This is a genomic window from Planktotalea frisia (genome assembly GCF_001890925.1).
Taxonomy (GTDB): Bacteria; Pseudomonadota; Alphaproteobacteria; order Rhodobacterales; family Rhodobacteraceae; genus Planktotalea; species Planktotalea frisia.
Map to the genome: position 1 here is coordinate 1 of NZ_MLCB01000120.1, position 44588 is coordinate 44588.

Genomic DNA, 44588 nt, shown 5'->3' on the forward strand with positions numbered 1-44588 from the left:
TCAGACAATTTCCGCGTCATAACCCATGAAAAAATTCGGGTTTTGGGGTAGCAGCGGTATAACAACTTTCCCTTGAGTGACCCCGTTAACTCCGCCATGGTTTTGACACATTTCAGGCTTGGCGCGCCTCTTATTTCAAATTTCGGGGGAAATTTTCGTGGAAATTCTGTTTATTTTGCTACCATTGTTATTGATCGGCGGCTTGTTTGGTTTGTTTGACGGTAGCAGCAGCGACCCTGTAGAAGACCCGATGCTCGAAGATCCCGAGCTTGAGCCAGATCCCGAAACGGATCCAACGTTAATGGAACCTGTAACCACACCGGTGGAGCCAGTAACCACTCCAACGGAACCAGGACCGCCGCCACCTGTTATGGATTTGGTTGGCAACTCACTGGACAATGTCATTACAGGGACAGACGCAGCCGATTTTATCTTAGGTCGAGGCGGCAATGACGTTCTTGACGGTGGCGCTGGCAATGACACGATCAACGGTGGCACAGACGAGGACACGTTGATCGGTGGCACAGGCGACGATCTACTCGAGGGTCGAGATGGCTCTGACAGCCTAGATGGTGGCGAAGGTGATGACACGCTGATCGGAAACTTCGGCTTTGATACGTTGAATGGTGGTACTGGTAACGATTCAATCAATGGAGAGCGCGGACAAGATATGCTCTCTGGCGGCGCTGGCGATGACTTCATCGAAGGTCAATCAAGCGACGACACATTGCTTGGAGGCGATGGCGCAGACACCCTCCTCGGCGGCTCCGGCCGTGACTTCCTCAGCGGTGGCACCGGCTCCGATTCGCTCGATGGTGGCACTTGGGATGACACCCTTGGCGGCGGCGCTGGCACAGATCTTCTTATCGGCGGCGAAGGCAACGATGAACTCTTCGGGAACGACCGTCAGGACGTTATTTCCGGCGGCGACGCAGATGACCTGATCATTGGCGGTGACGGCAACGACTCGCTTGAGGGTGGCAATGGGGATGACACAATAATCGGTGGTGGGTCCAACTTCTTCCGCACAACTTCTGGTGCTGGAAACTGGACGGCTGAGATGGAAGCAGCACTTGATGAACTGGTCCTCACTGATGCTGCCCTGGCAACAGGTGGGCCTATCGCTGACATTCTCGCCTCTGCACCCTTCGCAGGCGTTGATGTCAGCGGCTTTGCGATGCCACCTGTCGCTGATACGGCTGCCGATTTCCTAAGTGGCGGTAGTGGCAACGACGCGTTGTTCTTGGAAACTGGCGACGTCGGCGTCGGCGGAATTGGAGACGATACCTTCCACTTGAACGGTGATGCTGCACCTGATCGCATTATGACAATCACTGACTTTGCCGCGGCGGATGACATGATCGTTGTAGAGCACGACGCAAGCTTGCCCGCACCTGTCGTGACCGTCGCTGATAATGGCGGCAACGCTGATGTTTTGATCGATGGTGTCAGGCTCGCATCGGTGCGCGGTGCCGCAGGTATCCTTACTGCCGCTGATGTTACGCTCGCGAGCGTAGATCGCTCTATCGCATAAACACATCAGATACGGGCTGGCATCGCATAGCCCGACACGTCTAATATGCCCTCGACGCAATTTCGCTTCGGGGGCATTTTTTCATGAGCACGACTTTCGGCAAAGGATGCCATCTCCACCTGATTGACGGCTCTGCCTTCATTTTTCGCGCATACCACGCGCTGCCCCCTCTAACGCGCAAATCTGATGGCTTGCCCATCGGCGCTGTGTCGGGCTTTTGCAACATGCTGCAACGCTATGTTGAGGGAAATGCAGGCAGTGATGTGACCCACGTCGCAGTGATTTTCGACAAAGGCAGCCACACCTTTCGCAACGACATGTATGACCAATACAAAGCCAACCGCGAGGCGATGCCAGAAGACTTACGTCCGCAAATGCCGCTGACCCGCGAGGCGACCAAAGCGTTCAATATCGCCTGCGAAGAAATCGAGGGCTTTGAGGCCGACGACATTATCGCCACCCTTGCCCGCCAAGCGCGCGAAGCGGGTGGGCGATGCACGATTATTTCATCCGACAAAGACATGATGCAGCTCGTCGGCGACGGCGTCGAAATGTACGATGCGATGAAACAAAAACGCATTGACCGTGATGGTGTGTTCGAGAAATTCGGGGTCTTCCCGGAAGGCGTCGTCGATGTGCAAGCGCTCGCGGGGGACAGCGTTGATAACGTTCCCGGCGCACCCGGCATTGGCATCAAAACTGCGGCTTTGCTGATCAATGAATACGGCAACCTTGAAGAGCTGCTGGATCGCGCCGAAGAAATCAAACAGCCCAAGCGCCGCCAGACTTTGATCGACCACCGCGCGCAGATTGAGCTAAGCAAACGCCTCGTGACCCTTGATGGCAACATGTCGCTCGACTTCACCCTTGATGACCTCGAAGTACGTGACCCCATCGCAGATGAGCTGATTGATTTCCTTGCGCGCATGGAATTCCGCACGCTCACAAAGCGCATCTCAGAGGCCCTCGATGCGCCTATGCCAGAAATCAAAGATGTCGCGATCGCAGCGCCAAGTGATGCCCCTGAAGCCATCGCTTTTGAGGACGCCGCATACACTTGCGTTCGCGACATGGCCGCGCTGCAACCCTGGATCGATCACGCCTATGAACGCGGTTATGTTGCAGTGGATACCGAGACGACGGGCCTGAACGACATGCGCGCTGATCTTGTTGGGATTTCGCTCTGCACTGAGGCGGGCAAGGCGTGCTACATTCCCTTGACCCATAAGGATGCTGGCACCGATGATCTGTTTGGCTCGGATGATTTGGCTGACGGTCAGATAAATTTGGAAGCCGCGATTGCCGCTTTGAAACCTCTGCTCGAAGACCAATCGGTCATGAAAATTGGCCAAAACATGAAATACGACGCGAAGATTTTTTCGCGCTACGGTATTGATATTGCACCCTTTGATGACACGATGCTGCTCTCTTACGCGCAGCACGCTGGCCTGCATAATCACGGTATGGACGCGTTGTCAGAGCGTTACCTGAACCATACCCCAATCCCGATCAAACCACTGCTTGGCACAGGTAAATCCGCGATCACCTTTGACCGCGTGCCTATTGATCAAGCGACTGACTATGCCGCTGAAGACGCCGACATCACCCTGCGCCTTTGGCAGGTGCTAAAACCTTCTTTACATGCTGCCAAAACAACGCGCGTGTATGAAACGATGGAACGTCCTTTGGTGCCAGTGCTGGCCCAAATGGAGCGTTACGGAATCAAAGTTGACCGCGACACGCTGAGCCGTATGTCGAATGCGTTCGCACAGAAAATGGCGGGGCTTGAGGCAGAAATCCACGAATTCGCAGGACGTCCGTTTAACGTCGGCAGCCCTGCACAAGTGGGCGAAATCCTGTTCGATGAAATGGGTCTAGAAGGCGGTAAAAAGGGTAAGAACGGCAAATATGCGACTGGCGCTGATGTGCTCGAAGACCTTGCCACCGAACATGAACTCCCCCGCCGTGTGCTCGACTGGCGTCAGTTGTCCAAGCTGAAATCCACCTACACAGACGCGCTGCAAGATCACATCAATCCAGACACGGGTCGCGTGCACACGAGCTATTCTATCGCGGGTGCTTCGACGGGCCGTCTCGCTTCAACAGATCCGAACCTGCAAAACATCCCGATCCGTTCCGAAGAAGGGCGACGCATTCGTGAGGCATTTATCGCGGAAGAAGGCAAAGTCCTTGTAGCGCTGGACTACTCCCAGATCGAGTTGCGCATCCTCGCTCATGTCGCTGATATCGACAGCCTCAAACAAGCCTTCCGTGATGGCCAAGACATCCACGCGATGACCGCTTCGGAAATGTTCGACGTACCGCTCGATGAGATGACCCCCGATGTGCGCCGCCAAGCCAAAGCGATCAACTTTGGCGTTATATACGGTATCTCGGGCTTTGGTCTTGCGCGTAATCTGCGCATTCCACGTTCTGAGGCGCAGGGCTTTATCGACCGCTACTTTGAACGCTTCCCGGGTATCAAAGAATACATGAACGACACGACCGCATTCGCCAAAGCGCATGATCGCGTTGAGACCCTCTTTGGTCGCGTGATTCACACACCCAATATCAATGCAAAGGGCCCTCATGCAGGCTTTGCAAAACGTGCCGCGATCAACGCTCCGATCCAAGGGACAGCCGCCGATATTATCCGGCGCGCAATGATCCGCATGCCCGATGCAATTGCTGACCAGCCTGCAAAAATGCTACTTCAAGTCCACGATGAACTGTTGTTCGAGGTAGATGAGGGCGGCGTTGATAAATTGATCAAAACCGCCAAAGATGTCATGGAAAACGCTGCTGATCCTGTCGTCAAACTCGACGTACCATTGATCGTTGATGCAGGCCAAGGTGCGAACTGGGCGGAAGCACACTAAACGAACAAGACGCAACAGCAGCAAATGCCTTTGCAAAGGCATTTGCCAGCTCTTTTCGCAAAAAGAGCTGTTACCCGTCCAGTTCTTTCGAAGGAATAATCTGAAAAAACACACCGTCAGACCAAACACCAAACCAGCCTTCGTGGTGGACTCCAACATCGACCAAACGATAGAAACTCTTGCGATCGATCAACGCCTCTAGCCCCGCACGGACCATGATATAGGGCGAAGGTTCCCCCGTCTTTGCATCCCGCACAACGCGAATAGGGTGCTCGGCACCAGCCGCAACAAAATCACCCACATGGGTTTCGAACGTCAAAACACCCTCTGAAACGTTAAAGTCCACCGCTACAAACGGCGCATCTTCAACCGTAATCCCAACCTTCTCGACGGGCGTCACGAGAAAATACTTCCCGTCTTCCAGCTTCAAAATCGACGAAAACAGCTTAACGAGCTCAAACCTGCCGATAGGTGTGCCCATATAGAACCAAGTCCCGTCGCGTTTGATCTGCATATCCAAATCACCGCAAAACGGTGGATTCCACAGATGAACGGGCGGTAAACTACGTCCTTTGGATGCCGCTTTGGCGGATGCCGCGATGCCTGCCGCATCCGGGGTCACAATATTTTGTCCAACCATGTTTTGCTATTTGTCCTCCGCCGCCTAGTCTCATAGCATCACACCTAGAGTTCAAGGGAGAGTTGTCATGTCCAGCGCAGAAGATTTAGTCACAGATATCGAATCGTTGGGCACGCGTCTGCGCGATGCGAAAGAGTCCATCAACCGCCGCTTCATCGGTCAAGAGCGGGTTGTGGACCTAACTCTCTCTGCGCTGCTGTGTGGGGGGCATGCTCTGCTGATCGGTCTCCCGGGCCTTGGCAAAACCCGTCTCGTCGAAACGCTTTCCACGGTCATGGGGCTGCACGGCAATCGCGTGCAGTTCACGCCTGACCTTATGCCAGCCGATATTCTTGGTTCCGAAGTCCTTGAAACAGGCGGCGACGGCAGCCGCGCGTTCAAGTTCATCGAAGGTCCTATCTTCTGCCAACTCTTAATGGCTGACGAAATCAACCGTGCCTCGCCGCGCACGCAATCAGCCCTCTTGCAAGCGATGCAGGAAAAGATGGTAAGCGTCGCTGGTGAAGATCGCCCGCTCGCCGCACCATTTCACGTGCTCGCCACGCAAAACCCGATCGAGCAAGAAGGCACATATCCCCTCCCTGAGGCTCAGCTTGACCGCTTTCTCGTTCAAATTGATGTGCCCTACCCCGATCGTGAAACCGAGCGTGACATCTTGATTGCGACCACCGGTGTTGCTGAGGACGAAGCGCACGCAGTGTTTAGCACCGACGAACTGCTCGCGGCTCAGACCCTTTTGCGCCGCATGCCTGTTGGAGAAAGCGTTGTAGAAATGATCCTCGATCTTGTGCGTGCCTTCCGCCCCGACGAACCCGACGCAAGCGAACGTGTGAAAGAAACGGTTGCTTGGGGTCCGGGTCCGCGCGCGGCGCAAGCCTTGATGCTGACTGTACGCGCCAAAGCACTGCTTGATGGGCGGCTCGCCCCCTCGCCCGACGATGTGATCGACATGGCGGAACCTGTCTTATCTCACCGCATGGCGCTGAACTTTGCAGCGCGCGCGCGGGGCGATAGCTTGTCCAACCTGATCCTCGAAACCGCGCAGACTATCACTGGTTCCAAGGCCAACGCCGCGTGACATCCCCCCGCGCCCTTCGACTTGATGCGGAGCGTGAAGCCTCCCGCCTGCCGCCACTTCTGGCGCGTGCTGAGCACTTGGCAGGCACTGTCTTGCTGGGCGAGCACGGGCGCAGGCGCGCGGGCATGGGCGATGATTTTTGGCAATATCGTCCGGTTCAAACTGGTGATGCGCGCCGCATGATTGATTGGCGCCGTTCTGCGCGTTCTGACATGGAATTCGTGCGCGAACGCGAATGGCAAGTGGCGCAAAGTGTGATGCTTTGGCTCGATACATCTGCGTCAATGCGTTTTGCGAGCGACAAGAACCTCCCTGAGAAGGCCGACCGCGCGCGGCTCATTGCACTCGCGTCTGCGATCTTGCTGATCAAAGGTGGCGAACGTGTTGGTGTTACAGGAACTGCCCTGCCACCACGTCGTGGACGTGCACAAATTTTGCGACTTGCAGAGCATTTTTCCAATGCAGATCAGACGGACTACGGTGTGCCAGAAGCGCGCGCGATGCTGCCACATGCGCGGGCGCTCTTCATTTCAGATTTTATGGGTGACATCGACGCTGTCGAGGCCGCCCTCACCAAAGCCGCTGATCGCGGCGTGCGTGGCGTGTTGATGCAAGTACTTGATCCTGCAGAAGAAAGCTTCCCTTTCCACGGGCGTACTATCTTTGAGAGTGCAGGCAAGACCTTGCGATATGAAACGCTCAAAGCGAACGATCTCAAAGAGCGTTACCTTGAAAAACTCGCAACGCGAAAAGAAACCCTCTCGCATCTTTGCAGTGTCACAGGCTGGCAATTCACCACGCATCACACGGATGCATCTGCGCAATCCGCGCTACTCTGGCTACATAGTGCGATGGAGCGTTCCGCATGATTGGCGCAATTGGTTTCCTCTCTCCTTGGCTTTTGCTCGCGCTGGTCGCGTTGCCAATCCTATGGATCATACTGCGCGCTGTACCGCCTGCCCCTATTCGACGCATCTTTCCGGGTGTCACGCTTTTGCTGGGCCTCAAGGACGAAGAACAAGTCAGTGACAGGACCCCTTGGTGGCTTTTGCTTTTACGCATGCTTGCGATAGCCGCGCTGATTGTTGGATTAGCTGGCCCGATTCTTAACCCGCGTAGCGACGATATCGGTCGCGGCCCACTTTTGATCGCGATGGATGCAAGCTGGGCGAGCGCTGCTGATTGGAACGCGCGCATCAGCATGGTGGAGCGCATTCTTGATGACGCGCAACGCACCGATCGCACGACCGCGATTTTGAACCTGAGCGCGCCAGAGCAAGTGACGTTTCAATCTGCAAATGAGGTGCGTAGCACGCTCGCTGGGCTTACTCCGAATGCGTGGGAACCGAGCGTAAATATGAATACGTTGATGGCGCTATTGCCCGAGCAAGGGTTCGATACGCTATGGCTTTCTGACGAACTCGCTCGCCAAACACGCGATGAAATCGCTGATCTTTTCAACGCCAAAGGCGCGCTGCGTATTCTCGCATCACAAGGCGAAAGCATAGCACTTGCCCCCGCGCGTTTTGAGGGCGGCGCAACCATTTTGGAAGCACGTCGCTCTGTCGCTGGCCCTGCGCGCACGGTGCAGGCAGACGTGCACGGCAAAGACCCCTCGGGGGCTGCGCGTATTCTGGCCAAAGCAGATATCGTCTTCGAGAGCGGCGCGAAAACAGCTATCCAAGAAATCTCGCTCCCTGCAGAACTGCGTGCACGCGTGACGCATTTTGCGTTGACTGGTGTGCGCTCTGCGGGGGCCGTTTCATTGTCGGATGACAGCCTCAGACGCCGCGAAGTGGCGCTGATTGCAGGGCGCGAAGATCGCGAAGGCTTGGAGCTGCTTTCGCCACTTCACTACCTACGCCAAGCGTTAGAGCCAAACGCAGAACTACTTGAGGGCAGCTTGCTCGATATCCTTCCTGCTGCGCCGGATGTCGTGATCTTGGCCGATGTTGCCAAACTCGCCCCTGTTGAAGAAGCTGAATTGACCGAATGGGTCCAAGAAGGCGGCTTGCTCGTGCGTTTCGCCGGAACGCGCCTTGCCGCGAGCGAGATCAGCCGCAGCGAAGAGGACACACTCATGCCAGTGCGCTTGCGTGCGGGTGGACGCACTGTTGGCGGCGCGATGAGTTGGGGCACGCCCAAAGAACTCGCCGCGTTTACCGAGGAAAGCCCGTTTTTCGGACTTGAACCACGCGCGGATGTGACCGTGCGCTCGCAAGTCATGGCGCAACCTGATCCGACGCTTGCAGACCGTGTCATTGCGAGCCTAAGTGACGGAACACCTTTGGTCACGCGCAAGCCCCTTGGCGATGGGCAGGTTGTGCTTTTCCACGTCACCGCCAATGCGGAATGGTCTAGCCTGCCGCTCTCTGGGCTATTCGTCAGTATGCTGGATCGTCTTGCGATTTCTTCGCTCGCAGGAATGCCACAAGCGGGTGATCTGGACGGAAGCGTCTGGCAGCCCATCAGCGTCATGGATGGCTTTGGGCGGATTTCTAATGCGGATAGCCTCGCTGGGATAGCGGGCGAGCGTTTGCTGAGCGACGTACTTGGCCCTGATTTGCAGCCCGGTCTTTACGAAGGAAACACGCGCCGTATCGCGCGCAATGTGATAAGTGCTGAAACAGAATTGAGTGCTGCAAACTGGCCGAGCGGCACCGACATTCGACCTTTGCAAACTCAACCGGAGACACCGTTGGCGGGCATCCTTCTTGGGCTCGCACTTGCGCTCTTGATGATAGATATCGTCGCGTCGCTCGCAATGTCGGGACGCCTACGTGGCGCGGTCGCAGGCGTGGGTGCGCTGATGTTGCTTGGTTTGCCCGCTGATGCCCAACAAGACGACTTTGCGCTCGCCGCCTCGTCTGAAATGGTGTTGGGCTATGTGATCACCCGCGATGAAGCCATTGATAACACGGCAGAGGCGGGTCTACGCGGATTGTCAGAGACGCTCTTTTTCAGAACTTCGATCGAGCCTGCTGATCCAATCGGCGTCGATCTGGAAACTGATGAACTCGCGTTCTTCCCGATGCTTTACTGGCCAATTACACCTAGCCAGCCCACCCCTTCTGCGAACGCATATGCCAAGTTGAATGAGTACCTGCGCTCGGGTGGGATGATCCTGTTTGATACACGTGATGCTGATATTGCACGCTTTGGTGCGTCCTCGCCGAACGGTACGAAACTTCGCGCTTTAGCCGAGCCACTCGATATTCCGCCCCTAGAACCCTTGCCGCAAGATCACGTGCTGACGCGCACGTTCTATTTACTACAAGACTTCCCCGGTCGTCACACCGCGCGCGATATCTGGGTGGAAGCGGCGCCGAAGAACGCTGAACGTATAGAGGGCATGCCTTTTCGCAACCTCAACGATGGCGTCAGCCCTGTGGTGATTGGCGGCAACGATTGGGCGGCGGCTTGGGCGATGGACACGCGTGGCAATTCGATTTTTCCAATTGGGCGTGGCTTCGCAGGCGAACGTCAGCGTGAATTGGCATACCGTTTTGGAGTAAACCTTGTGATGCATGTGCTGACAGGCAACTACAAATCAGATCAGGTGCACGTGCCTGCCCTCCTCGATCGGCTCGGCCAATGACCCAAACAATCGTCTTTGATCCGCTCGTTCCTTTGGCGCTTTTGATCGCTGCGGCTGTTGTCGTATTCGCGGGTCTTGCACTCGCGTTGTGGCGGGGCTTGGCCGGGGCTTGGCTTCGTGGCTTGGGTGGTGTCGTTGTCATCGCAGCGCTTGCGGGGCCGAACTTGCAACGCGAAGAGCGCGGCAATCTTAACGACATCGTCGTGATTGTGAGCGATGAGAGCGCCTCGCAAAAGCTTGCGGAGCGCGCCGAAATATCTAGCACGGCAACAGATCGCTTGGAGCAGACGCTCATGGAACGTGATGGCACAGACGTTGTACGCGTCACCGTTCCTGATGGGCAAGGCGATGCCGGAACGCAGCTGTTAACCGCCTTGAACGACACGCTCGCAGAACTCCCGCAATCGCGCATCGCTGGTGCGTTTTTGGTAAGCGACGGTCGCTTGCATGATCTTGAGCGCGCGCCTGACATGCCTGCCCCGCTTCACTTGCTAATGAGTGGAAAAAGCAGCGATTGGGATCGCCGCCTTAGCGTCACTAACGCCCCCGCTTTCGCGATCCTTGGTGAACCTGTCACCCTCACGCTCAAGATCGAAGATATGGGTGCTGCCCCTGCTGGCACGGGTTTTGCGCCACTCGAAATCTCTATTGATGGTGGACCGCCCCAGCGCTTCGAAGTGCCTGTCGACGCAGACATTGAGTTGCCTCTAACGCTGCCCCATGGCGGGCGTAATGTGATCCAGTTCACGGTTCCGAGCGCTGATGGGGAACTGACAGATCGTAACAACACAGCCTTGATCCAGATGAACGGTGTGCGGGATCGTTTGCGCGTTTTGCTTGTCTCTGGTGAACCCCATCCAGGGGGTCGAACGTGGCGCAATTTGTTGAAATCCGATAGCTCTGTGGATCTCGTTCACTTCACCATTCTGCGCCCGCCAGAGAAGCAAGACGGCGTTCCAACGTCGGAGCTTTCGCTTATCGCTTTCCCAACCCGCGAGTTGTTCTTGGAAAAGATCGAAGACTTCGATCTGATCATTTTTGATCGCTACAAGCGGCGTGGCATTCTACCGACGATCTATCTCGATAACGTGGTGCGCTATGTGCAAGAGGGCGGCGCGGTTCTGGTTGCTGCCGGTCCTGACTTTGCCTCTGCTGACAGTATCTACCGCTCGCCTTTGGCAGAAATCATGCCCGCCGCTCCAACTGCGCGAGTGATCGAACAGGGGTTCCGGCCCACCATTAGCGATCTTGGCAACCGCCATCCCGTGACTGCTGGCCTACCCGACACACAAAACTGGGGCCGCTGGATGCGCCAGATCGAAGTCGAACCAAGCGCTGGCGATGTGATCATGACAGGGGTGGATGACAAACCTCTGTTAATACTGAACCGTGTGGGTGAGGGACGCGTATCGCTGATTGCCTCTGATCATGCGTGGCTTTGGAACCGTGGTTTTGAGGGCGGTGGTCCGCAACTGGAGCTCCTACGCCGCCTTGCGCATTGGATGATGGGCGAGCCTGAGCTTGAGGAAGACGCGCTCTTGGCTGAAGCCACGGGTCAAAACATGCGCATTGCTCGCCGCACTTTGAAAGAAACAGCCGCGCCTTTTGTTGTCACTTCGCCAGATGGCAGCACCACTGAACTAAGCTTGAGTGAAACCGCGCCCGGCCGCTTCGAAACGCAATTCACAGGTGCCGAGATTGGGCTTTACCGCCTAAACGACGGCACCCATGAAACCGTCATCGGTCTTGGACCGGCAGCACCGCGCGAGTTTGAGAAAACGATAGCGACGGCTGAACTGCTGCAACCTTTGATCGATGATACACGCGGCGGCGTTGCGCGTCTTGAGGACGGCATACCGACAATTCGAACCGTGCGCGAAGGACGTCCTGCAGCGGGTCGTGGCTGGCTCGGGATCACGCCGCGCGGCGCTTACGAGACACTTAACGTGCGCCAAACCCCACTCTTGCCAGCGTGGCTTGTCTTGCTTTTGGCGTCTGGTTTGATCTTGGCCGCGTGGCTGCGCGAAGGTCGGCGTTAAAGGAACAATTCAGCGGCTAAGCGAAATCTTGTAGCCGCTGTCTTTCCAACCATCCTCATTGCACTTCACACGTACGAACACTTCACGCGTGCCATCCGGCAACATCACATTGTTCAAGCTGCGCGTGAACGGCTGCTCGTTCACGTGGGGATGATGCAATATGCGCGTCCCCAACACTTTGCCGGTCGCGTCAACAATTTCCCAACCATCTGCATAATGTTCCCATCCTGTGTCGGGATGCTCTAGCGTCACGCTAAAATTCCAGCCCATGCCCGTCGATTTCGCAACTGCATTGGTAACTTTGGGTGCCTCTGCAAAGGCGGGTGCTGCGGCCAGCAAGGCCGCGATGAGGTGTGCTGTTGTTTTCATGACTAACCCCTAGAGCGCGATTTGCGATTCGGGCAATCACAAGGGTGTTAAGCGCCATGAGCGTCACCAGAGAGCAACACGTCGCGCGATTGCGATGCAAATTCGCGTCGCCATAGGACCAGACAGGTGATCAAGCTCGCCCCGATCAAAGCAATCGGTCCCGCCAGCCATGCGACGCTTGCCAATCCGAAGTAGACTGATCGCAAACCACGATTGAACCCTCGCGCAGCGGTGACATTAATCTCTGCCGCCTGCATCGCGCGCGGCATAGTACGAGGGTCGGTAATATCATTGGGCACCGCTGACATCAGAACTGCGCAATAGCCAAACAAACGGTTGGACCACACAAATTTCAGAAATGCATTTGTCACGAAGAACAACGTGACCAAGAGCTTTAGCTCCCAAACGATGCTAGGATCGCGATCTAATGTAAGATCATCGGCGATTCCAATGAGTTGGTCCGTATTTCCGATCAGCGCGAGAACGCCACCAATTGAAATCAAACTCGCAGAAGCAAAGAACGCTGTGCCTTGTCGCAAGCTCGCGAGGATAGCCGCATCATAAATGCGCGGCTCGCGGGTCACCATCTGGCGCATCCATTCGCGTCGATATTCTGCCATCAGAACAGACACAGACGCGTGTTTTTTCGACGGATGCTCAATGCGCCAACCGATCATCAGCCAGAGCATAAACAACAGCCCGATTGCGCTATAATCGAGATAGGAAAAAAGGGCGAGACGATCGAGAATATCCATGCCTGTCTCATAGGCTTACCAATCATTGCTTGCCAACAGAATAAATTGGTTATATTTTATTACCAATCTTGAAAAGGACGCGTCCATGGACATGCCAAGCCCCGATCCAATCGTACTTTCACGCAAAGCGGAACTCGTTTCGCGGCTCTTGCAAGTCTTGCCCTCGGATGCGGTCATCGAGGACGAAATGGAAACCCGCGCTTATGAGTGTGATGCCTTGACGGCATACAAATGCCCACCGCTCTTGGCCGTGCTCCCCCGCTCCACCGAAGAAGTCAGCGCAATCTTGCGCATATGCCATGAGATGAATGTGCCTGTTGTACCGCGCGGTTCGGGCACGTCCCTTGCAGGCGGCGCGCTGCCAACCGCGGACTGCGTCATCTTGGGCGTCGCGCGGATGAACGATGTGCTCGACACCGACTACGCCAACCGCGTGATCCGCGTCCAAACAGGACGCACAAACCTGAGCGTTTCTGGCGCTGTTGAGGAGGATGGTTTCTTTTATGCCCCTGACCCGTCGAGCCAGCTCGCCTGCGCGATTGCAGGCAATATCGCGATGAATTCTGGCGGGGCGCATTGTTTGAAATACGGCGTGACGACGAACAATCTCATGGGGGTCACGATGGTGATGATGGACGGCGAAGTCGTCGAAATCGGCGGGGCGCATCTCGATAGTGGTGGGCTTGATCTACTCGGTGTCATTTGCGGCTCTGAAGGGCAGCTTGGCGTTGTGACCGAAGCGACCCTTCGGATTTTGCACAAACCAGAAGGTGCGCGCCCTGTTTTGGTCGGGTTCGATTCCAATGAAGTCGCTGGCGCTTGCGTGTCCGACATCATCAAAGCGGGCGTTTTGCCTGTTGCGATTGAGTTTATGGACCGCCGCGTGATCGAAGTCGTAGAGAATTACGCGCAGGCGGGCTATCCTTTGTGCGAAGCACTTCTGATCATCGAAGTCGAAGGCTCCGAGCCTGAAATCGACGCGCAACTCAAGCTCATTCGCGAAATTGCAGAGCGTCACAACCCTGTTGAGTTCCGCGAAGCGCGCGATAGTGACGAGGCTTCTCGCATCTGGCTTGGCCGCAAAAGCGCGTTTGGTGCGATGGGGCAAATCAACGATTACATGTGCCTCGATGGTACGATCCCGGTGTCGTCCTTGCCGATGGTTCTGCGCCGCATCAATGAGTTGTCCGAGGAATTCGGCCTTGATGTGGGCAACGTTTTTCACGCGGGCGACGGCAATATGCATCCGCTCATTTTGTTTGATGCCAATAAAGAAGGCGATCTGGAACTCTGCGAGGCGATGGGTGCCGAAATCCTCAAGCTTTGCGTTGAAGCAGGCGGTTGTCTGACCGGTGAACACGGCGTCGGCATCGAAAAGCGCGATCTGATGCATGTGCAATATGCACCTGCTGATCTCAATGCGCAGATGGCCGTGAAGGACGTGTTTGACCCCAAATGGCTGCTCAATCCAGCGAAGGTTTTCCCGCTCGACGCCTCTGATACGCGTCGCGCATTGCAGGTGGCAGCAGAATGAAACCAACGTCAGAATTAGAGCTGGCAGAGTTGATCGCCGATGCCAAAACGCCTTTGCAAATCAAAGGGGGCGGTACGCGTTTGATGGGCTTGCCCGATGGAAATGTGCTCGACACCAGTGGTCTCTGCGGGATTACGCTTTATGAGCCGGGTGCCCTGACGCTTGTGGCGCAAGCAGGCACGCCGATTGCAGAGATCGAAACCGCACTTGCCGCTGAGAACCAGCGCCTCGCCTTTGAACCCGCCGATCTGCGCGATGTTCTTGGCACGAGCGGCACCAGCACGCTTGGCGGCGTGGCTGCGTCAAATGCGTCCGGCCCACGCCGCATTTCCGCAGGTGCATGCCGTGATTTCATGCTCGGCGTGCGGTTTGTGGATGGCTTGGGCGATGTAGTGAAGAATGGTGGTCGCGTGATGAAGAACGTGACCGGCTACGACCTCGTGAAACTGATGAGTGGCGCGCACGGGACTTTAGGCGTGCTAAGTGAAGTGTCGATAAAGGTACTGCCGAGCGTGGAAATGCAGCTGTGTTTGCGCATAAAAGGCCTCGATCCCTTGCGTGCGGTCGCTGCTATGTCTGCCGCGCTTGGCTCCCCTTTTGAAGTGTCCGGCGCAGCCTATGACGTGAACGGGGCCGTGTCGCTACGACTTGAGGGGTTTGAAGCCTCTGTACGGTATCGTGCAGCGCAACTTGTTGGTGTTTTGGCAGAATTTGGGCCTATTGAAGCTCTGGATGACCAAGACCTCTGCACTCAAATTTGGTGCGATATTCGTGATGCGCGCCGCTTTAAAAACACGCAAGGCGATCTGTGGCGTATATCAGTCAAACCCAGTGACGCCCCTGACCTTTTGAGTGTACTCAATCCAAGCCAAGCGCAGCTCGATTGGGGCGGTGGGTTGATTTGGCTGACGATGCCCAGTGGAACAGATGTGCGCGCAAAAATGACTGTTGCTGGTCACGCGACGCTAATGCGCGCCAGCGCAGACACGTTCAGTACGCGCGCCCGCTTTCATCCTGAACCAGCGCCAATTACCAAGCTCAGCGCAGACTTGCGCGCGCGATTTGATCCAATAGCTTTGCTCAATCCCGGCTTGATGGGGGCCTGTCATGAAGACCGAATTTAGCGATGTGCAGATGCAAGACCCCGCAATCCAGCGTTCCAATTCGATCCTGCGATCCTGTGTGCATTGCGGATTTTGCACTGCAACTTGTCCAACTTATCAAGTGCTTGGCGATGAGCTCGATAGCCCGCGCGGCCGGATTTACCTCATCAAAGACATGCTTGAGACAGGCCGCGTACCCGACGCAAAAACGGTCGGACACATCGATCGCTGTCTTGGGTGCCTAGCCTGCATGAGCACATGTCCGTCCGGTGTGAATTACATGCATCTGGTCGATCACGCGCGCAGTTATATCGAGGAAAACTACAAACGTCCCATGAGTGAGCGCGCACTGCGCTGGGTGCTTGCACGTATTCTGCCCTACCCCACGCGCTTTCGGATCGCTCTACTGGGCGCAAAAATGGCGCGTCCCTTCTCGCGGATCATACCTGAAAAGCGCTTGCGCGCGATGATTTCTATGGCGCCGAAACAAGTACCGCCCGTCAGCCGTAACGACGATCCGCAAAGCTTTGCGCCTTTGGCACCGCGCAAGAAACGTGTGGCTTTGATGACAGGTTGTGCGCAACGCGCGCTCGATACGGATATCAACGACGCTACTATTCGTTTGCTTACTCGTTTTGGCTGCGAAGTTGTCATCGCCGAAGGTCAAGGATGCTGCGGCGCGCTGACCCATCACATGGGTAAAACCTCCGAGAGCCACACAGCGGCAGCAGCAAACATCAAAGCATGGAAGCGCGAGATGGACGCCGACGGCCTTGATGCGATTGTGATCAACACCTCTGGCTGCGGCACCACAGTAAAAGACTACGGTCACATGTTCGCGGGCGATCCTTTGGAAACAGACGCAAAACGTGTTGCTGCAATCGCCAAGGACGTCAGCGAAGTTCTGAAGGACTTGGACCTGCCTGCGGGCGGCGCACCGGAAATGACTGTGGCTTATCATGCGGCGTGTTCGCTCCAGCATGGGCAACAGATCAAGACAGCCCCAAAAGACTTGCTCAAGCATACAGGATTTAGCGTGGTCGAGCCGAAAGATAGCCATCTTTGTTGTGGATCCGCAGGGACTTACAACCTTATGCAGCCTGAAATTTCGCAGCAGCTCAAAGAGCGTAAAGTCACCACTTTGATGGCGAAAAACCCTGATGTGATCGCCGCTGGCAACATTGGCTGCATGATGCAAATCGGCTCTGCTGTGGGCGTTCCTGTGGTACATACCGTGGAATTACTCGACTGGGCGACGGGTGGTCCGCGCCCTGCGAAGATGGACAGTACGAAACCTGTCTCAGACGTTCCAATTTTGCGCTGATTGCCTTAATTATGCCGCAGGTCACGCCTATCTGGTGTGAAACGTAATTGGAGACCGCATGACGCGGATCGTATTTCTGATCTCTATAGCAATTGCTTATGCGACTTTCGCAAATGCGCAATCCAGCGGGTTAAAACGTCTCAACACGGGCGATGAATCGCGCGGTTGGGAAGGCGTTGGGCGGCTTGATGTGGCCGGCAAAGGGTTTTGCACAGGCGCTTTGATCGCCCCTGATCTTGTGCTGACCGCTGCGCATTGCCTTTTTGATCGCGACACGGGCGAGCGTGTTGATCACGAGATTATGGAATTTCTAGCGGGTTGGCGCGATGGCCGCGCCTCTGCGTATCGCAATGTGCGCCGCGCTGTGGTGCATCCTGACTACCTCTATGATGGAACTGCCACGACAGATCGCGTGCGCAATGACCTCGCATTGATCGAACTTGATCGCCCCATTCGCAACACGCAAGTCATCCCGTTTGAAACCGCTGAACGCCCAGCAAAGGGTGACAAAATCGGTGTTGTCTCTTATGCGTTGGATCGCTCTGAGGCCCCATCTTTGCAAGAAATATGCCACGTCATGGCCCGCCAAAAGGGCGTTCTGGTCATGTCATGTGACGTAAATTTCGGCTCTTCTGGTGCGCCTATTTTCACGATGGATGGGGATTCAGCCAAGATCGTTTCTGTCGTCTCTGCCAAGGCCGAAGTGAAGGGAATTCCCGTTTCGCTCGGCACCGCACTTGAAAGCCCGCTTGCGCGTTTACGCGCAGAATTGGCGGCGGGGCGTGGACGTTTCAGCGTCACAGGCTCTCAAGAAAGCCGCAATGCAGATGCAATCGAAGGTCGCGCAATTTCCGGTGCCAAGTTTGTGAAGCCCTGAAAAAATCCGCTCATCCCCCTCTTGAAACCGAAAAACCCCTCCCCAAATCAATAACACCGCAGCGCCAATGATGGGCTGCGCGAACTGGTCTGTCCCGAATGGGAAGGCCGCTAACATATTGTTATTGCTCAAGTGAGGATGACCCATGCGTACTTTTGATTTCGCACCGATGCACCGTGCATCTATTGGTTTTGACCAAATCGCAGACATGATGGACCGTGTTATGTCCAACGACGTCAGCGCCAACACATACCCCCCTTATAATATCGAAAAGACCTCTGAAGAGGGCTATCGCATCTCGATCGCCGTCGCTGGTTTTACCGATGCTGACCTTTCCGTCGAAGTGAAAGACGGCGCGCTCTTTGTCTCTGCCCGCAAAGGGGAAGACACAACTGAACGCACCTATCTCCATCGCGGCATTGCGACCCGCGCGTTCGAGCGTCGCTTCCATCTCGCCGATCATGTGCGTGTCACAGGGGCGAGCCATGAAGACGGCATGCTCCATATCGAGCTGGCCCGCGAAGTGCCCGAAGCGCTGAAACCGCGGCAGATCGAAATTGCGCGCGCAAGTGCGGTGCAGAAAGACGTGGTTGAGGCGAAAGCCGTCAACTAAGGCGATCCTAGTTAACTAGGATGGATTAAGGCCCGAGGTTCTCCCACTCGGGCCTTTTTTCGTGTCTACTCACTTAAAGAAGCAGCAAGGCGCATCAAACGGATCGCCTCAGCGCGATACCCGAATGTGTCTTCCCCACGAGAGGCAGTTGCCATCGAAACAGCGTCACTGTAGCTCCAAACACCAAGACGCTCACTGCCGCGCAGCAACTCGCCAAAACCTGAAATAGCCGCTGCGAATTCAAGTTCACGATCAGGCGCTAGGGTCGTCGGGATCGCTTTCTCAATAAGTTGGCTTTCCGCTTGGCCCGGCGCTTTGTAACGCAGCTTAAAGAAGCCAAGCTCATCGTTTGGGCCGTCGCTCGTCTCTGCATTGTGGCGCAGCGCATCAACCTGCGTTTCATTGCCAACAGGCGTGACCTCATAAAGCGCCGTCACTTGATGACCCGCCCCGATATCACCCGCATCCACCTTGTCGTTGTTGAAATCTTCGCGGGCCAGCGCACGCGTTTCATAGCCGATCAAACGATATTCCGCGACGGTCGCGGGATTGAACTCGACCTGCACTTTCACATCCGAAGCAATCGGGAACAAAACGCCCGTGAGTTGATCCACCAGCACCTTTTGCGCCTCTGGCAAGCTATCAATATAACTCGCCTGACCATTTCCGTTCTGTGCCAACGCTTGCATCGTCGCATCGTCCAGATTGCCGCGCCCAAACCCGAGCACTGACAGGAAAGTTCCGCTGTCTCGCTTCTCCGCGATGTAGTCTTTCAAAGTATCAGGATTGCTGAGCCCCACATTGAAATCCCCATCCGTCGCCAACAAAACGCGGCTGACGTCGCCCTCTTCCTGCATTTGGTCTGCCAGCGCATACGCCTGCCGCAAACCCGCTTGTCCGTTTGTACCGCCGCCCGCTGCAAGACGATCCAAAGCACCAAGGATCACATCACGCTCGCTTGCCGCAGTAGGCTCTAAAACCTGCCCCGCACTGCCTGCATAAGCGACAATGGCCACCTGATCCTGTGCACGTAACTGACCAAGCATAAGACGCAAGGACTGCTTCAAGAGCGGCAGTTTGTTAGGCTGGTTCATCGAACCCGACGTATCGATCAAGAACACGAGGTTCAGCGGCGGGCGTGCCTCGATCTCTGGCATTTCGCCTTGTAACGCGATGCGTAAAAGCTGGGTGTTTTCGTTCCACGGTGTTTGCATCATTGCGAGTGACGTCGCAAAGGCACCGCTCTCTGGCGCGGCGTAATCATAGGGGAAATAGTTCACCATTTCCTCGATCCGCACGGCCGCTTTCTGCGGGAATTGTCCGTTCATCAAGGACGCGCGCACAATCGCATAACTCGCTGTGTCCACATCAACTGAAAAGGTCGAAACAGGCGTTTCACTCGTGACTTTCAAGCTGTTTTCAGGCGCGCTTGCGAAGGCTTCTGTATTCGCCTCTGGCATTATCATCGGCGCATCCGCGACCAAGCCAGCCGTAGGCGCAACACGCGTACGGTTTGCTTGTTTGCTCATCATGCGTGGTGCGGGGGCTGGTACAGCGTCTTGCGCAATAGCGCCGACGGCGAAATCTTCCGCCTGTTCCATAATCGGCGCTTCAATCATAACCGCTGGCTCTTGAGTGAACACATCAGGCGGGCCATACTGCAAGACAGGCAAAACCATGACCAAGCCAAATGCGGCCAAAGCTGTCGTTGCCGTCAAGCCGGCTTTCGATGAGAGTGCATCAAACATTGTACGTAGTCCTTTACCAAACCCACCCATCTTCGGGGCGTCAGATATAGGACGTGGCGCAGAGGGCGATCCTTGGAGCGCCGCAAAATTTTCTTGAGCTAAAGCCAAATTAGCTGCACGCTTCGCTGCGTCCGGCGCGGGCATTGCGCTATCAAAAGCGCGCTTCAGATCGTCGAATTCGTCGCTCATTGCTCGCTCTCCTTTATCGCTTTTAGGTGCTTTTTCACTTCGCTCATGCGCCAGCTTACTGTCCCCTCGGACACGCCTAGAACTGCGCCCGCCTCACGGTGGTTCATTTCATCCATGACCAAGGCCACCGTGTCGCGCAGATCATCTGGCAAGGTGCCAATCGCTTGCATTAACCAGTCCTGCGCGTCTGCCTGTTCTTTGTTGACTTCGGTTCGGTTGACTTCCCAATCGCCCCAACCTTGGCTCGCTTTGGCGCGCGTAACCGCGCGGCGCCGACGATCATGGGCTGCATTAACTGCGACGCGATAAAGCCATGTGGAAAATTGCGAGCCGCCCTCAAAACGCGCAAGCTTTGTAGGGAGTGCGGCGCAAATATCCTGACACAGATCTTCCGCCTCCGCGCGCGATCCCATGAGGCGGAAACACAGGCCGAAAAGCCGATCATAAGAGCGCTCGAGCAGTATCGCGAACGCCTTTGCATCCCCGCCTGCTGCGGCCATTGCCAGCTCTGTATCACCTGTGTTCATGCGCATTATGGTCTTAGGACGGAGCGCAGAGGTCAATCCTTGGAAATTATTTCGAAATTAGTCTGCGTCCCACTCAAAGGCATCACCCTTGGCGCGCACACGCCCAATGGAGGGCAACTGGAAATGACTACCAAGCACGCGCTGGTTGCGCTCGGACGCTTCACCAAGAAGGGTCCGACGCGATGCCACGGCTTGGGCCCCATCCATATCGTATTTGAAGTGCCACTCAGGATGCGCAAGTTGCGCCGTCGTATGCAAAGCATCCCCCGTAATCACCGCCTCTGCCCCGCTGCTTTTGATCAACACTGACACATACCCCGGCGTGTGACCCGGCGTCGCAATGAGCGAAACGTAGTCCCCAAGCATATGCCCCGTGCTGACCCGCTCTGATTGACCAGCCTCGACCACAGGCAGAACGCTTTCTTCATAGGCCGTGCCCGCATGTTTGCTAAAAAACTCGTCATCCGCCTCAGGCAGCATGTATGTCGCATTCGGAAACGTTGGCACCCAACGACCATCAATCAATTGCGTGTTCCAGCCAATGTGATCCGTGTGCAAATGCGTGCACAAAACGTAATTCACATCGTCTACCGTCGCTCCAGCCGCGGCAAGGGAACTCATAAAACGCGTGCCTTTGCGTTGATGCCACTCGGGCATGCTCGGCACAGTTTTATCATTTCCCACGCACGCATCCACAAGGATCAGATGATCCGGTGTTTTCAACAAGAAGCCTTGGACAGGCAAGATCAGCTTGCCTGATTGCGCACAGCACGCGCCCGGCACATGCGCTTGGATGATGTCGCGTACATCAGGGCCCGCTTCCGGGAAAAGCTCTTCGGGGGTTTTGAAGGGATCGTTGGATTCCAGAATGCGCCAGACTTCGACATCTCCGATACGACACAACATGGGGCGATCCTTTATTTTAAACGTGCAGGTAAGCGTGTGAACCCACGAAACCGGATACGGGCAGAGCGCGCGGTGTCTTGCGCAATTTCATAATCGGGAAAGCGCTTTAAGAACTTACTCACCGCAAAGCGCCCCTCCATCCGAGCAAGCGTGAGACCGACGCATGTATGCGCACCGCCCGCGAACGCGAGATGCTTGTTGGGGCGTCGATCCAGTTGCAGCGTATCAGGGTCGTTGAATTGCGCAGCATCACGATTGGCAGCTCCGATGCCAAGGTACAGATCCGTTCCTTCGGGGATATGGGTGCCATGCAGCGTGAGCGCCTCGGTGGTCAGGCGATTACCGAATTGATTAGGGCTTTCCATGCGCAGGAACTCATCAACAGCAGTCGTGATCAGATCCGGCTCCGCACTCAAACGCGCACGTGCTGAGCGATCCTTGTCGAGCAACATCAGAGCATTGCCAATCAGGTTCGTCGTCGTTTCATGTCCTGCGTTCAAAATGAAAATACAGTTCTGATACAACTCCTCAGGGCTTAGACGCCCTTCCTCGGACTGAATCAGTCGCGTCAGAACATCAGTTTCAGGATCGCCGGGATTGATCCGTCGCTCATCTACAATCTCTCGCAGGAAGTCGACGAAATCGAGAACGGCTTGGTTGCCAAGCGCTTCTTGCTCAGGTGTGAGCTCAGGTTCCAAAGCACCGAGAATCGCCAAAGACCAATCGCGCAACGGTGCGCGTCGCGCGCGTGGGATATTGAAAAGATTACCTATAACTTCGATTGGAATAGCGCCTGCAAAAGTCTCGATCAAATCGACCTGTGTTTGTCCCTCTAACTCATCCAGCAGACCGTCCACCAAAGTGATCAACCCCGGCTCCATAGACGCGAGCGCGCGCGGGTTCATCGCGCCTACCATGATCTTGCGCACGCGCGTGTGCAGCGGTGGATCGTTGAACACAAGCGAGGTTGTGTGATGCTCATAGAGCGGCGCAGCCGTACCGTATTTCGGGGCGAACACCTTCTTCTTGTCAGAAATAAAACGCGCTGTATCGCGGTAAATCATATCCAGGTCAGCGTGGCGCGAAATGATGAAAGACCCGTCCGGCTGTGCGCAAACGGGGTCATCTTCGCGCAGACGCGCGTAATGTGGATATGGGTCGTCGTGAAAGCCGCTTGGCAGATTGGTGAGCGTCAGGCTCATGCCTTTTTGCTTGCGATTTGCGCGACGCCCAACGTGTTGAGAACCTTGGCTTCGATGTCTTCTGCGTTCAGTTTTGCCACTGCGTACATATCACGCGGGCTGGACTGGTCGATGAAAATATCCGGCAAAACCATGGAGCGGTACTTCAGGCCCGTATCAAACACGCCAGCTTCCGCGAGCAGTTGCGCAACGTGAGAACCAAAGCCACCAATCGCGCCTTCTTCGATGGTGATGAGGGCTTCGTGGTCATTTGCAAGCTGTAAAATCAAATCGCGGTCCAATGGTTTCGCGAAACGTGCATCTGCAATTGTAGGTGTGATCCCTTTGGCTGCGAGCGCTTCGCAAGCGTCCTCCACCTCTTTCAGACGTGTGCCAAAGGACAAGATCGCCACACCTTTGCCCTCACGGATCATCCGGCCTTTGCCGATTTCCAAAGGAATACCCTTCTCAGGCATTTCCACGCCAACCCCTTCACCACGCGGGAAACGGAACGCAATCGGCCCTTCATCATGGGCAACCGCAGTTGCAACCATATGAACGAGTTCCGCTTCATCCGCAGCTGCCATCACTGTGAAACCGGGCAGATTGGCGAGGTAGGCAACGTCAAAAGCACCTGCGTGGGTCGCGCCATCTGCACCAACAAGTCCCGCACGATCAATGGCGAAACGCACAGGCAAGCGTTGGATTGCTACATCGTGAACGACTTGGTCGTAACCGCGTTGCAGGAAGGTGGAATACATCGTGCAGAACGGCTTCATCCCACCAGCGGCAAGTGCTGCGGAAAAGGTCACGCCGTGTTGCTCGGCAATCGCCACATCGAAACAACGGCTCGGGTAGCGTTCCGCGAATTGCGTCAACCCTGTGCCATCAGGCATCGCAGCCGTAACCGCGCAAATCTTGTCGTCAGCGGCCGCTTCTTTCAGCAGGCTTTCGGCGAAAACCTTGGTGTAGCTGGGTGCATTCGAAACGGATTTTTGCTGTTTACCCGTAAGCACGTCAAACTTGGCAGTCGCATGGCCTTTGTCGCGCGCTTGCTCAGCAGGGGCGTAGCCCTTGCCCTTTTTGGTGATCACATGGATCAACACAGGGCCCGTCGCACGCACCTGAACAGTGCGCAGAACAGGCAGGAGTTGGTCCATATCATGCCCGTCGATTGGGCCAAGATAAGAGAAACCAAGCTGTTCAAACAGAGTGCCGCCAACGGCCATCCCTTTGAGCATGTCTTTGGCGCGCTTTGCACCCTCACGGAAGGGTTCGGGCAGCAAACTTACCGCGCCTTTTGCGGCGGTTTTCAGGTCCTGAAACGGCTCTTCCGCGTAAAGACGACTGAGGTAGGACGACAGCGCACCCACAGGCGGCGCGATACTCATCTCGTTGTCATTCAGGATCACGAACATGCGTTTCTTGAGGTGACCCGCATTGTTCATCGCCTCAAACGCCATGCCTGCACTGATGGAGCCATCGCCAATCACTGCAATCGCATCGCCCAAACCGCCAGCACATTCTCCGCCCAGATCACGCGCAACGGCGAAACCCAAAGCAGCAGAAATAGAGGTAGAGGAATGCGCAGCGCCGAAGGGATCATAGACGCTCTCTGAGCGTTTGGTGAAACCGCTCAGGCCATCTTTCATGCGCAAAGTACGAATGCGTTCACGACGCTCTGTCAGGATTTTATGGGGGTAGCACTGATGACCCACATCCCAAATGATCTTGTCCTTCGGTGTGTTAAACACGGAATGCAAAGCAACTGTCAGCTCTACAACGCCCAAACCAGCACCCAAGTGACCACCTGTCTCAGACACCGCCGAGATCGTTTCACTGCGCAGTTCCTGTGCGACGCGCGTCAGCTCAGCATCGGAGAATTGCTTGAGATCACTGGGCCGGTTCACACGGTCCAATAGCGGGGTTATCGGGCGGTCAGACATATCACATGCCCTTTCAGAAAGAACTTACGAGCGACGCTCGATCACAAAACGCGCGACGTCGCGCAGGTGGTCAGCGTCGCTTCCATAGATAGATAATGCATCGCAGGCCGATTCCACCAGTGTTTCGGCGCGGCTCTTTGCCCCGTCTAGACCTAGCAGCGAAACGAATGTCGCTTTGCCCGCATCCGCATCCTTTTGTGCAGCTTTGCCGAGGGTTTCGGCGTCACTGGTTACATCAAGAATGTCGTCGGCAATTTGAAAGGCGAGGCCGAGTGCGTCGCCGTAAGTTTTGAGCGCATCCGTATCGGCCTTGGCAAGGATCGCACCGGCAGTAGCGGACCATGTAATCAGCGCGCCTGTCTTGCCATTTTGCAGCTCTGTGATTTGCTCCAGCGTAAGAGGTGTTGCGGCACTTTCCGCCGCAATATCGAGCGCTTGACCGTAAACCATGCCCGCCGCACCGCTCGCGCGGGCTAGCGTCAAAGCCAGAGTTGAACGAACAAACGGGTCATCGTGACACGCAGGATCGCTTACCAGCTCAAACGCCAACGTTTGCAAAGCATCGCCACATAAAACCGCCGTCGCATCGTCCCATTTCACATGAACCGTCGGCTGACCGCGACGCAGATCATCGTCGTCCATGCAGGGCAGATCATCGTGCACCAATGAGTAGGCATGAAGCGCCTCTATGGCACAAGCAGGCGCAATCGAACGCGAAATGTCAGCGCCGCAGACACGCGCACTTTCGCGCACAAAAAACGCACGTAGGCGTTTACCACCCGTCGTTGCGTAGCGCATGGCTTGCACAATCGGGACATCCGCGAAGCCACTCAAGACGCGCGTAAAATGTTGATCCACCTCAGCCGACCAACCGGTCATTTCAGATTGAAGTGTCACAGACCCTCGACAGGTGTGGTTCCTTTAGGGGCGCCGTCACCATCAAATGTGATCGCTGCGACCTTTTCTTCGGCCTCTTTCAGCTTAGCTTCGCAGTGCTTTTTCAGCTTTGCACCATGCTCGTATAGCGTGATGGATTGCTCCAAAGGGACATCCCCACGCTCAAGTTGGCTGACCACTTGCTCTAACTCGCCCATGGCTTGCTCAAAGCTCATCTCTTCTACTTTTGCATCGCTCATGCGCTGGCCTCCATCAAAGCATCTACATGCGCAGCCACCGCTTCGGCCAACGCATCCAAATCATAACCGCCTTCGAGCGCAGAGACCACACGCCCGTCGCATATTTCACCCGCAATTTTGCAGAGTTCTTTCGTGAGCCATTTGAAATCCCCTGTGGACCAATTGAGGTTTGCAAGCGGGTCGTCTTGGTGCGCATCAAAGCCAGCAGAGATGAAGATCATCTCGGGCTTGAACGCCCGCAAACGTGGGAAGACTTCCGCCGTGTAAAGCGCGCGCATTTGATCCCCGCTGCTTTCGGGCTCAATCGGTAGGTTCACAACATTATCGAAGCCGCCCTTGTCAGAGCGTTCGCCAGAACCGGGCCAAAGCGGCATTTGCTGGGATGTGATCGTAAGTGCACGCGCCTCATTCCACAGGAGGTCCTGCGTGCCATTGCCGTGATGCACATCGAAATCCACGACAGCGACTCGGCTCAGACCGTGATGTTCAAGCGCATATTTCGCACCGATCGCGACATTGCCAAACAGGCAGAAACCCATGGGCGTGCTTGTTTCGCAATGGTGCCCCGGTGGTCGGATCGCAGCGAACGCATTTCCCGCTTCACCCGCCATCACCATATCTACGGCTTTCGTTACTGCCCCCACTGCACGAAACGCCGCGTCGAGCGAACCAGGTGACATATGCGTATCCGCATCAAGTTGACGATTCCCCACATTTGGCAGAGCAGAACGCAGATCAGTGATATGGCTCGCAGGGTGACAGCGCATGATATCGTCTTCGCTGCCCATCGGCGCTTTGACCCGCTTGAGGTCTTTATCCTTGAGCGCGCTTAGAATGTATTCGAGCCGCGCGACCTGTTCGGGGTGGCCACTGGGTGTGACATGCTCAAGGCAAGCGGGATGGGTGATGAGGGCTGTGTTCATAGCGCGCTCCTACTGTGGAAATTTCAATCAGGCGCCAGCATATACCCAGCACCGCGCACGGTCTGCATGTAGCGAGGTTGCTTCGGATCCATCTCGATCTTGCGGCGTAAACGAGTGATCTGAACATCGACCGCGCGCTCTTGGGCTTGGCCGCGATCACGGCCCAAGTCCTCAACCAACTGCACACGGCTTACAGGTTCGCCCACGTGTTTCGAGAAGATGCGCATCAGTTGGGATTCAGTCGCCGTCAAACGCACGAGATCATCGCCGTGCCACATCTCGCCGCGTTCTATATCATAACGCACTGGGCCAAGATGCAGGACTTTGGGTGCAGTATCCGCCGCCTCAATTTCAGGCATACGGCGCAAGATCGCGTTGATGCGCAGCAGCAGCTCTTTAGGTTCAAACGGCTTGGCGAGGTAGTCATCCGCGCCTGCTTCTAGCCCTTCGATCCGGTTTTCTGTTTCACCTTTAGCGGTCAGCAACATGATCGGCGTTTGCGAGGTCTTGCGCAGATCGCGCGTCAGGCTCACGCCGTCTTCGCCCGGCATCATCACATCCAGCACGATCAAATCGAAATCGAGACCCGCAAGAATGCGTCGCGCATGGGCCGCATCGCGCGCAGCGGTCACCAGAAATCCGTGACGCATCAGGAACTTTTGCAACAACCCGCGAATGCGTTCGTCGTCGTCTACAATCAAAAGATGGGCGTCGGGATCACTCATGTGCTGCCTTCCTTTAGCGCGCGCGATTTGCGGCGCATGTCTTTGTCCATCATTGCCTCAAGTACGGCGCGAAATCCAGTCACAGCCTCAGGACCGGCTTCTCGATACGCCGCTCGCATGCGCGCCCTTTGTGCGTCAGAGAGTTTACGCTCCAGCTCAGCACCTGCCTCCGTGAGGAACAAATGCCGCTCGCGCTTGTCCACACGACCCACTTTGCTTTGCACCAAACCGTCCTCGATCAAAGTCCTGAGCACACGGTTCAACGACTGCTTTGTCACACCAAGAATACCGAGCAGATTGTTCACGGTTGTCCCCGGCGCGCGATTGATGAAATGCACTGCACGGTGATGCGCGCGCCCATAAGCCATCTCGGATAGGATGCGATCAGGATCAGCGGTAAAGCCCTGATAGGCAAAGAACATCGCCTCGATCCCTTGGCGTAACTGTTCGTCTGTGAGGAACAACAGCATATCGCTATGCTGCGCTGCACTTCGATCTGACATGATGCGCCTTCCTTAGCCTTTCGCAAATTATAAGTCAGCTTTGTTGACTTTCCAACAACAGACTGGTAGCGATTCATAGTTTCAGCGCAAGATTATGTCCACTTCGGTCATAAATTGCGCAACAAATGGAAAAATTGAAAGGAGAGCACAATGTCTGGATCTTATGCAGATCGCGACGGTAAAATCTGGATGGACGGCAAACTCGTCGAATGGCGGGATGCCAATGTGCATATTTTGACCCATGCTCTGCACTATGCTTCTTCCGTGTTTGAAGGCGAGCGGTGCTATGATGGCAAAGTTTTCAAAAGTCGCGAGCATTCAAAACGTCTTTTGATTTCGGGCGAATTGATGGACATGAATATTCCCTACAGCGTTGACGAAATCGAGGCCGCCAAACGCGCGACCCTTGATGCAAATGGTCTGACAAACGCCTACCTGCGCGTCGTTGCCTTTCGCGGGGCTGGCCCTGACATGGGTGTCGCGGCCTCGCGCAATCCGGTTCGGATGGCTGTGACCGCATGGGAATGGGGCAACTATTATGGCGACGCCAAAATGAAGGGTGCCAAGCTCGACATCGCAAAATGGAAGCGCCCTTCGCCTGAGACGATCCCTGTCGCGGCCAAGGCTGCTGGTCTTTACATGATTTGCACGATGTCGAAACATGCCGCAGAGGCAAAAGGTTGCTCGGATGCGATGTTCCTCGATTATCGCGGCTACGTTGCTGAGGCGACGGGCGCGAATATCTTCTTCGTGAAAGACGGCGAAGTGCACACTCCCCTCGCGGATTCGATCCTTAATGGCCTGACGCGCCAGACTATCATTGGTGTTTTGAAAGATCGCCAGATCAAGGTGCACGAGCGCCACATCATGCCAGAAGAGCTAGAGGGCTTCGAGCAGTGCTGGCTTACCGGTTCTGCGGCAGAGGTAACGCCCGTTGGCCAGATCGGCGATTACAACTTTGAGGTCGGCGCGCTCACGCGAGAGATTTCTGAAGCGTATGAGAAACTTGTTCGCGAATAGATCGTCTGAAAATATCAATAAAAAAAGCCGGCTCCTCTGGGAAGCCGGCTTTTTTTATTGCTCTATGAGGCCGGATTAAGCTGGGCTCATCCCGCGTAAGCGCTCGGACCGGCGGCGCAACATTTCAACGATGGTGAGTAGGATGATAGAAATCCCCACAAGGATCGTCGCAGCCGCCAAAATCGTTGGGCTGATCTGTTCACGCAATCCAGTGAACATCTGCCAAGGCAGCGTTTGCAGTTTCGCAGAACCAATAAAGATCACTACAACCACTTCATCAAAGGACGTGATGAACGCGAACAAACCGCCGGAAATAACACCTGGCAGGATGAGCGGCATTTGGATCTTGAAGAAAGTCTTCACAGGACCCGCGCCCATATTCGCCGCTGCGCGCGTCAAAGAGTTGTCAAACCCAACCAGCGTCGCGGTAACGGTGATAATCACAAAGGGAATGCCCAGTACCGTGTGGGCGAGGACCACACCCCAATAGGTGCCAATAATACCGATTTTGGCGTAGAAGAAATACATTCCAGTAGCCGAGATGATCAGTGGAACAATCATTGGCGAAATCAGGATCGCCATAATCGCACGACGTCCCGGGACGTGGCTTTGGCTCAAACCAATTGCCGCGAGCGTACCCAGTGAAACCGACAGCAAGGTCGCCACAGGCGCAATGCGCAGCGAATTGGCAACGGCATTCGTCCATTCAGGGTTGGTCAGGAAATCACGATAGTGCTTGAGCGAGTAGCCAGCCGGATCAAACCGCAGCATCTCTTGCGTGAAGGTAAAGAAGTCCTGCGCGTTGAAGCTGAGCGGCATCACAACAAGAATTGGCGTGATCAAAAACACAAAGATCGCGCCACAAATCACACGAAACGTGAAATGCCATAGCACTTGCCCAGAGGTCAGATAAGGCGCGACTTTCCCGCGATAGCGACCTTCAAAAAGCCAATAGGCGAACCAACCAAAGAACCACCCAAACAGCGCGCCAATGATAAGCGCAGGCAAACCCGCGAGGATAAAGCCCGCAATTGCAAAGCCCGCAGTGACGATCCACTTCATCATGCGCTCAGGCAGAATGTCTTGCATCACGATGACTGCGATTACAGCCAGCAAAGCTGCGCCAACAAGCAGTCCCAAGAGTGACGAGCCTTGCGCAGCGCCAACAAAGATGCCCGCGACAGCGCCAGCCGCCGCAACTGTTGGAACCACAAAGGACATGGGTTTGCGCGAAATCGGTGTGAGTGCGACCATGTTCTTATCCCAGCTTTACGTTGTCGATGCCGACAATCTTGTCATAGGCCCAATAGAGGGCCATCACGACCACCAGCAAAATAGTGCCCAGCGCAGCGGCAAGACCCCAATTCAGCGATGATAAAATATGGAAGGCAATCCGGTTCGAGATGAACACACCCTTCGTGCCACCCACCAGTTCAGGCGTGATGTAATAACCGATCGATAGAATGAACACGAGGATCGACCCCGCGCCAATACCCGGAATAGACTGCGGGAAGTACACGCGCCAGAACGCTGTCCAATCCGTCGCGCCCAATGACTTCGCCGCGCGAAGGTATGTCGGCGAGATTGTCTGCATCACCGAGTAGAGCGGCAAAATCATGAAGGGCAGCAGAATATGCGTCATCGCAATGATCGTGCCCGTTTGGTTGTTAATTAAGGCCAGTCGTGAATCGTCGGCAACAAGACCAATCCAGACCAGTACTTCGTTCACCACCCCTTGATCCTGTAACATCACTTTCCACGCGGATGTGCGCACCAAAAGCGATGTCCAGAATGGCAAGAGCACGAGGATCATCAACAAGTTTGCCGTGCGCGACGGCAGGTTCGCCAAGATCCAAGCCACCGGGTAGCCGAGTAAAATACAAAGCGAGGTAATCGCCAGCGACATGATCAGCGTGCGAATGAACAAAGTGATGTAAATCTGTTCGTTTTCAGGTCGCGCTTCGGCACCATCAGCGCCCTTTTGCATGTCGATAGAATTCAGGAAATAGCCGTTGGTATAGGCACCACTATAAGTCTTGATCGTGCGCCACACTTCAATGTCGGCAAACCCTTTGTTCAGGTCCGCGAACTTTTCTTTGTATGGACCATCATTCGGGATGTCCCACTTCTTGACCTGCCGTCCTGCTTTGCGGAACAGCGAAGAAATACCGGGTTTTTCGTAGTTCAAACGAGACCCAATGCGCGTGTGTACCTTTTTGCTGATGGCGATTTGCAGATCACCCGCGAAGGCTTCAAAAACCGCCTCGCTCGGCAATTCACCACTGTTGGGGTCCCAGTCTTCTAGGATCACAACCGTTTGAGGAAGGTTGTCAGAAATCAGTTGGTTTTCGACAGAGCGGAACAACATATCGAGGATCGGTGCCACAAAAGACACGAGAACAAAGATCAAAAGCGGAGCAATCAACGCGAGGGCGCGTAACTTTTGACGGCGCAGCGCGCGGTTCAGAGATTGCTTGAGGGGGGTGCCATCGGCGGAAAGGACTCTGCCGGCGGCATCTGTGTCGGGAACGCTTGTCATCATTATCCTCAGGGGAATGAGAGGGGGGTTGAGACGGGCCAACTAGGCCCGCCTCTTCAAGTTAGGAAAGGCTTACTTAGCCAACCATGCCTGGAATTTCGCGTCGATGTCGTCGCGGTAATCAGCCCAGAACTCGTAGTTGTAGAGGAACGTGTTCGTTGCGTTCGCAGGATCTGTTGGCATGTGTGGTGCCATGTCGATACCCAAGTCTGCGTGCTTGCCAACCAATGGTGCGGAAGACAGACGTGCAGGGCCATAAGAGATATACTTGGACTGGTCTGCAAGACGCTGTGTGTCTGTTGCGAACTTTACGAAGTCCTTAACGCGCGCCAAACGATCCGCAGGAAGACCCGCTGGGATGATCCAACCGTCAAGGTCAAACACCTGAGCGTCCCAAAGCATCGCAACTGGCTGCTTCTGCTCTTCGATCAAGCTGAAGAAACGACCGTTGTATGTGGAACCCATGACAACTTCGCCATCAGCCAAAAGCTGTGGAGTGTCGGCACCAGCAGACCACCAGATCACATCGTCTTTGATCGTATCGAGCTTCGCAAGTGCGCGCTCTTGACCTTCGGCTGTCTCCAGAACGGAGTAAACGTCGTCTTTTGCAACGCCGTCACAGATCAAAGCCCATTCCATGTTGTTGATTGGACGCTTCTCAAGCGAACGCTTGCCAGGATACGCTTCTGTATCAAAGACTGCGCAAACGCTTGTAGGCGCTGTGTCACCAACGAGGTCCGTGCGGTAACCCATTGTCGTGGAATACACGATCTGTGGGATAAAGCAGTCGGATACGATCAGATCGCCAAAGTCGACGGATGCTTTTGTGCCGTCTGGCGCATCTGCGAGATCTTCGTCAGGATTGATTTCCATCGCGAGACCTTCGTCGCACAAACGGATCGCATCAGCCGCAACGACGTCAACGAGATCCCAAGTGATGTTGCCCGCTTCGTTCATCGCGCGCAGTTTCGCAACCGCTTCAGCAGAGCTTTCGTCCCAAACGGCTGTCACGCCTTCGTTCATTGCAATGTAGGGCTCTACATATGCTTTTTGCTGGCTGTTTTGGTATGCACCACCCCAGCTAACGAGTGTCATGTCAGACGCCATGTGGCCGTCTGCAAATGCTGTGCCGCCAACTGCGACAAGCGCGGATGTAGCAAGTAGTGTACGTGTAAATGTCATTATAACATTCTCCCTAGTTACCCGTGTTAGACTTTTGAGGTTTCCGGTACGGGTCCAAAGTGGAAACCTCTTTAGGTATCGAGCCGGTGAGTGTGCGGCTCGATATTCGATGAAATCGCTTACGCGTCGAGCGCGCGGCAGTCTTCTGCCAACCAACCGATTTCAATCTCGCTGCCGGGCTCAAGGCGAACCTGATCCGGCGCATTTCGTGACTTGATGATAAAATCATCCTGTCCAGCGACGCGTAGGCGTGTGCGGAAAATATCGCCCATATAGATGAACTCAAGCACTTCGGCTTTCAGCGTGTGCGCGTCAGCATGCAGGCGAGTTTTGTCAAACTCAACGCGCTCAGGGCGGATAGACACACGCGTACGCTCACCCGCTTTGGTCACATTCACAGGCTTGCAATCAATCAGACCGCCGCCATCAAGCTGCACCAAAGCGATGCCGTTCTTGATCTCTTTGACAGTGCCCTCAAGCGTGTTGTTCTCGCCAATAAATTGCGCAACGAAACTGTTCTGCGGGCTTTCATAAAGCTCGTCCGGCGGCGCAAGCTGCTGGATGCGGCCATCTTCGAACACAGCAACGCGATCTGACATGGTCAGTGCTTCTGTCTGGTCGTGCGTGACGTATACCACTGTGATGCCTAGATCATCTGCAATGCGCTTGATCTCGAACTGCATGGTTTCGCGCAACTGCTTGTCGAGCGCGCCAAGCGGCTCATCCATCAAGACCAATTCAGCCTCAAACACCAAAGCACGCGCAAGCGCGATACGCTGTTGCTGACCACCTGATAGCTGTGACGGACGACGCCCGCCGAACTCACCCATCTGGACCAATTCAAGCACATGCTTAACTTTTGCTTCACGCTCGGATTTGCCCATCTTTCGGACTTCAAGAGGGAAGCTCAGGTTTTCGGCAACCGTCATATGCGGGAAAAGGGCGTAGTTTTGGAACACCATGCCGATGCCACGCTTATGCGGTGGAATATTGTTGATCGGCTGCCCATCAAGGCGAATATCGCCGTTGGTTGCCGTCTCAAAACCTGCGAGCATCATCAGGCAGGTCGTCTTGCCAGAACCCGATGGCCCAAGCATTGTCAGAAACTCGCCCTTGGGCAATGATAGGTTAAGATCTTTGACGACGAGATTTTCCCCATCGTAGCTTTTCTGTACGCGGTCGAATTCGACGAACGCGCCGCCTTGGTCACTATCGGCCAAAAGAGGCTCCCTTGATACATGCAGCAGGTTGGCCCTGCATTTCGCTTCGCAGAGTAAAACGCGCGGGGACCATCAAAGCAACCAGTTTGACCCCCTGTTTCGAAGTTTTCCGAAAAATCCGTTTATTTCACTGCAAAACAAAGTTCTACAGGTCAAAAAACTGGCATCTGCTACCTGTGCAGCGATTTCAGTAAGCACGCCGCTTTGTTAGAATCATATCAGATCTGACGAACCAACGTAGAAATGCCTGCCCCGCCACGTTCGCCCAAAATGACATAGCTTTGCGCGTTTGGGTGGTAGCCGTCCTCTGCCATTGCATCCGCCGTAAGCGGTAGATCAAACGACAAATATGCGGTTTGTGCTTCTCTACTCAATGCTCTCGAAAGCGCATGATCCAACCGTTTGGCATGTGCACCAAGCACCCATCGCATCAGCCCCGTCAACGCAGGAAACCCGCCAAGCGGGGGCACGCCAGGAACAACGATTGATGTAGCGCTAAATTGCGCGCGCAAGATAGCTCTGACCGCTTGGTGACGGCGTAGAAACGTTCTTTTCGAACGTAACCTGACAGCGTCATTCACCCCAAGCGCAATGAAGACAACATCGAAGGTATCAGTATGCTTTGTGCGGTCGTCTATCAACATTTCCAACGTTGACCGACAGGTCGCTCCGGTCTTCGCTATCAAGCGCCATGTGACACTAAATTCAGTCTCAAGCGCTTTGACCAACTGCCCACTCAGCGCTTCACTTTGTGTATGTACGCCGACGCCCGCTGCGGATGAATCTCCAACGATCAACAGCCGTAATTCAGGACCTATCCCACTGTTGCCTTCGCGCGGACCTATCGCTTCGGGCAAAGAGAGCGCGCGCCGACGCACACCAATCGCTTGCACCAAAATCACTGGTAAAAGGAGGGGACGCAAAAGGATATCGAGGGGCAGCATGCGCGCTTACTCTTTTGTCTCACGCTTGCGCCGCGCTCGGATCAGCGGCCCAATCCGTAGGCTTGTACCCGTCTCCGTACGTGTCCGTGTACGCAGGACCGGCGTGTTCTCTGAAGAATTTCCGCGTCCTTCGCGTAAGACGATGTAAACGCCACTACCGATGATAATCACAGCGCCCAACAACGTTGCAAAATCCATCGTTTCACCGAACAAGAGCGCGCCAAAGACGCTCGCCCAGATGATCTGCGAATATTGCATCGGCGCGACGATCACTGCTTCACCTGCCTTGTAAGCTGCGATCACCAATGCAGAGCCAATCAACGCCATGATCGACATCACAACGATGCCCCCCAAATGCTCCATCGGCATCGGTTGATACACAAACGGCAAAGCAGCCCCCATGATCATAAAATTGGTCATCATCGGATAGATCAACAGTACGACACTGCGCTCATCCTTGCCAATTTTGCGCACAATGATCGACGCAAGCGCCCCGCCAACGGCGGCGACAAGTGCCGCGAGATGGCCCAACGTCAAAGGCTCGGCACCCGGACGCAAGACCACAAGAACGCCACACAGCCCGATAAGCACTGCAACCCAGCGACGCAAACGCACTTGCTCACCCAATATTGGGATCGACAGAATCGTGATGAGCAAAGGAGCGGCAAACAGGATCGCATAAACCTGCGCGAGCGGCAGTTTCGAGAACGCATAAAACGCAGAAATTCCCGTCAGCGTCGTCGCAATCGTGCGCAAGGCGGTCCACCAAGGATGTCGCGGCAATAGATTCCCCGAGCTCGTGTCACGGATCAGCATCAGCGTCATCCACGGAAAACCAAAGAGAACCGAAAAGAATACGATCTGGATCGGCGAATAGGATGCGCCAAGGAACTTTACGATGATGTCATGTGTCGAGAAAATCGCAAAAGCGAGCAGCACAATCAGCGCGCCTTTTGTGTTGCTGCCCATTGGTCAGCTCCATCCTGTGATTGGGTTGGCGTCACCGCAAACATCACATGATGGGATGCTAAGGCAAGTGTTTATGCCTGCCTTAGCCAATAACTTTGACGACCGCTTAGAGCGAGGCGTCGAGCGCAGCCAAGATCGCATCACCCATTTCAGTGGTGCTAACGGGTGTGCCGTCGTTCGCCTGCATCAGGTCCGCTGTGCGCACGCCATCCGCAAGAACTTTCTCAACTGCTGCTTCCAACCGATCCGCTTCAGCACCCTGATCAAAGCTATAGCGCAAAGCCATTGCAAAGCTCAGGATACAAGCAGACGGGTTCGCTTTGCACTGACCTGTGATGTCAGGCGCAGAACCGTGTACTGGCTCGTACAATGCTTTCGGGCGACCATTCTCCATCGGCGCACCAAGGGAGGCAGATGGCAACATACCAAGCGAACCCGTCAACATTGCCGCGCAATCGCTCAGAATATCGCCGAACAGGTTATCTGTGTAGATCACATCAAACTGCTTTGGCGCACGCACCAACTGCATCGCGCCATTATCTGCATACATGTGCGACAGCGCGACCTCTGGATAATCCTTGGACACTTCTGTCACAACTTCGCGCCACAGAATGCCGCTTTCCATCACGTTGGCTTTTTCCATGGAGCAAAGACGCTTGTCACGCTTCATGGCCAGTTCAAACGCCGCACGCGCGCCGCGCTCGATCTCGGCTTCTGTATAGCGCTGCGTGTTGATGCCAACCCGCTGGTTGCCCTCTTCAAAGATACCGCGTGGTTCGCCAAAATAAACACCGGAGGTCAACTCACGCACGATCATGATATCAAGGCCGGACACGAGTTCCGTCTTTAGCGATGAAAACTCAGAAAGCGCGTCAAAGCACTGCGCTGGACGCAGGTTCGCGAACAAATCCATCTCTTTACGAAGACGCAGCAAACCGCGCTCTGGCTTTACCGAAAAGTCCAGATCGTCGTATTTCGGACCACCCACAGCACCAAGCAGAACCGCGTCCACCGCCTGCGCTTTGGCCATAGTATCATCGTGCAACGGCGTGCCATGCGCGTCATAAGCCGCACCGCCCACAAGGTCTTCGCTCACGTCGAAGTTCAGACCGCGCTTGTCGCCATACCAGCCAATAATCCGCTGAACCTGCGCCATAACTTCGGGGCCAATGCCGTCACCGGCCAGAATAAGGAGAGATGGGTTGCTCATTGCGCACTTCCTGAATGGGTTAATGTGTTGCGCATCGCCCTACCTAGAAGGGGCCTTAGGGTCAAGCTTCGCCTCTTCCAAACACCGCACTGATCCCCTCTTCCAACATATCCCAAACCCGCTTGATCCTTGGCGTACTGCGCATCACTTCAGGGGCCGCAAGCCAAATGGGAAGCGTCGGCAGTTCCACTTCTGGCAAAACGCGCGCAATCAAAGGATCAACACTCGCGAAGGACCGCTGCGTGAACCCGACGCCACAACCTGCGCGCACGAGTTCCCAATAGGTATTCTGATCATCGCAGCGCACGTCAAAGAATTCACGCGTCGCCGGCCAGCCCAGATCACGCATGCCAACGATTATGCGGTCATCGCGGTCATAGCCGACGATCGTATGGTTCAGTAGGTCATCAATCCGCTCGGGTGTGCCGTGCTTCGCTAGGTAGCTTTTGGCGGCGTAAATCCCCATTTCTACGGTGCCAATCTGCTTGGTGATCACGTCAAGCTGTGTGCTGCGATACGTGCGCACGGCGATATCAGCCTCACGAAACAGCAGGTTTTCACTGGCATCAGATGGGACCAATTCGATCTGGATGTTCGGCTCTGCCTCTCGCATTCCAGCGATAATCTTGGGCAGCACGTGATGCGCCATGACTTCGCTCGCGGTAATACGCACGGTGCCTTCCATCTTGTGATCACGCCCTGCGGCACGCAGGCGCAATTGCCCAAAAGCGGCACGCATGGCGCGGGCAGGCTCAAGCAAGCTTTCCCCCGTATCGGTCAATTCCAACCCACGCGCTTGACGCTCGAACAGGCGCAAACCCGTCTGATTCTCAAGCTGCTTGATCTGCCGACCCAGTGTTGGCTGACTTAGCGACAGACTGCGAGCAGCGCCCGAAAGCGAACCTGTTTCGGCGACCGCGAGAAACGCGCGAATGAGTGACCAATCAAAGTCGTTAAGGGCTTTGTCCATTCAATAATGAATACATGATCTTTAATTTTGGTAAATACCCTAATGATCATGCATAGATCATACAGTCTTCATCAACACATGGAGAATGACATGACACAGACAGTTCTAGTTCTTGGCCCTACGGGTCGTTTTGGCCGCAACGCTGCGACAGCTTTTGAAAACGCGGGTTGGCAAGTGCGCCGTTTTGATCGCAAGATCGACACTTTGGAAACTGCCGCACGCGGCGTTGATGTGATCGTGCAAGCTTGGAACCCGCCCTATCAACATTGGCAAGCGCAGGTATTGGCGATGCAGCCTGCGGTCCATCGCGCGGCGTTGGTTAATGATGCCACCGTGATCATCCCAGGCAATGTATATGTATTCGGAGAGAACACCCCTGCCCCATGGTCGCCAACGAGCCCACATCATGCGACCAACTTACTAGGTCAAATCCGTATCAAAATGGAGCAAAGCTACCGCGACGCTGGCGTGCGCACGATCATTCTGCGCGCGGGGGATTATCTCGACACCGAAGCCTCTGGCAACTGGTTCGACAGGATCATGGCTCCGAGTCTGCGTAAAGGTGCGCTCACCTTCCCGGGCACAGCGGGCATCCCGCGCGCTTGGGCATTTCTTCCGGATCTCGCACACGCAGCGGTGCTGCTGGCAGAGCAGCGCGATACGCTGGATCGTTTCGCAGACATTTGTTTTGAGGGCTACACCCTGACCGCAGAGCAAATGGCTGCGAGCATTGCACAAGCGCGTAACCATGACGTGCGCATAAAAGAGATGGCTTGGTGGCCCCTGCGCTTTGCGTGGCCGTTTATGCCAGAGATGAAACACATCTTTGAAATGCGCTACATTTGGAACACGCCGCATTCTCTGGACGGTTCGAAATTCAAAGCGCTTGTGCCCGATTTTGAACCCACACCAATGGTTGACGCGTTCCGCCAAGCGACTGACTTTGTCGTCCTTCCCAAAGGGGCCAAGCCGCAGCTCACTACGGCGGCGGTCTGATATCTATCCAAACCAGTCTATGCCGACTTGCTTGCTCTGCTGCTTTGTGGAGCGGGCCTGCGTCGGGCCAAAATACCCCTGAACTTTTGATCTTCCAATCAGCACTTGGCAAAACGTAAGACACGCGCATCGAGCCAGGGTTTTCCCATTGCGCAGTCGTATCACCGCCAAGTGTGCTGAGCGGTTTTGCATCACTCAGCCTCTTGTCGGCAAGCAACGCGCCTATTGCTGTGCGGTCGCCGTCCCCTCTTTTCGGATCAAGATTGCTATTGCCGAGCAAAACGAAACGTTTCAAAGGAAAATCACCAAAAGCGCCCTCCATCACGTCATTCAATAGCCTCAACTGCGCTCGATTTCGCAATCCGTTAAAGTCCTGAGGGCCATCAAACACGGGTGTCTGATTCTGGAACGCGACAAGCGTGATTGGCCCGTGTTTCGCGGTAACAACCTCTACGACCCAAAGCCCTTGGCTTACCACTTTCAACTCAGCAATCGCTAACGCACTCAAGAACCCAGCTTCAGGCATCTGCGCGCGCGGCGCATCCTTCCACAGCAGATTATTGAGATGATAGCGCAATTCAACTGGGTGCTTGGACAACAACAGCATAGCACCCTCTCCCGCATAGCGCGCCCACGCTTGGCGATCTCCCACCCGCTTGTCGCCGTTCAAGTCCAACTGCGTCGTGATCATCGTATTCGGAGCCAACGTAAACATATGCGGATAGCCCAACGCATCGCGCAGAGCCGCCGCCGAGCGTTGTTCGAGATCAAAGTCCACTTTCGTCAAGAGCAACACATCGGGGTCAACAGCTGCGACGACCAGCTTCAAAGCCGAAATTTGCTTGTCTTTCCCGCGCTCAATGTCGCGCAGCAATAGACCCGGGCCTTTGCGTGTTAACTCAGCATGAAAGGTCGCAACGCGAAAACCCTCCGCACTAAGTGCGAAGGGCATCAAAACAAGGCATAGAATTAAGATTAAGCGATTTGCGCTTCTGTTTGCGCATAAGCGCGGCGACGTTTCTCTTCGATCATTTCCGCTAAACGACCCATCGCGACACCCCGCATAATCATGCTTGCTGGTAGAAAGGCCCATGCGCTTATCGTCCAAATCAGAGTTTGCGGATCATCCATCGTCAAGTTACCGACAAGATCCGTTGCAGTTTTCACAATCGCTGGGATCAAGAATGGCAGCAAAAATCCAAAGATAATGTTAATATTCGCATCTCTTTTCAGGCGTACCAGAACATCGCCGCCACCTGTCGGGTCAAACAATGGCAGGTTTAGCCACACGTTGAACGCACCAGTACGCGTGGGCCAGTTGGCAACGCGCACCAGCAGTATGAAGACAACCAGCGACAACAGGGAAATTGCATAGGCGAGGCCAGCGGCAGTGCGCACAATCTCGACCAACTCGATAGACGCATCCGCATCGAGCATCAGAATGATCAAACGAACCGGCGAGTAAGGCACATCAATCGCGCGGCCTAGCATGTCGCCCCAGTGTTTGATCGACAAGGTTAGTTCTGTCGGCTCGAACACACCTTTGCAGACCAAGGACAAGGCCGTCACAATCGCAAGGATCGTCACATACCGATGCCTGTTAAACGGCGCTGCAAAACGGAATTCAATAATTGAAGGATATTTGAAGAAGTACTCTACAAATGTGAACAAAGCCGCCAAGAACGCGATGAAGACAACCGTAAAGCTGCTTTCGCCCACGATCCCTGTCAAAATCACAGATGGTGTGATGACTAAAATCCACACGAGTATCGAGCGCAAAACTGCACCAATAATATTCGTAACCACGTCGTTTCCCTTCAACTTGGACGCTGCCGATACGATGCCGACCGCTTGTTCCAACTTGAGCCCGTTCGCTAAAACGGTATGCCTCGATCTCGCCTCATTTGTGCCTTGATCGAGCCAGTTTCTCAAGCTGCCTCCCTAATAAGCTCAATCAAATGGGCTAAAAGAGGGCGAGACTGGTGCGAGATTGCATCAATTGGTGCGCAAGAAAAAGGCACAAGAAAATCAAAGCACTACATGTTGTGGTCGATGGGTTTTGCAGCGCTATTCATCCGAAAACCTGTAACAAATGAAAGAATGCGAGAGGTAGCAGGCGCAAAGATCGTAAACCTCTCGTTAACTAAAAAGGCGAAGCTGGAAAATCCAACTTCGCCTCTCGGTAGTATTTTTAGATAGACCTTAAACCCAAGGACGTGCAGCAGATGCCGCGGCCTCGAATGTGTCGATTGCACTGGCTTTTTCCATCGTTAGGCCGATGTCGTCCAAGCCGTTCATCAAGCAATGCTTCTTGAAGCTATCCACCTCGAACGAGAACACTTCACCATCCGAGGTTGTGACCGTCTGCGCCTCAAGATCGATGTCCATGCGCGCGTTTGCGCCTTTTTCCGCGTCCTTCATCAACACATCAACCGCGTCCTGCGGCAAGATGATCGGCAGAATGCCGTTCTTGAAGCAGTTGTTGTAAAAGATGTCCGCGAAGGATGTAGAGATCACCGATTTGACCCCAAAATCCGCAAGTGCCCAAGGCGCATGTTCGCGCGAAGAGCCGCAGCCAAAGTTGTCGCCCGCCACAATGATCTGTGCTTCGCGATACGCTGGTTTGTTGAGAACGAAGTCCTCAATCTCATTGCCTTCACGGTCAAAGCGCATTTCATCAAAGAGGTTCGCGCCAAGGCCCGTGCGTTTGATCGTCTTCAAAAACACCTTTGGGATAATCATGTCTGTGTCGATATTCACCAGCGGCATGGGTGCTGCGATACCAGAGAGGGTGTCAAATTTTTCCATTGTCGTTTCCTTTGTCGCATCTGCGCGGTCCGCAGTGCTGTTTGGAGTATTTTGTGTGCGTGACTGTGTGGCGACCGTACGGGTCGCAACGACGCTTCCCGCGGGACGTTGCCACATGCGGCTCTGCGCCCAGCGCCCAGAGGCAGTTGTGCCTTGGATCGGACCGATCACGCCCCTCTTGGAGAGATCGACCATCAAAGCATTCGCTTGATCGATCTGCAAACCAAGCTGCTGCGCCATGCTAAACACCGAGAAATTCACACGGTGCTTTGCTTGATCCAACGCCATCTTCATCGCTAAAGCAGGGTAAGCCGCTTTGCGTGCGGTCCCCACAGTCGCCGCGCCCATAGGGAGCGCAGGCAATAAGGGCGCGGTCATCGCGCTCCCCAGCAGTTGTAGAAAGCCACGCCGTTTCATTAGGTCATCTCACGAATATCAGTGAGACGGCCCGTAAGTGCCGCAGCCGCAGCCATCGCAGGGGACACAAGATGCGTGCGCCCTTTGTAGCCTTGGCGACCCTCGAAATTGCGGTTCGAAGTTGCCGCGCAACGCTCGCCCTCGGACAGCTGATCAGGGTTCATCGCGAGGCACATAGAACAACCCGCGAGGCGCCAATCGAAACCGGCCTCACGGAAGATATCCGCAAGACCCTCTTCTTCAGCCTGCGCACGCACAAGACCAGAGCCCGGCACGATCATCGCGCGCATGCCTTCTTTGATCTTCTTGCCTTTGACGACTTCTGCAACAGCGCGGAAATCTTCGATACGACCGTTTGTGCAAGATCCGATAAAGACTGTGTCGATCTCGATGTCTGTCAGCTTTTGACCGGGTGTGAGGCCCATATACTCAAGCGCGCGCTTCACAGCATCGACCTTGCCACCCTCAAAATCATCGGGGCTTGGAACAACTGCTGAAATCGGCAGAACGTCCTCTGGGGATGTGCCCCACGTTACGCTTGGCTCAATCTCTGCGCCATCAAGTGTGACGACCTTATCAAAATGCGCACCTTCGTCGGTGAAGAGCGTGCGCCAGTACGCCTCAGCCGCTTCCCATTCCGCGCCTTTCGGTGCGTGTGGGCGACCTTTGCAATACGCATAGGTTTTCTCGTCAGGTGCGATCAGACCGGCTCGCGCGCCGCCCTCGATTGCCATGTTGCAGACGGTCATACGCCCTTCCATGCTAAGGTCACGAATGGCCTCACCGCAATATTCAATCACGTAGCCAGTACCACCAGCTGTGCCGGTCTTGCCGATCACGGACATGGTGATGTCTTTGGCGGTCACACCTGGCTTTAGCTTGCCTGTGATCTCGACCTTCATGTTCTTGGACTTTTTCTGAATCAGCGTTTGCGTGGCCAGAACGTGCTCTACCTCGGATGTGCCGATGCCATGCGCAAGTGCTCCGAATGCGCCGTGGGTCGCTGTGTGGCTGTCGCCACAAACCACGGTCATGCCCGGAAGGGTCCAGCCTTGCTCAGGACCAACGATATGCACGATGCCCTGACGCACGTCAGACACTGGATAGTAGTGAATGCCAAAATCCTTGGAGTTCTTGTCCAGCGCATCCACTTGGATCTTGCTCTCGACGTTGTCGATCCCGTTCACACGATCCAGTGTAGTTGGAACGTTGTGATCCGGCACAGCAATCGTCTTGTCAGGTGCGCGCACGGTGCGGCCCGTCATGCGCAAACCTTCAAAGGCCTGCGGCGACGTTACTTCGTGCACAAGGTGGCGGTCGATATAAAGCAGGCATGTGCCATCTTCCGCTTCATGCGCGATATGCGCATCCCAGATTTTGTCATAGATCGTTTTGGGGGACATTTGGTCCACTCCCGTCATAGTTGGCTAAATTGAATTGTGGTGCAGCACAGCGCTGCCAGATCAGAGCGTGCTCAGGGTAGTCGGGCCAGCACAGCGCGCGATGCGCCGTAAAAGCGTTCGCGCAAGCGCGCGTGCTCGTTCAGATCGAAAACTTGTTTCATGTAGGCGTAAATACACATCCGCACAGGCGCGGGCAAGTGGGCATGCCAAAGCGGGGAAACTCTGGCATGCCTGTTCACACAATAAGACATAGTAAGAGGGAGAGCCTACTCGCGTGCGGCATTCAAAGAGATGTTGGTGTTGGACGTCTTGCCACCAGAGGTCACCGTGATGTCATCAAATCCATTGAGGTATTCACCGTCAGGACCTAAGAAACCGCCGGTAATATTACCATCCACATCATAAGACGCGCCGCCGTTCGTCAATGTCCCTGACACAGCGCTCTGCACTTGTGGCCCATTTGGCCCAGCGCTGATTTCGCCACCACTCACCGTAAGCGATCCGCCATATTCAGTGCCATTGTCATCAAAATCATCAATCGTACCGGTCATACTGCCCGTACCTGCGAATCCCACCTCAAGGTTCGCCTTGCCGACAAGCTCTGTGCTCGCGGTGGGAATCACGGAACGATCCGAAATCACCTGTGCAAAGCCTGTATAGGTCGCGCTTCCCGAGGGCGGCAGATCAGCCATCGCCGTGCGGGTCAGCGACCGGTTTTCTTCTTGCAACTGACCTGCCCCCCGAAACTTCCCTCAGTTTAATGTAGAGTTTGCTCAACCATCG

39 protein-coding genes are annotated in these 44588 nt (G+C 55.1%); 13 read left to right on the plus strand and 26 right to left on the minus strand.

Annotation, left to right across the window (positions count from 1 at the left end; all coding sequences use genetic code 11):
• Window positions 1-157 precede the first annotated feature (157 nt).
• The gene (locus PFRI_RS08165; protein ID WP_072630214.1) at window positions 158-1534 is read left to right on the plus strand and encodes a calcium-binding protein; all 1377 of its coding nucleotides are present in this window, start codon (window positions 158-160) and stop codon (window positions 1532-1534) included.
• A gap of 83 nt (window positions 1535-1617) precedes the next feature.
• Complete coding sequence (gene polA, locus PFRI_RS08170) at window positions 1618-4413, plus strand: DNA polymerase I (protein ID WP_072630215.1); 2796 nt, start codon at window positions 1618-1620, stop codon at window positions 4411-4413.
• 70 nt (window positions 4414-4483) lie between these two features.
• Here the strand turns inward: polA and PFRI_RS08175 are convergent, their stop codons facing one another.
• On the minus strand, window positions 4484-5053 hold the full coding sequence (locus tag PFRI_RS08175) for a DUF1285 domain-containing protein (protein ID WP_072630216.1): 570 nt from the start codon (window positions 5051-5053) through the stop codon (window positions 4484-4486).
• A gap of 67 nt (window positions 5054-5120) precedes the next feature.
• On the opposite strand from PFRI_RS08175, the gene PFRI_RS08180 reads away from it, so the two are divergent.
• Genes PFRI_RS08180 through PFRI_RS08195 form a run of 4 tightly spaced genes read left to right on the plus strand, consistent with a single transcriptional unit; the run spans window position 5121 to window position 11768 of the window.
• The gene (locus PFRI_RS08180; RefSeq protein ID WP_072630217.1) at window positions 5121-6131 is read left to right on the plus strand and encodes an AAA family ATPase; all 1011 of its coding nucleotides are present in this window, start codon (window positions 5121-5123) and stop codon (window positions 6129-6131) included.
• The gene (locus PFRI_RS08185) at window positions 6128-7000 is read left to right on the plus strand and encodes a DUF58 domain-containing protein (RefSeq protein WP_072630218.1); all 873 of its coding nucleotides are present in this window, start codon (window positions 6128-6130) and stop codon (window positions 6998-7000) included. The genes PFRI_RS08180 and PFRI_RS08185 overlap by 4 nt, the downstream gene beginning before the upstream one ends.
• Window positions 6997-9729 carry a DUF4159 domain-containing protein gene (locus PFRI_RS08190; protein ID WP_072630219.1) on the plus strand — a complete coding sequence of 911 codons (2733 nt, stop codon included), beginning with the start codon at window positions 6997-6999 and terminating at the stop codon, window positions 9727-9729. The genes PFRI_RS08185 and PFRI_RS08190 overlap by 4 nt, the downstream gene beginning before the upstream one ends.
• Window positions 9726-11768 (plus strand): hypothetical protein, encoded by a 2043-nt coding sequence (locus tag PFRI_RS08195; protein ID WP_072630220.1) that lies wholly within the window; start codon window positions 9726-9728, stop codon window positions 11766-11768. Before PFRI_RS08190 ends, PFRI_RS08195 begins: the two co-directional genes overlap by 4 nt.
• Window positions 11769-11777: 9 nt before the next feature.
• Here PFRI_RS08195 and PFRI_RS08200 read toward each other — a convergent pair whose 3' ends face one another.
• Together PFRI_RS08200 and PFRI_RS08205 are read right to left on the minus strand one after the other, a co-directional pair.
• Window positions 11778-12137, minus strand: a complete 360-nt coding sequence (locus tag PFRI_RS08200) for a hypothetical protein (RefSeq protein WP_072630221.1) — start codon at window positions 12135-12137, stop codon at window positions 11778-11780.
• 47 nt (window positions 12138-12184) lie between these two features.
• Window positions 12185-12892, minus strand: a complete 708-nt coding sequence (locus PFRI_RS08205; protein ID WP_072630222.1) for a DUF599 domain-containing protein — start codon at window positions 12890-12892, stop codon at window positions 12185-12187.
• A gap of 85 nt (window positions 12893-12977) precedes the next feature.
• Here PFRI_RS08205 and PFRI_RS08210 point away from each other — a divergent pair, with 85 nt between their 5' ends.
• From PFRI_RS08210 to PFRI_RS08230, 5 genes are all read left to right on the plus strand, one after another.
• Window positions 12978-14426 (plus strand): FAD-linked oxidase C-terminal domain-containing protein, encoded by a 1449-nt coding sequence (locus PFRI_RS08210; RefSeq protein ID WP_072630223.1) that lies wholly within the window; start codon window positions 12978-12980, stop codon window positions 14424-14426.
• Window positions 14423-15550: an FAD-binding protein gene (locus tag PFRI_RS08215; RefSeq protein WP_072630224.1), complete on the plus strand. Its 1128-nt coding sequence runs from the start codon at window positions 14423-14425 to the stop codon at window positions 15548-15550. Before PFRI_RS08210 ends, PFRI_RS08215 begins: the two co-directional genes overlap by 4 nt.
• The gene (gene glcF, locus PFRI_RS08220) at window positions 15534-16853 is read left to right on the plus strand and encodes a glycolate oxidase subunit GlcF (protein ID WP_072630225.1); all 1320 of its coding nucleotides are present in this window, start codon (window positions 15534-15536) and stop codon (window positions 16851-16853) included. The genes PFRI_RS08215 and glcF overlap by 17 nt, the downstream gene beginning before the upstream one ends.
• Before the next feature lie 58 nt (window positions 16854-16911).
• Window positions 16912-17730: a trypsin-like serine peptidase gene (locus PFRI_RS08225; protein ID WP_072630226.1), complete on the plus strand. Its 819-nt coding sequence runs from the start codon at window positions 16912-16914 to the stop codon at window positions 17728-17730.
• A 145-nt stretch (window positions 17731-17875) separates the two neighbouring features.
• Window positions 17876-18343, plus strand: coding sequence for an Hsp20 family protein (locus tag PFRI_RS08230; RefSeq protein WP_072630227.1), 468 nt, complete (start codon window positions 17876-17878; stop codon window positions 18341-18343).
• 65 nt (window positions 18344-18408) lie between these two features.
• Here PFRI_RS08230 and PFRI_RS08235 read toward each other — a convergent pair whose 3' ends face one another.
• The 10 genes from PFRI_RS08235 to PFRI_RS08280 are packed head-to-tail and all read right to left on the minus strand — an operon-like array spanning window position 18409 to window position 28127.
• Window positions 18409-20280 carry a vWA domain-containing protein gene (locus PFRI_RS08235; protein WP_072630228.1) on the minus strand — a complete coding sequence of 624 codons (1872 nt, stop codon included), beginning with the start codon at window positions 20278-20280 and terminating at the stop codon, window positions 18409-18411.
• On the minus strand, window positions 20277-20807 hold the full coding sequence (locus PFRI_RS08240) for an RNA polymerase sigma factor (RefSeq protein WP_072630248.1): 531 nt from the start codon (window positions 20805-20807) through the stop codon (window positions 20277-20279). The genes PFRI_RS08235 and PFRI_RS08240 overlap by 4 nt, the downstream gene beginning before the upstream one ends.
• A 57-nt stretch (window positions 20808-20864) precedes the next feature.
• Entirely contained in the window at window positions 20865-21713 is an 849-nt protein-coding gene (locus PFRI_RS08245) for an MBL fold metallo-hydrolase (RefSeq protein WP_072630229.1), read from the minus strand.
• A gap of 11 nt (window positions 21714-21724) precedes the next feature.
• Window positions 21725-22915 carry a cytochrome P450 gene (locus PFRI_RS08250; protein ID WP_072630230.1) on the minus strand — a complete coding sequence of 397 codons (1191 nt, stop codon included), beginning with the start codon at window positions 22913-22915 and terminating at the stop codon, window positions 21725-21727.
• Window positions 22912-24840 carry a 1-deoxy-D-xylulose-5-phosphate synthase gene (gene dxs / locus PFRI_RS08255; RefSeq protein ID WP_072630231.1) on the minus strand — a complete coding sequence of 643 codons (1929 nt, stop codon included), beginning with the start codon at window positions 24838-24840 and terminating at the stop codon, window positions 22912-22914. The genes PFRI_RS08250 and dxs overlap by 4 nt, the downstream gene beginning before the upstream one ends.
• Before the next feature lie 24 nt (window positions 24841-24864).
• On the minus strand, window positions 24865-25719 hold the full coding sequence (locus PFRI_RS08260; RefSeq protein WP_072630249.1) for a polyprenyl synthetase family protein: 855 nt from the start codon (window positions 25717-25719) through the stop codon (window positions 24865-24867).
• A 14-nt stretch (window positions 25720-25733) separates the two neighbouring features.
• Window positions 25734-25976 carry an exodeoxyribonuclease VII small subunit gene (locus PFRI_RS08265; protein ID WP_072630232.1) on the minus strand — a complete coding sequence of 81 codons (243 nt, stop codon included), beginning with the start codon at window positions 25974-25976 and terminating at the stop codon, window positions 25734-25736.
• On the minus strand, window positions 25973-26899 hold the full coding sequence (locus tag PFRI_RS08270) for a histone deacetylase family protein (RefSeq protein WP_072630233.1): 927 nt from the start codon (window positions 26897-26899) through the stop codon (window positions 25973-25975). The genes PFRI_RS08265 and PFRI_RS08270 overlap by 4 nt, the downstream gene beginning before the upstream one ends.
• Window positions 26900-26922: 23 nt before the next feature.
• Window positions 26923-27624 (minus strand): response regulator, encoded by a 702-nt coding sequence (locus PFRI_RS08275; RefSeq protein ID WP_072630234.1) that lies wholly within the window; start codon window positions 27622-27624, stop codon window positions 26923-26925.
• Window positions 27621-28127: a MarR family winged helix-turn-helix transcriptional regulator gene (locus tag PFRI_RS08280; RefSeq protein ID WP_072630235.1), complete on the minus strand. Its 507-nt coding sequence runs from the start codon at window positions 28125-28127 to the stop codon at window positions 27621-27623. The genes PFRI_RS08275 and PFRI_RS08280 overlap by 4 nt, the downstream gene beginning before the upstream one ends.
• Before the next feature lie 150 nt (window positions 28128-28277).
• Here PFRI_RS08280 and PFRI_RS08285 point away from each other — a divergent pair, with 150 nt between their 5' ends.
• Window positions 28278-29147 (plus strand): branched-chain amino acid aminotransferase, encoded by an 870-nt coding sequence (locus PFRI_RS08285; RefSeq protein ID WP_072630236.1) that lies wholly within the window; start codon window positions 28278-28280, stop codon window positions 29145-29147.
• Window positions 29148-29222: 75 nt separating this feature from the next.
• On the opposite strand, the gene PFRI_RS08290 is transcribed toward PFRI_RS08285, so the two are convergent.
• The 8 genes from PFRI_RS08290 to PFRI_RS08325 all read right to left on the minus strand — a co-directional run bounded on the left by PFRI_RS08290 (window position 29223) and on the right by PFRI_RS08325 (window position 38181).
• Entirely contained in the window at window positions 29223-30401 is a 1179-nt protein-coding gene (locus PFRI_RS08290; RefSeq protein ID WP_072630237.1) for an ABC transporter permease, read from the minus strand.
• Between the two features lie 4 nt (window positions 30402-30405).
• Window positions 30406-31689, minus strand: coding sequence for an ABC transporter permease (locus PFRI_RS08295; protein WP_084649644.1), 1284 nt, complete (start codon window positions 31687-31689; stop codon window positions 30406-30408).
• A 69-nt stretch (window positions 31690-31758) separates the two neighbouring features.
• A complete protein-coding gene (locus PFRI_RS08300; RefSeq protein WP_072630239.1) occupies window positions 31759-32868 on the minus strand; it encodes an extracellular solute-binding protein in 1110 nt (369 codons plus the stop codon).
• A gap of 119 nt (window positions 32869-32987) precedes the next feature.
• Window positions 32988-34088: an ABC transporter ATP-binding protein gene (locus PFRI_RS08305; protein ID WP_072630240.1), complete on the minus strand. Its 1101-nt coding sequence runs from the start codon at window positions 34086-34088 to the stop codon at window positions 32988-32990.
• Window positions 34089-34306: 218 nt separating this feature from the next.
• A complete protein-coding gene (locus PFRI_RS08310) occupies window positions 34307-35032 on the minus strand; it encodes an SGNH/GDSL hydrolase family protein (RefSeq protein ID WP_072630241.1) in 726 nt (241 codons plus the stop codon).
• A gap of 6 nt (window positions 35033-35038) precedes the next feature.
• The gene (locus tag PFRI_RS08315) at window positions 35039-36001 is read right to left on the minus strand and encodes a DMT family transporter (protein WP_072630242.1); all 963 of its coding nucleotides are present in this window, start codon (window positions 35999-36001) and stop codon (window positions 35039-35041) included.
• A gap of 106 nt (window positions 36002-36107) precedes the next feature.
• On the minus strand, window positions 36108-37211 hold the full coding sequence (gene leuB, locus PFRI_RS08320; protein WP_072630243.1) for a 3-isopropylmalate dehydrogenase: 1104 nt from the start codon (window positions 37209-37211) through the stop codon (window positions 36108-36110).
• Window positions 37212-37272: 61 nt separating this feature from the next.
• On the minus strand, window positions 37273-38181 hold the full coding sequence (locus PFRI_RS08325; protein WP_072630244.1) for a LysR family transcriptional regulator: 909 nt from the start codon (window positions 38179-38181) through the stop codon (window positions 37273-37275).
• A 90-nt stretch (window positions 38182-38271) separates the two neighbouring features.
• On the opposite strand from PFRI_RS08325, the gene PFRI_RS08330 reads away from it, so the two are divergent.
• A complete protein-coding gene (locus tag PFRI_RS08330; protein WP_072630251.1) occupies window positions 38272-39177 on the plus strand; it encodes a Rossmann-fold NAD(P)-binding domain-containing protein in 906 nt (301 codons plus the stop codon).
• Here the strand turns inward: PFRI_RS08330 and PFRI_RS08335 are convergent.
• From PFRI_RS08335 to PFRI_RS08355, 5 genes are all read right to left on the minus strand, one after another.
• Window positions 39161-40129 (minus strand): endonuclease/exonuclease/phosphatase family protein, encoded by a 969-nt coding sequence (locus PFRI_RS08335; RefSeq protein WP_072630245.1) that lies wholly within the window; start codon window positions 40127-40129, stop codon window positions 39161-39163. The genes PFRI_RS08330 and PFRI_RS08335 overlap by 17 nt on opposite strands.
• Window positions 40130-40152: 23 nt before the next feature.
• Window positions 40153-40983 (minus strand): hypothetical protein, encoded by an 831-nt coding sequence (locus PFRI_RS08340; RefSeq protein WP_072630250.1) that lies wholly within the window; start codon window positions 40981-40983, stop codon window positions 40153-40155.
• 396 nt (window positions 40984-41379) lie between these two features.
• A complete protein-coding gene (gene leuD / locus PFRI_RS08345; RefSeq protein ID WP_072630252.1) occupies window positions 41380-41985 on the minus strand; it encodes a 3-isopropylmalate dehydratase small subunit in 606 nt (201 codons plus the stop codon).
• Window positions 41986-42401: 416 nt separating this feature from the next.
• The gene (leuC, locus tag PFRI_RS08350) at window positions 42402-43805 is read right to left on the minus strand and encodes a 3-isopropylmalate dehydratase large subunit (RefSeq protein WP_072630246.1); all 1404 of its coding nucleotides are present in this window, start codon (window positions 43803-43805) and stop codon (window positions 42402-42404) included.
• 266 nt (window positions 43806-44071) lie between these two features.
• A complete protein-coding gene (locus PFRI_RS08355; protein WP_072630247.1) occupies window positions 44072-44533 on the minus strand; it encodes a HupA family protein in 462 nt (153 codons plus the stop codon).
• Window positions 44534-44588 lie beyond the last annotated feature (55 nt).

Coding starts and splice junctions, on each gene's coding strand:
- polA (WP_072630215.1), top strand. CDS start 1,618: ATGAGCACGACTTTCGGCAAAGGATGCCATCTCCACCTGATTGACGGC.
- PFRI_RS08175 (WP_072630216.1), bottom strand. CDS start 5,053: ATGGTTGGACAAAATATTGTGACCCCGGATGCGGCAGGCATCGCGGCA.
- PFRI_RS08180 (WP_072630217.1), top strand. CDS start 5,121: ATGTCCAGCGCAGAAGATTTAGTCACAGATATCGAATCGTTGGGCACG.
- PFRI_RS08190 (WP_072630219.1), top strand. CDS start 6,997: ATGATTGGCGCAATTGGTTTCCTCTCTCCTTGGCTTTTGCTCGCGCTG.
- PFRI_RS08195 (WP_072630220.1), top strand. CDS start 9,726: ATGACCCAAACAATCGTCTTTGATCCGCTCGTTCCTTTGGCGCTTTTG.
- PFRI_RS08200 (WP_072630221.1), bottom strand. CDS start 12,137: ATGAAAACAACAGCACACCTCATCGCGGCCTTGCTGGCCGCAGCACCC.
- PFRI_RS08205 (WP_072630222.1), bottom strand. CDS start 12,892: ATGGATATTCTCGATCGTCTCGCCCTTTTTTCCTATCTCGATTATAGC.
- PFRI_RS08210 (WP_072630223.1), top strand. CDS start 12,978: ATGGACATGCCAAGCCCCGATCCAATCGTACTTTCACGCAAAGCGGAA.
- PFRI_RS08215 (WP_072630224.1), top strand. CDS start 14,423: ATGAAACCAACGTCAGAATTAGAGCTGGCAGAGTTGATCGCCGATGCC.
- glcF (WP_072630225.1), top strand. CDS start 15,534: ATGAAGACCGAATTTAGCGATGTGCAGATGCAAGACCCCGCAATCCAG.
- PFRI_RS08225 (WP_072630226.1), top strand. CDS start 16,912: ATGACGCGGATCGTATTTCTGATCTCTATAGCAATTGCTTATGCGACT.
- PFRI_RS08230 (WP_072630227.1), top strand. CDS start 17,876: ATGCGTACTTTTGATTTCGCACCGATGCACCGTGCATCTATTGGTTTT.
- PFRI_RS08235 (WP_072630228.1), bottom strand. CDS start 20,280: ATGAGCGACGAATTCGACGATCTGAAGCGCGCTTTTGATAGCGCAATG.
- PFRI_RS08240 (WP_072630248.1), bottom strand. CDS start 20,807: ATGAACACAGGTGATACAGAGCTGGCAATGGCCGCAGCAGGCGGGGAT.
- PFRI_RS08245 (WP_072630229.1), bottom strand. CDS start 21,713: ATGTTGTGTCGTATCGGAGATGTCGAAGTCTGGCGCATTCTGGAATCC.
- PFRI_RS08250 (WP_072630230.1), bottom strand. CDS start 22,915: ATGAGCCTGACGCTCACCAATCTGCCAAGCGGCTTTCACGACGACCCA.
- dxs (WP_072630231.1), bottom strand. CDS start 24,840: ATGTCTGACCGCCCGATAACCCCGCTATTGGACCGTGTGAACCGGCCC.
- PFRI_RS08260 (WP_072630249.1), bottom strand. CDS start 25,719: ATGACCGGTTGGTCGGCTGAGGTGGATCAACATTTTACGCGCGTCTTG.
- PFRI_RS08265 (WP_072630232.1), bottom strand. CDS start 25,976: ATGAGCGATGCAAAAGTAGAAGAGATGAGCTTTGAGCAAGCCATGGGC.
- PFRI_RS08270 (WP_072630233.1), bottom strand. CDS start 26,899: ATGAACACAGCCCTCATCACCCATCCCGCTTGCCTTGAGCATGTCACA.
- PFRI_RS08275 (WP_072630234.1), bottom strand. CDS start 27,624: ATGAGTGATCCCGACGCCCATCTTTTGATTGTAGACGACGACGAACGC.
- PFRI_RS08280 (WP_072630235.1), bottom strand. CDS start 28,127: ATGTCAGATCGAAGTGCAGCGCAGCATAGCGATATGCTGTTGTTCCTC.
- PFRI_RS08285 (WP_072630236.1), top strand. CDS start 28,278: ATGTCTGGATCTTATGCAGATCGCGACGGTAAAATCTGGATGGACGGC.
- PFRI_RS08290 (WP_072630237.1), bottom strand. CDS start 30,401: ATGGTCGCACTCACACCGATTTCGCGCAAACCCATGTCCTTTGTGGTT.
- PFRI_RS08295 (WP_084649644.1), bottom strand. CDS start 31,689: ATGATGACAAGCGTTCCCGACACAGATGCCGCCGGCAGAGTCCTTTCC.
- PFRI_RS08300 (WP_072630239.1), bottom strand. CDS start 32,868: ATGACATTTACACGTACACTACTTGCTACATCCGCGCTTGTCGCAGTT.
- PFRI_RS08310 (WP_072630241.1), bottom strand. CDS start 35,032: ATGCTGCCCCTCGATATCCTTTTGCGTCCCCTCCTTTTACCAGTGATT.
- PFRI_RS08315 (WP_072630242.1), bottom strand. CDS start 36,001: ATGGGCAGCAACACAAAAGGCGCGCTGATTGTGCTGCTCGCTTTTGCG.
- leuB (WP_072630243.1), bottom strand. CDS start 37,211: ATGAGCAACCCATCTCTCCTTATTCTGGCCGGTGACGGCATTGGCCCC.
- PFRI_RS08325 (WP_072630244.1), bottom strand. CDS start 38,181: ATGGACAAAGCCCTTAACGACTTTGATTGGTCACTCATTCGCGCGTTT.
- PFRI_RS08330 (WP_072630251.1), top strand. CDS start 38,272: ATGACACAGACAGTTCTAGTTCTTGGCCCTACGGGTCGTTTTGGCCGC.
- PFRI_RS08335 (WP_072630245.1), bottom strand. CDS start 40,129: ATGCCCTTCGCACTTAGTGCGGAGGGTTTTCGCGTTGCGACCTTTCAT.
- leuD (WP_072630252.1), bottom strand. CDS start 41,985: ATGGAAAAATTTGACACCCTCTCTGGTATCGCAGCACCCATGCCGCTG.
- leuC (WP_072630246.1), bottom strand. CDS start 43,805: ATGTCCCCCAAAACGATCTATGACAAAATCTGGGATGCGCATATCGCG.